Source organism: Flavobacterium sp. WC2430, assembly GCF_040822075.1.
GTDB lineage: Bacteria > Bacteroidota > Bacteroidia > Flavobacteriales > Flavobacteriaceae > Flavobacterium.
On the sequence record NZ_CP162007.1, the window covers coordinates 288,358 to 346,028 of the forward strand.

The 57,671-nt window shown below is 32.6% G+C and carries 59 protein-coding genes and 1 pseudogene (2 of these 60 only partly in view); 18 read left to right on the forward strand and 42 right to left on the reverse strand.

Annotation, left to right across the window (positions count from 1 at the left end; all coding sequences use genetic code 11):
* The 17 genes and pseudogenes from AB3G36_RS01370 to AB3G36_RS01450 form a co-directional block, all read right to left on the reverse strand.
* Positions 1 to 1,872, reverse strand: partial view of a multicopper oxidase domain-containing protein gene (locus tag AB3G36_RS01370; RefSeq protein ID WP_367755259.1) — the 5' portion only. 450 nt of this gene lie to the left of the window's left edge; the window shows 1,872 of its 2,322 coding nt (coding positions 1–1,872); it begins with the start codon at positions 1,870 to 1,872; the stop codon falls past the left edge of the window.
* 32 nt (positions 1,873 to 1,904) lie between these two features.
* The gene (locus AB3G36_RS01375; RefSeq protein WP_367755261.1) at positions 1,905 to 2,291 is read right to left on the reverse strand and encodes a DUF302 domain-containing protein; all 387 of its coding nucleotides are present in this window, start codon (positions 2,289 to 2,291) and stop codon (positions 1,905 to 1,907) included.
* 24 nt (positions 2,292 to 2,315) lie between these two features.
* Positions 2,316 to 2,453, reverse strand: coding sequence for a hypothetical protein (locus AB3G36_RS01380; protein WP_367755263.1), 138 nt, complete (start codon positions 2,451 to 2,453; stop codon positions 2,316 to 2,318).
* Between the two features lie 28 nt (positions 2,454 to 2,481).
* A complete protein-coding gene (locus AB3G36_RS01385) occupies positions 2,482 to 3,081 on the reverse strand; it encodes a membrane or secreted protein (RefSeq protein WP_367755265.1) in 600 nt (199 codons plus the stop codon).
* Between the two features lie 24 nt (positions 3,082 to 3,105).
* Positions 3,106 to 5,649, reverse strand: coding sequence for a heavy metal translocating P-type ATPase (locus AB3G36_RS01390; RefSeq protein WP_367755267.1), 2,544 nt, complete (start codon positions 5,647 to 5,649; stop codon positions 3,106 to 3,108).
* Positions 5,650 to 5,734: 85 nt separating this feature from the next.
* On the reverse strand, positions 5,735 to 6,295 hold the full coding sequence (locus AB3G36_RS01395; protein ID WP_367755269.1) for a helix-turn-helix domain-containing protein: 561 nt from the start codon (positions 6,293 to 6,295) through the stop codon (positions 5,735 to 5,737).
* 106 nt (positions 6,296 to 6,401) lie between these two features.
* Positions 6,402 to 7,619, reverse strand: a complete 1,218-nt coding sequence (locus AB3G36_RS01400) for an efflux RND transporter periplasmic adaptor subunit (RefSeq protein ID WP_367755271.1) — start codon at positions 7,617 to 7,619, stop codon at positions 6,402 to 6,404.
* Positions 7,619 to 8,860, reverse strand: coding sequence for an efflux RND transporter periplasmic adaptor subunit (locus tag AB3G36_RS01405; protein WP_367755273.1), 1,242 nt, complete (start codon positions 8,858 to 8,860; stop codon positions 7,619 to 7,621). The genes AB3G36_RS01400 and AB3G36_RS01405 overlap by 1 nt, the downstream gene beginning before the upstream one ends.
* Before the next feature lie 2 nt (positions 8,861 to 8,862).
* Positions 8,863 to 10,077 carry a TolC family protein gene (locus AB3G36_RS01410; protein ID WP_367755275.1) on the reverse strand — a complete coding sequence of 405 codons (1,215 nt, stop codon included), beginning with the start codon at positions 10,075 to 10,077 and terminating at the stop codon, positions 8,863 to 8,865.
* A gap of 25 nt (positions 10,078 to 10,102) precedes the next feature.
* Positions 10,103 to 13,330 (reverse strand): annotated as a pseudogene (locus AB3G36_RS01415) (efflux RND transporter permease subunit).
* Between the two features lie 6 nt (positions 13,331 to 13,336).
* Entirely contained in the window at positions 13,337 to 13,807 is a 471-nt protein-coding gene (locus AB3G36_RS01420) for a heme-binding domain-containing protein (protein ID WP_367755277.1), read from the reverse strand.
* A gap of 1 nt (position 13,808) precedes the next feature.
* A complete protein-coding gene (locus AB3G36_RS01425) occupies positions 13,809 to 14,504 on the reverse strand; it encodes a DUF3347 domain-containing protein (RefSeq protein WP_367755279.1) in 696 nt (231 codons plus the stop codon).
* Positions 14,505 to 14,519: 15 nt separating this feature from the next.
* On the reverse strand, positions 14,520 to 15,371 hold the full coding sequence (locus tag AB3G36_RS01430; protein ID WP_367755281.1) for a DUF3347 domain-containing protein: 852 nt from the start codon (positions 15,369 to 15,371) through the stop codon (positions 14,520 to 14,522).
* Positions 15,372 to 15,521: 150 nt separating this feature from the next.
* Positions 15,522 to 15,890, reverse strand: coding sequence for a hypothetical protein (locus AB3G36_RS01435; protein WP_367755283.1), 369 nt, complete (start codon positions 15,888 to 15,890; stop codon positions 15,522 to 15,524).
* Between the two features lie 98 nt (positions 15,891 to 15,988).
* On the reverse strand, positions 15,989 to 16,333 hold the full coding sequence (locus AB3G36_RS01440) for a phage holin family protein (protein ID WP_367755285.1): 345 nt from the start codon (positions 16,331 to 16,333) through the stop codon (positions 15,989 to 15,991).
* Positions 16,334 to 16,373: 40 nt separating this feature from the next.
* On the reverse strand, positions 16,374 to 17,141 hold the full coding sequence (locus tag AB3G36_RS01445) for an alpha/beta fold hydrolase (protein WP_367755287.1): 768 nt from the start codon (positions 17,139 to 17,141) through the stop codon (positions 16,374 to 16,376).
* A 139-nt stretch (positions 17,142 to 17,280) separates the two neighbouring features.
* Positions 17,281 to 17,994 (reverse strand): pyridoxine 5'-phosphate synthase, encoded by a 714-nt coding sequence (locus AB3G36_RS01450; RefSeq protein ID WP_367755289.1) that lies wholly within the window; start codon positions 17,992 to 17,994, stop codon positions 17,281 to 17,283.
* A gap of 115 nt (positions 17,995 to 18,109) precedes the next feature.
* On the opposite strand from AB3G36_RS01450, the gene AB3G36_RS01455 reads away from it, so the two are divergent.
* The 8 genes from AB3G36_RS01455 to murI all read left to right on the forward strand — a co-directional run bounded on the left by AB3G36_RS01455 (position 18,110) and on the right by murI (position 26,427).
* Positions 18,110 to 18,766 carry a CBS domain-containing protein gene (locus AB3G36_RS01455; protein WP_367755291.1) on the forward strand — a complete coding sequence of 219 codons (657 nt, stop codon included), beginning with the start codon at positions 18,110 to 18,112 and terminating at the stop codon, positions 18,764 to 18,766.
* Positions 18,767 to 18,822: 56 nt separating this feature from the next.
* Entirely contained in the window at positions 18,823 to 19,707 is an 885-nt protein-coding gene (locus tag AB3G36_RS01460) for an NAD kinase (RefSeq protein ID WP_367755293.1), read from the forward strand.
* A gap of 167 nt (positions 19,708 to 19,874) precedes the next feature.
* Positions 19,875 to 20,558: a DUF6089 family protein gene (locus AB3G36_RS01465; protein ID WP_367755295.1), complete on the forward strand. Its 684-nt coding sequence runs from the start codon at positions 19,875 to 19,877 to the stop codon at positions 20,556 to 20,558.
* Positions 20,559 to 20,563: 5 nt separating this feature from the next.
* On the forward strand, positions 20,564 to 21,304 hold the full coding sequence (locus AB3G36_RS01470) for an isoprenyl transferase (RefSeq protein ID WP_367755296.1): 741 nt from the start codon (positions 20,564 to 20,566) through the stop codon (positions 21,302 to 21,304).
* On the forward strand, positions 21,237 to 23,966 hold the full coding sequence (locus AB3G36_RS01475) for an outer membrane protein assembly factor (protein ID WP_367755298.1): 2,730 nt from the start codon (positions 21,237 to 21,239) through the stop codon (positions 23,964 to 23,966). Before AB3G36_RS01470 ends, AB3G36_RS01475 begins: the two co-directional genes overlap by 68 nt.
* Before the next feature lie 35 nt (positions 23,967 to 24,001).
* On the forward strand, positions 24,002 to 25,009 hold the full coding sequence (locus AB3G36_RS01480) for an OmpH family outer membrane protein (protein WP_367755300.1): 1,008 nt from the start codon (positions 24,002 to 24,004) through the stop codon (positions 25,007 to 25,009).
* 25 nt (positions 25,010 to 25,034) lie between these two features.
* Positions 25,035 to 25,535 carry an OmpH family outer membrane protein gene (locus tag AB3G36_RS01485; RefSeq protein WP_367755302.1) on the forward strand — a complete coding sequence of 167 codons (501 nt, stop codon included), beginning with the start codon at positions 25,035 to 25,037 and terminating at the stop codon, positions 25,533 to 25,535.
* A 115-nt stretch (positions 25,536 to 25,650) separates the two neighbouring features.
* Positions 25,651 to 26,427, forward strand: a complete 777-nt coding sequence (gene murI / locus AB3G36_RS01490) for a glutamate racemase (protein ID WP_367755304.1) — start codon at positions 25,651 to 25,653, stop codon at positions 26,425 to 26,427.
* A gap of 1 nt (position 26,428) precedes the next feature.
* Here murI and AB3G36_RS01495 read toward each other — a convergent pair whose 3' ends face one another.
* Positions 26,429 to 27,667: an aromatic hydrocarbon degradation protein gene (locus tag AB3G36_RS01495; protein WP_367755306.1), complete on the reverse strand. Its 1,239-nt coding sequence runs from the start codon at positions 27,665 to 27,667 to the stop codon at positions 26,429 to 26,431.
* Entirely contained in the window at positions 27,668 to 28,987 is a 1,320-nt protein-coding gene (locus AB3G36_RS01500; protein ID WP_367755308.1) for a DUF4270 family protein, read from the reverse strand.
* Positions 28,988 to 29,216: 229 nt separating this feature from the next.
* Here AB3G36_RS01500 and AB3G36_RS01505 point away from each other — a divergent pair, with 229 nt between their 5' ends.
* From AB3G36_RS01505 to AB3G36_RS01525, 5 genes are all read left to right on the forward strand, one after another.
* Positions 29,217 to 30,065 carry a DUF6268 family outer membrane beta-barrel protein gene (locus AB3G36_RS01505; protein ID WP_367755310.1) on the forward strand — a complete coding sequence of 283 codons (849 nt, stop codon included), beginning with the start codon at positions 29,217 to 29,219 and terminating at the stop codon, positions 30,063 to 30,065.
* Positions 30,066 to 30,081: 16 nt separating this feature from the next.
* Entirely contained in the window at positions 30,082 to 31,086 is a 1,005-nt protein-coding gene (locus AB3G36_RS01510; protein ID WP_367755312.1) for a Kelch repeat-containing protein, read from the forward strand.
* On the forward strand, positions 31,073 to 31,432 hold the full coding sequence (locus tag AB3G36_RS01515) for a DUF4907 domain-containing protein (protein ID WP_367755314.1): 360 nt from the start codon (positions 31,073 to 31,075) through the stop codon (positions 31,430 to 31,432). The genes AB3G36_RS01510 and AB3G36_RS01515 overlap by 14 nt, the downstream gene beginning before the upstream one ends.
* Before the next feature lie 378 nt (positions 31,433 to 31,810).
* Positions 31,811 to 32,521, forward strand: a complete 711-nt coding sequence (locus AB3G36_RS01520) for a sensor histidine kinase (protein WP_367755316.1) — start codon at positions 31,811 to 31,813, stop codon at positions 32,519 to 32,521.
* Between the two features lie 33 nt (positions 32,522 to 32,554).
* The gene (locus AB3G36_RS01525; protein WP_367757981.1) at positions 32,555 to 33,268 is read left to right on the forward strand and encodes a LytR/AlgR family response regulator transcription factor; all 714 of its coding nucleotides are present in this window, start codon (positions 32,555 to 32,557) and stop codon (positions 33,266 to 33,268) included.
* 20 nt (positions 33,269 to 33,288) lie between these two features.
* Here AB3G36_RS01525 and AB3G36_RS01530 read toward each other — a convergent pair whose 3' ends face one another.
* Genes AB3G36_RS01530 through AB3G36_RS01540 form a run of 3 tightly spaced genes read right to left on the reverse strand, consistent with a single transcriptional unit; the run spans position 33,289 to position 35,152 of the window.
* A complete protein-coding gene (locus AB3G36_RS01530; RefSeq protein ID WP_367755318.1) occupies positions 33,289 to 33,591 on the reverse strand; it encodes a hypothetical protein in 303 nt (100 codons plus the stop codon).
* 28 nt (positions 33,592 to 33,619) lie between these two features.
* On the reverse strand, positions 33,620 to 34,138 hold the full coding sequence (locus tag AB3G36_RS01535) for a gamma carbonic anhydrase family protein (protein ID WP_367755320.1): 519 nt from the start codon (positions 34,136 to 34,138) through the stop codon (positions 33,620 to 33,622).
* Between the two features lie 15 nt (positions 34,139 to 34,153).
* Positions 34,154 to 35,152: a type IX secretion system membrane protein PorP/SprF gene (locus AB3G36_RS01540; RefSeq protein WP_367755322.1), complete on the reverse strand. Its 999-nt coding sequence runs from the start codon at positions 35,150 to 35,152 to the stop codon at positions 34,154 to 34,156.
* A 157-nt stretch (positions 35,153 to 35,309) separates the two neighbouring features.
* Here AB3G36_RS01540 and AB3G36_RS01545 point away from each other — a divergent pair, with 157 nt between their 5' ends.
* The 4 genes from AB3G36_RS01545 (at position 35,310) to AB3G36_RS01560 (ending at position 38,081) form a co-directional block, all read left to right on the forward strand.
* Positions 35,310 to 36,209, forward strand: a complete 900-nt coding sequence (locus AB3G36_RS01545) for a NifU family protein (protein WP_367755324.1) — start codon at positions 35,310 to 35,312, stop codon at positions 36,207 to 36,209.
* A gap of 108 nt (positions 36,210 to 36,317) precedes the next feature.
* Positions 36,318 to 36,518, forward strand: a complete 201-nt coding sequence (locus AB3G36_RS01550; protein WP_367755326.1) for a dodecin family protein — start codon at positions 36,318 to 36,320, stop codon at positions 36,516 to 36,518.
* A gap of 181 nt (positions 36,519 to 36,699) precedes the next feature.
* Entirely contained in the window at positions 36,700 to 37,170 is a 471-nt protein-coding gene (locus AB3G36_RS01555) for a YtxH domain-containing protein (RefSeq protein ID WP_367755328.1), read from the forward strand.
* A gap of 86 nt (positions 37,171 to 37,256) precedes the next feature.
* Positions 37,257 to 38,081 (forward strand): mechanosensitive ion channel family protein, encoded by an 825-nt coding sequence (locus AB3G36_RS01560; protein WP_367755330.1) that lies wholly within the window; start codon positions 37,257 to 37,259, stop codon positions 38,079 to 38,081.
* Positions 38,082 to 38,084: 3 nt separating this feature from the next.
* On the opposite strand, the gene tsaB is transcribed toward AB3G36_RS01560, so the two are convergent.
* The 7 genes from tsaB to AB3G36_RS01595 all read right to left on the reverse strand — a co-directional run bounded on the left by tsaB (position 38,085) and on the right by AB3G36_RS01595 (position 46,038).
* Positions 38,085 to 38,753 carry a tRNA (adenosine(37)-N6)-threonylcarbamoyltransferase complex dimerization subunit type 1 TsaB gene (tsaB, locus tag AB3G36_RS01565; RefSeq protein ID WP_367755332.1) on the reverse strand — a complete coding sequence of 223 codons (669 nt, stop codon included), beginning with the start codon at positions 38,751 to 38,753 and terminating at the stop codon, positions 38,085 to 38,087.
* A 171-nt stretch (positions 38,754 to 38,924) separates the two neighbouring features.
* Positions 38,925 to 40,220, reverse strand: a complete 1,296-nt coding sequence (locus AB3G36_RS01570; protein WP_367755334.1) for an efflux RND transporter periplasmic adaptor subunit — start codon at positions 40,218 to 40,220, stop codon at positions 38,925 to 38,927.
* Between the two features lie 7 nt (positions 40,221 to 40,227).
* Positions 40,228 to 41,598 (reverse strand): TolC family protein, encoded by a 1,371-nt coding sequence (locus tag AB3G36_RS01575; protein WP_367755336.1) that lies wholly within the window; start codon positions 41,596 to 41,598, stop codon positions 40,228 to 40,230.
* 80 nt (positions 41,599 to 41,678) lie between these two features.
* Positions 41,679 to 42,794 carry an efflux RND transporter periplasmic adaptor subunit gene (locus AB3G36_RS01580; RefSeq protein WP_367755338.1) on the reverse strand — a complete coding sequence of 372 codons (1,116 nt, stop codon included), beginning with the start codon at positions 42,792 to 42,794 and terminating at the stop codon, positions 41,679 to 41,681.
* A 37-nt stretch (positions 42,795 to 42,831) separates the two neighbouring features.
* Positions 42,832 to 44,097: an ABC transporter permease gene (locus tag AB3G36_RS01585; RefSeq protein ID WP_367755340.1), complete on the reverse strand. Its 1,266-nt coding sequence runs from the start codon at positions 44,095 to 44,097 to the stop codon at positions 42,832 to 42,834.
* A 2-nt stretch (positions 44,098 to 44,099) separates the two neighbouring features.
* On the reverse strand, positions 44,100 to 45,344 hold the full coding sequence (locus tag AB3G36_RS01590; RefSeq protein ID WP_367755341.1) for an ABC transporter permease: 1,245 nt from the start codon (positions 45,342 to 45,344) through the stop codon (positions 44,100 to 44,102).
* A complete protein-coding gene (locus tag AB3G36_RS01595; protein WP_367755343.1) occupies positions 45,337 to 46,038 on the reverse strand; it encodes an ABC transporter ATP-binding protein in 702 nt (233 codons plus the stop codon). Before AB3G36_RS01595 ends, AB3G36_RS01590 begins: the two co-directional genes overlap by 8 nt.
* 173 nt (positions 46,039 to 46,211) lie before the next feature.
* On the opposite strand from AB3G36_RS01595, the gene AB3G36_RS01600 reads away from it, so the two are divergent.
* Positions 46,212 to 47,615, forward strand: a complete 1,404-nt coding sequence (locus tag AB3G36_RS01600) for a DUF4403 family protein (RefSeq protein WP_367755345.1) — start codon at positions 46,212 to 46,214, stop codon at positions 47,613 to 47,615.
* Between the two features lie 9 nt (positions 47,616 to 47,624).
* Here the strand turns inward: AB3G36_RS01600 and AB3G36_RS01605 are convergent, their stop codons facing one another.
* The 13 genes from AB3G36_RS01605 to sprA form a co-directional block, all read right to left on the reverse strand.
* Positions 47,625 to 47,858 (reverse strand): hypothetical protein, encoded by a 234-nt coding sequence (locus AB3G36_RS01605; protein ID WP_367755347.1) that lies wholly within the window; start codon positions 47,856 to 47,858, stop codon positions 47,625 to 47,627.
* Complete coding sequence (locus AB3G36_RS01610) at positions 47,851 to 48,396, reverse strand: DUF420 domain-containing protein (protein ID WP_367755349.1); 546 nt, start codon at positions 48,394 to 48,396, stop codon at positions 47,851 to 47,853. The genes AB3G36_RS01605 and AB3G36_RS01610 overlap by 8 nt, the downstream gene beginning before the upstream one ends.
* A gap of 6 nt (positions 48,397 to 48,402) precedes the next feature.
* The gene (locus tag AB3G36_RS01615; protein ID WP_367755351.1) at positions 48,403 to 49,089 is read right to left on the reverse strand and encodes an SCO family protein; all 687 of its coding nucleotides are present in this window, start codon (positions 49,087 to 49,089) and stop codon (positions 48,403 to 48,405) included.
* 1 nt (position 49,090) lies between these two features.
* Positions 49,091 to 49,741, reverse strand: a complete 651-nt coding sequence (locus AB3G36_RS01620; protein WP_367755353.1) for a hypothetical protein — start codon at positions 49,739 to 49,741, stop codon at positions 49,091 to 49,093.
* A gap of 74 nt (positions 49,742 to 49,815) precedes the next feature.
* Complete coding sequence (locus AB3G36_RS01625; RefSeq protein ID WP_367755355.1) at positions 49,816 to 50,166, reverse strand: cytochrome C oxidase subunit IV family protein; 351 nt, start codon at positions 50,164 to 50,166, stop codon at positions 49,816 to 49,818.
* An 18-nt stretch (positions 50,167 to 50,184) separates the two neighbouring features.
* Entirely contained in the window at positions 50,185 to 51,213 is a 1,029-nt protein-coding gene (locus AB3G36_RS01630; protein ID WP_367755357.1) for a cytochrome c oxidase subunit 3, read from the reverse strand.
* Positions 51,214 to 51,255: 42 nt separating this feature from the next.
* Positions 51,256 to 51,843, reverse strand: a complete 588-nt coding sequence (locus tag AB3G36_RS01635; RefSeq protein ID WP_367755359.1) for a heme-copper oxidase subunit III — start codon at positions 51,841 to 51,843, stop codon at positions 51,256 to 51,258.
* A 2-nt stretch (positions 51,844 to 51,845) separates the two neighbouring features.
* Positions 51,846 to 52,748 carry a heme o synthase gene (gene cyoE, locus AB3G36_RS01640; RefSeq protein ID WP_367757983.1) on the reverse strand — a complete coding sequence of 301 codons (903 nt, stop codon included), beginning with the start codon at positions 52,746 to 52,748 and terminating at the stop codon, positions 51,846 to 51,848.
* A gap of 185 nt (positions 52,749 to 52,933) precedes the next feature.
* Positions 52,934 to 55,057, reverse strand: coding sequence for a gliding motility protein RemB (locus tag AB3G36_RS01645; RefSeq protein WP_367755360.1), 2,124 nt, complete (start codon positions 55,055 to 55,057; stop codon positions 52,934 to 52,936).
* A gap of 19 nt (positions 55,058 to 55,076) precedes the next feature.
* Positions 55,077 to 55,820, reverse strand: a complete 744-nt coding sequence (deoC, locus tag AB3G36_RS01650) for a deoxyribose-phosphate aldolase (RefSeq protein WP_367755361.1) — start codon at positions 55,818 to 55,820, stop codon at positions 55,077 to 55,079.
* A gap of 140 nt (positions 55,821 to 55,960) precedes the next feature.
* On the reverse strand, positions 55,961 to 56,332 hold the full coding sequence (locus tag AB3G36_RS01655) for a VanZ family protein (RefSeq protein WP_367755362.1): 372 nt from the start codon (positions 56,330 to 56,332) through the stop codon (positions 55,961 to 55,963).
* Positions 56,325 to 56,705 carry a glycine cleavage system protein GcvH gene (gcvH, locus tag AB3G36_RS01660; RefSeq protein WP_367755363.1) on the reverse strand — a complete coding sequence of 127 codons (381 nt, stop codon included), beginning with the start codon at positions 56,703 to 56,705 and terminating at the stop codon, positions 56,325 to 56,327. The genes AB3G36_RS01655 and gcvH overlap by 8 nt, the downstream gene beginning before the upstream one ends.
* An 87-nt stretch (positions 56,706 to 56,792) precedes the next feature.
* Positions 56,793 to 57,671, reverse strand: the 3' end of a protein-coding gene (gene sprA / locus AB3G36_RS01665; RefSeq protein ID WP_367755365.1) for a cell surface protein SprA. The gene runs 6,267 nt beyond the window's last position; 879 of the gene's 7,146 nt are visible here — the last part of the coding sequence; the start codon falls outside the window, past its right edge; the stop codon is at positions 56,793 to 56,795.

A 57,671-nucleotide genomic window follows, 5' to 3' on the forward strand; every position in this document is an offset into this window, starting at 1 on the left:
ACTCCATCTTGCATTTTGCGCCATCGCTTTACCATCATTCCCATTGGTAGCAAAATCATTTTCAGCCATAAGATGAAGTCCGTTGCTTTCAGATTGTAATTTTTTATAAGCCCAATCTTTATTTGGTAAAAGTGGGTTTGGTGCCGAATTTTCATAACTAAAAACCCGGTTCATTCCCGCCATCATATGATACAAGATATGACAATGAAAAAACCAATCACCATCCGCATTCGCATTGAACTCAATCGTATCTGTTTCCATAGGCATAATATCCAACACGTTTTTTAATGGCGCATATGCTCCTTGTCCATTCAATACTCTAAAATCATGACCATGTAAATGCATTGGATGACGCATCATGGAATTATTATGCATTACAATTCGAACGTTTTCTCCTTTTTTGATTAAAATTTTATCCGATTCCGATAGCACTTTATTATCCATACTCCACAAATACCTATTCATGTTTCCTGTTAATTCAAAATGCAATTCTCGTACAGGAGCCTCTTTAGGAAGCGTAGTAACAGTAGGTGATTTTAACATCCCATAATTCAAGGTTACAATTTCATCAGAACCCATGGTATGTTTTGAATGATCCATTTTGGAATCATTCCCATCCATTCCTTCTGATTTCATATCCATTTTGGAATGATCCATCTTTGAGTGATTCATTTTTGAATCCTTCATATCCATTTTGTCCGACTTCATGTCCATTTTCATTGCTGAACTACCCGTGATTTCTGGGTACATCACCGTATTCATGTCCATTTTTTGAAGGCTCATATCCATACCCATTTCATTCATACTACCATCAACATTCATCATATCATTCATCATCTTCATCCCTTCAAAATAGTTCAATTTTGGTAAAGGTGAAACTAATTGCTTGATGCCATTGCCTATATACAATGAAGCTGATTTTGTTCGGTCCTCAGGTGTAGCTAAAAATTCATACGCCGTATTATCCGCAGGAATGGTCACTATCACATCATAGGTTTCCGAAACTCCAATGATTAAGCGATCCACTTCAACAGGTGCTACATCATTCCCATCATTGGCAACGACCGTGATTTTCCCTCCGCCATAAGTTAACCAAAAATAAGAGGAAGCCCCTGCATTTGAAATTCGCATACGTACTTTGTCTCCCCCTTTAGATTTACTTAAAACGTTAGCCATAGCTTCATTAGATCCATTAATTAAGAATTTATCATAATATACGTCACTCACATCCATGGCTAACATGCGTTTCCACTCGTTATTGAATTTGGTTTTAAAATGTCCGCTTCGAATGGCTTCGGCATAACTTTGTGTAGTTCCTTTTTTAATGGCAAACCAATCCGAAGCGTTATGTAACATTCGGTGTACATTTTCTGGTTTGTAATCCGTCCATTCGCTCAAAACAACAGGAAGCGTAGGCAAATCATCAATTCCTTTTCTGAAAGTAGGATCGCTTGTTTTTTTCTTCAAAATTAAAGCCCCATACATCCCGATTTGCTCTTGCAAACCACTATGGCTATGATACCAATGGGTTCCATTTTGTACAATTGGAAATGTATATTTATGAGTAGTGTGAGGCGCTATCGGCATTTGGGTAAGAAATGGCACTCCGTCCTCTTTATTAGGCAAATACAAACCGTGCCAATGCAAGGAAGTTCCTTCTTCTAGTTCGTTATGCACATAAATTTCAGCAATATCACCCTCTGTAAAAGTTAGGGTTGGCATCGGAATTTGTCCGTTGACCGCTATCGCTTTTTTGTCTTTTCCTGAAAAATTGACAATCGTATCTCTTACGTACAAATCATATCGAACTACTTTTTGAGCATTTGAGGCAAAAGCAATTAGTATTAATAATAAACTTAATTTAAATTTCATTTCTTTTCTGTTATTTGTGCCAAAATATAACCTTACAATTGCTCAATTACTTTCTTTAATCGATCTCTTATTTCAGTAGCAATTCCTGCAAGTTTATCATTTTCTACCGCTTGCATAGAAGCTGCCGGATCAACCGCCGAAACCTCAATCTGACCCGCTACTTTCTCCTGAAGAATTACATTACAAGGCAACATAGTACCTATTTTATCTTCTGCTAACAGTGCTTGGTAAGCGAACGGTGGATTACAGGCTCCTAAAATGGTGTAATTATAAAAATCTACATCTAATTTCTTCTTTAATGTCGCTTTCAAATCAATTTCGGTTAGTATCCCAAACCCTTCCGATTTTAAGGCTTCCGTTACTTTCTGAATGGCATTTTCAAAACTGTCAGTAATTGTTTTACTAAAGTAATATTCCATGATTATTTTCTTTTATAAATTAAATTATTTCCTTTTTCTATACCTGTGAGCTACCGCTAATAATACCAGTGCAAAAATTAATATGGAGACCCACCAAAAAAAATGCATTCCCATAAACATATAAGATCCCATGTGCATTCCTTCATTTCCATGATTATTCATAACTTTTTAGGTTTAGGTTTATACTCTATTAATGATGTGATTTATGATCAACCTCTTTTTTAGGTTTTTCGTTCATTTTTTTCTCTTTTTTCATTTTCTCCATCATCTCCATCATCTCTTTATTTTCCATCATGGATTTACACATTCCAGACATCATAGCGTTATCTCCTTTGGATGAATCCATCATTTTTGACATCATACTTTTCATCATTTCCGGATTCTCTTTCATGTCTTTCATCATTTCAGACATCATATTTTTCATCATTTCCGGATTCTCTTTCATGTTTTTCATCATTTCAGCATGTTTGTCTTTCATCGATTCTGGATGATTCTTCATCATCTCTGACATCATGTTTTTCATCATTTCCGGATTTTCTTTCATACTTTTCATCATTTCAGTATGATTTTCTTTCATCATTTCCTTTTTCTTTTCCTCCATCATCATTTTACCCGTTTTGCTATTCATAAGTATGCCCATCATTTCTTTGGACATAATCTCATTGTTAGCAATGGTATTCATAATCTCCATTCTCTTATCTGATTTTGAAAGAACCTGGTTTGTTGACTGACAAGAATAAAACAGGCCAAACAAACCAATCAATAGTGCAACTTTTTGTATTGTTTTCATGATTTCAACTATTTTAGATTAATATTACAATTTCAAACTACGTAATCGCAATGCATTTGCAATTACCGAAACCGAACTAAAACTCATCGCCAAAGCGGCAATCATGGGAGACAATAAAATCCCAAAAAAAGGATACAATACTCCTGCTGCAATGGGTATTCCCAATGCATTGTAAAAGAAGGCAAAGAATAAGTTTTGATTGATATTTTTCATCACAGCATGACTCAGTTTCTTCGCTTTTACTATGCCTTGTAAATCCCCTTTTACCAAAGTAATTTTGGCACTTTCAATCGCCACATCTGTCCCTGTTCCCATTGCAATTCCAATATCAGCTTGCGCCAAAGCAGGAGCATCATTAATTCCATCACCAGCCATCGCTACAATTTTACCTTCGGCTTGTAATCTCTTAATTTCTTTCAATTTATCCTCCGGTAAACAACCTGCAATAAAGGAAGTCAATTGCAATTCATTGGCCACAGCCTTAGCTGTATTCTCGTTATCACCCGTCAACATAATCACGGCAACTCCTTGACGCATCAGTTCTTTTACTGCCACCACACTTGTCGCTTTTATAGCATCTGTGATGGTCACATAACCTAAAACCACTTGGTCTACCGAAATATAAGAGACTGTTTTACCTAGTTTTTGTTCGGCAATTATTTTGCTTTCTATATCTTCCGACCCTGAAGCACTCACTTCTTCCATTAGTTTTTTATTTCCTAATGCTACTTTTTTATTTGAAACCGTTCCTATTACTCCTTTTCCGGAAACAGCTTCAAAATCTTTAACTTCGATTAATGAAACTTCTTTCGTTTTCGCAAAATTGACTACGGCTTGCGCCAAAGGGTGTTCACTGTATTGATTGAGTGAAGCTATATTTTGCAACAAATCATCCTCTTGATTATTAGATGAAAAAACTTTTTCTACCGATGGTTTTCCCTCGGTAATAGTGCCAGTTTTATCTGTAATTAAAACATTTACCTTATTCATGTTTTCTAGTGCTTCGGCATTTTTTATCAAAACTCCTGATTGCGCTCCTTTACCCACTCCCACCATTACTGACATAGGTGTTGCTAAACCCAATGCACAAGGACAAGCAATAATTAAAACGGCAACCGCATTAATAAAACCGTAGATTAATGCGTTTTGTTCTGGACCAAAATTTGCCCAAACAAAGAAAGTAATCACTGAAACGGCGACAACGATAGGCACAAAATACTTCGAAATTCTATCGGCTAATTTTTGGATGGGTGCTCTTGATCGACTGGCATTATTGACCATTTGTACAATTTGCGAAAGCAAGGTTTCTGAACCAATTTTTTCAGCAACCATTACAAATGATTTATTCCCATTAATAGTTCCTGCAACAACGGCATCATCAACTTTTTTATCTACAGGAATAGGTTCTCCCGAAATCATTGACTCATCAATTGTACTTTCGCCATCAGTGATTTTCCCATCAACTGGAATTTTATCACCAGGTTTCACACGCAATAAATCTCCTTTTTTAATATCATGTATCGATATTACTTTATCTCCTCCTTCAGCTACCAAAGTAGCTTCTGTAGGCGCTAATTTTAATAATTCTTTTATCGCACCACTCGTTTGACTGTGCGCTCTAGCTTCTAATAATTGTCCTAATAAAACTAATGTTAGGATTACTGTTGTCGCTTCAAAATACAAATGAACACTTCCGCTTTCGGATTTGAATTCCGCTGGAAAAACATCTGGAAAAAAAAGGGCAAAAACACTAAACAAGAAAGCGACTCCAGAACCAATTCCGATAAGGGTAAACATATTGAGATTCCATGTAACGACTGATTTCCAAGCGCGAATAAAAAACATCCAAGTCGCATAAAAAACAACTGGTATAGACAAAACTAGCTGCACCCAATTCCAGCTTTTCACATCCATGATTTGCATCAAAGGATTGTTAGGAATCATGGCTGACATGGCTATTATGAAAATGGGCACGGTAAAAAGAAGTGCAATTTTCATTTTTTGCACCAAGTCATTATAGGTTTTATTTTCCTCACTAGCTGTGGGTTCCATTGGAACCAAATCCATACCACAAATCGGGCAAGAACCTGGTCCGTCCTGCACGATTTGTGGATGCATCGGACAAGTATATTGTGTTTTTACAGCAGTTAAATCTGGCGCTTTTACTAAATCCATCCCACATACAGGGCAGTCTCCCGCTTTATCATATACTTTATCGCCTTCACAATGCATGGGGCAATAATATTTACCTGGTGTATTTGGAATCGCATTGTCTTCCTTTTTATGATGTTGATGCGCGTCATTACTACAACACGCTTTAGCTTTAGTCTCTTCAACTGTTTTATCCATGGTCATTTTAGGATGACTCATTTCTATAGTGTACTTCCCAACTCCTGACAATGCTTCTTGCAAAACGGGTGTTGGAATGTGTTTTTCCATTGTAATAACAGCTTCTTGTGGATCAAGAGAAACCACCGCTTCAACTCCTTCCACCCCATTGAGTGTTTTCTCCACTTTGGTTCGGCAACCATCGCAGGACATTCCGGTAATTGTGTATGTATGTTTCATTTTTTCGCTATTTAATATTATAGTACAAATATCCGAATGAAACCCATTAATCTTGTTACACAATTGTGGAAGTGTTTTGTAAAATTTATAAAGAGTCTATTTGTTTTCGGGTATTCTCTTTCATTTTTTTAAAATAGGAAGGTGTAGATCCAGTCACTTTTTTAAATTGATTGCTCAAATGGGCTACATTACTATAATTGAGTGCTATAGCAATTTCACTTAAAGTTAATTCATCATAAACTAGTAACTCCTTTGCTTTTTCGATTTTCTGGGCAATAAAATAATGTTCAATTGTTGTGCCTTCATTATCCGAAAACAACTTACTCAAAGCACTATAATCTTGATTTAAACATTCAGATAAATAAGTCGATAAATTAACTTTCAATTGATCTTTTTGATAATGCACCAGTTCAACGATCAAGTTTTTAATTTGTTCAATGGTCTTGCTTATTTTATCTACCAATAATTCAAAACCTAATCTTTCCAAATTTATACTAAGTTTATGTATTTCCTCATCCGTTAATTCACGGGATAAATTAACTTCCCCTAATTTTATAGAAACAACAGGAAGCTTCATTTTTTCTAACTCTACTTTCACAGCCATTTCACAACGGCCACAAACCATATTTTTAATAGTAATATTCATTTATTAAGTTGATTTACAACATGCTATCAAAGTTCCGCTTTTTAAGCGTTAAAAAGAAGCTTTTGATAGAAATTAATTTATAAAATACTGAAGTACAATTAATTAATTACATTTTCATTCCCGCCATAGGATCATTTCCTTTTCGAAATTTATATTCGCTATTGATAGCATACGCGCCAGTAATTACTACTTTTTTATTAGAATCTATTTCCGATTTGATTTCAATCATCCCATTTGATTCCACACCTGTTTCAACCATTACATTTTCAAAAACACCATGGCTTTTTTCGACCCAAATAAAAGTGGCATTTTCATCCCTGATTACGGCATCAATAGGAATAAACATTCCTTTTAAATTGGATTGTATTAATTGTGCATTGGCCTGCATTCCTGGTTTTAAAAGCATATTAGGATTGGGTACTTCCATTCTAATTAACAGCAATCTAGAATCCGGATTAATTTCTGGATTGATAAAAGAAATGGCTGCTTTTATAGTCTTTGTGGGATAATCCATAAAAGAAATTGTAGCTGTTTGACCCAATCGCAAACTTTTGGCATAATTTACATTGACTTGCGTTTCTAACCAAAGACTACTTAAATCGGCCAATTTTACAATAGGTGCACCTTCCATCACATAACTACCTTCGGTCGCAACAATTTCAGAAATGGTACCACTATAGGTACTATAAAAAGTAGTATATGGCGAAACTTCATTCGTCTTTTTAATGGATTCAATCTGCGCATTGGAAAGTCCATAAAATACTAGTTTTTGTTTGGCAGCATCGAGCATATTCTTTGCATTTTTACCAAAATCTCCTGGCATAGCCAGTTGCCTGTAAGCGGTTACATAATCTTGTTTGGCTATGGCAATAGGTTCACTATAAAGTTGGTAAACCGCCTGGTTTTTTTGAATATAATCACCTTCAGTCTTAAAATATAATTTTTCGATTCGGCCCATTGCTCGAGCTGAAACACTTTTTATTTTCTCTTGATTTATCGTCAAAACGCCAGTGTAACCTGCTTGCAAACTGCTTTGTGACTCAGAAATAATAGCAGTAGTAATATTGCCTAACTTCATTTGCTGGTCACTTAATGAAATTTCATTTGAAGCTCCATTGTCTTTTTGTATTGGAGTCAAATCCATATGACATATGGGGCATTTTCCAGGTTTGTCTTCTTTTATTTGAGGATCCATCGAACACGTATAATAAATACTTTCTTTGTATTGATGCTTCTCGTGTTCCTCTTTATTTTTAGTATTGCAGGCCACAACCAAGGTGAGTGCCAGCAATAGAAAACCGATTTTTTTGAGCTCTTTCATCATTATTTTGTTTTTATAAAGCTTCCGCTATCTATCAAATATTGGGCATTATCAGCAAGGATATCCGAAACTGAAATACCACCTACTATTTGTACAAAGCCATTTATTTCGATACCCGTTTTTATTTCGGCAGTTTGAAAACCATTTCCCTTTTTGATAAAAACTATTTTTTTGTTACCTAAACTAACCAAAGATTGTTTTTGAAGCCAAATCCCTTCTACTGCATTCGTTGCTACTTTCCCTTGTAATCGCAAACCAATAGGGAATTGCAGTTTTTCATTATTGAGATACACGCGAATGCGATTGGTCTTATCTGTTGGATCAAGTTGTGTTTCAATAAAATTTACTTTTGCACTGACAATCGCATCTGAATCCAATTCTGATGAAATTTGAATCGCTTGATTGACTTTTATTAGACTATTATACCCTTGGATAACATTAAAAACACCCCAAACTTTATTCGTGTTTACTAATTTAAAAACCACCGCGTTTTTAGTAATATAATCTCCTTCTTTTAGGGTCAAAGTAGTTGTGGCTGTATTTTGCATGCCAACATTGCCAGTAGTGACCATACTATCGGTGCCATCTACAATACCAGTCACTGGACTGTAAATTGAGATTACTGGATTTATTCTTTTGGCTGTAGCCAAAGCATTAATCTGATCGGCACTCATCCCATAAAGCGCTAATTTTTGCTTTAATGCTTTTAGTATGGCGGTATTCTCAGAATCATTTGAAACCAAATAAATAAAATTTTGCTGTTCCGTTACTAATTCTGGACTGTACAAATCGAATAGTTTTTGCCCTTTTGAAACTTTTTGAAATTTGTAATGGACATACATTTTTTCGATTCTACCACTTATTCGTGCCGCTATATTCGCAACCGAATTGGGATCATAAGCTACAATTCCAGGTAAATTTACGGAGCTATTGAGAACAGTATCTTTAGCAGTAGTTGTTTGAAAATCACCCACCACAAAACCATCAGTAGGTTTTAATAAATGCTCAATCGAATGACCTTCTACAGGTTGGCTTTCAGCCACTTTTTTCACCAATACCATTCCACAAATGGGGCAATTACCTGGTTCATTTCGGATAATTTCGGGATGCATCGAGCAAGTATAAATTTCTTCCTTTTGCTTATGCGTCGCTGAATTATTGGCTTTTTCGACAAAATAATATACGGCAAAACCCACCATTACAACGGCAATAGTCCATAAACTATATTTTAAATATTTGTTCATAATTATTTTGTTTCCAGTTGTTTTTCAATTTCTACTTGAGTATTCAAAATTGCTTGTAATTTATCTAACTTATCCATTTGAGCCATGTTCAATGCTTCCCAAGCATCTAGCACCACAAATAATTCACCCGTATTATTTTGCCAAGCCAAAACTGCCGTATCATAATTCCTTTTCAAAGCTGGAATGATGCTTTTATCGGCGATCTCATATTGTTTTTTTAAGTTTGTCAATTCGGTTTGCATTCCTGAAATCATACCTGTTGCTTCGTTCAAAATCATTTGCTTTTGCCATTCCAAGCTCTCATTTTTTATTTGAATACTATTGATTGTGGCCTTGTTCATTTTAGTAGACCATGGCATCGGAATAGTGACCATTGCCATCAAATTAAACTGTTGTGGGTTCTTCCCAAAAGCAAACATATGATCATATTTTACTCCAAACTCGGGTAATAACTTTGATTTTTCGGTGGCAATTTTTAACTGATTTAATTCCATTGTTTTCTCAATTGCCTTCACATCGCTTCGGTTTTGAGAAAGTGCCATTGTATCTGTTTGTAATAAATCAAACTCTTTTAAAGTATAATTGGGATCAATTTCAAACAACAGTTTTTTATCTCTTGCCATCAACGTATTCAACATAATCCTTTTTTGAGTGATTTCATTTTGCAACATGACAAGCATACTTTGCAATTCATTGTATTTTGATTTGGCTTTGTAGTACGTTGATAATTTATCCATGTTGTACTGGTAGCGAATTTCCATGCTTTTTATCATGTACTCCATAAGCAACAAATTGTCATTGGCTATTTTTATTTTTTTATCCAAAACTATCCATTGATAATAATTGGTTTTGGCCAAAGCATTCAATTGATTGATCGTATAATTTTTATTTTCGACTTCGACAGATGACATGGCATTCATGTAATTCAAATCGGCTTTTTGTCGTGAAGCATTTGGAATCATTTGAGAAAAACCAATCATATACGCTCCCATTCCTGGATTCATTTCGTCTGCCTTCCACATTTTAACATTGTAAGGTGTCATAAACAAACCGGTATTTATTTGCGGTGCCATCCAGCTTTTGGCTCCTTTGGCAGCAGCATCCATACTTTGAATGTCAGCATCATACATTTTCAGCTGTGGATTATTGGTCTTGATGATCCCCAAAACTTCATCTAATGAAAGTGATTGCGCATTTACATTTGCAAATCCGAACATCAGACCACTTATTATGATATACTTTTTAATGTTTCGCATTGATGATTTCTATTTTACCTTTTGTTCTTAATTCACGAAGTTTTGTCATTTCAAAAACAACTGGCGTTACTAATAATACATAAATAGTGGAAGTAATTGTCCCTCCAATAAGTGGTACTGTAATTGGAATCATTACATCCGCTCCAGTTCCTGTTGACCATAGAATGGGGATTAATCCAAACAAAGCCACAGAAACCGTCATTAATTTAGGGCGCAACCTTTTGGCCGAACCATAAATAATATAATCTCGCAAAATATCTTCTGTAATGGTTTCACTACTATTCCCATGTTTTTCGACCATTTTAATCATGGCTTCATTTAAATAAATGGTAATCAACATGGCTGTTTCAATGGCTAAACCAAATAAAGCAATAAACCCGACAGCCACAGCCACAGATAAGTTAATCCCATAAAAATAAACCATAAAAATTCCACCAATCAAAGCAAAAGGAACTGTAATTATGGTCACGAAGGCTTCTTTCATGGAGCCATACGTAAAATATAAAATCAGGAATATTATAATGACAACAAGAGGCATAATCAAGCTTAATGTTTTGTTGGCCCGAATTTGGTTTTCCCACTGTCCACTCCATTCCACGTAATATCCTTTTGGCATTTTGGTCATCATCGCATTAAGTTTGTCCTGCGCTTCTTTTACAGTGCTCCCTAAATCCCGATCTCTAACATTAAATAAAACGCTTCCACGGAGCATGGCGTTCTCACTATTAATCATGGGCGGTCCATCGCTGATTTTAATATCAGCAACAGTTTCTAATGGTATTGGTCCGTATTCCATTGTTTGCACCTGTAATTTTTTCAAGGCTTCTAGGCTATTTCTGTATTCTTGTGCATAGCGTGCATTGACAGAAAAACGTTGTCGTCCTTCAATTGTAGTCGTTAATGTCATTCCGCCAATCGCTGCTTCTACCACACTATTTACATCATCAACACTAAGACCATAACGACCTATAACTTCTCGTTTAGCAACAATATCAATGTATTTCCCTCCTGTAATAGGTTCCGCAAACAAGTCTTTTACTCCTGCTGTGCCTTCTAAGGATTTTTTTATTTTTTGTGCCAATGCATCAATCGTATCCAGATTTTCCCCGTAAATTTTAATTCCTACATCGGTTCTAATTCCTGTAGACAGCATATTGATCCGGTTGATAATGGGCTGAGTAAATCCATTAGTCACACCTGGAATTTGGAGCTTATTGTTGATTTCAGTTATAATATCACTTTTAGTTTTCCCTTCTCTCCATTCATTATGAGGTTTTAGTAAAACGATGGTTTCAATCATACTTATCGGACTATTGTCCGTTGCTGTATTAGCTCTTCCTGCTTTTCCCAAAACATGGGTTACTTCTGGAATTGATTTTATCAATTTATCCTGAACCTGCAAAATTCGCTTAATCTCTGCATTCGAAACATCAGGTAAAGTTACTGGCATAAATAAGATTGAACCTTCATCCAATGGTGGCATAAATTCAGACCCCAATCGAGTAAACATCAATCCCCCAATTAATAAAGCGACGATGTTTACTGCCAATACTGATTTTCTCCATTTCAAACAAAAAGTTAAAATAGGCGTATATATACTTTCCAATTTTCTATTAATTGGGTTTTTATTCTCGGGACGCAATTTTCCTTTTAACAAATAGCTGATTAAAACCGGCGTTAATGTGATAGCTAAAAAAGCATCCACAATTAGAATAAATGATTTCGTCCACGCTAACGGGCTAAACAATTTCCCTTCCATTCCTGTTAATAGAAAAACGGGTAAAAAAGAAGCAATCACGATTAATGTAGAATAAAAAACACCCGGCCCTACTAATTTTGAGGAGTCTTCAATCAGCTTCATTTTTTCTTCAGAAGACACTGGATCATGTTCTTTTTTGAATATATTTTTAAATATTTTTTTCATCGCTGTTGGTTAATGTTTATTGTCCAGTTCTTCCTGTCTCTCAGAGATACTTCGATAGGCATTCTCCACCATTACAATCCCATCATCAACCACAACACCAATTGCTAAGGCAATACCTGTAAGCGACATAATATTAGATGAAATCCCAAAGGCTTGAAGAAAGATAAATCCTATCGCCACGGATATAGGCAATTGTATCAGAATTATAAGCGCGCTTCGCCAATGAAAAAGAAATAATAAAACAATAATCGACACTGCAATCATTTCTTCTATCAAAGTTCCTTTAACAGACTCGATTGCTTTTTCTATCAATTCACTTCGGTCATACGACGTCTTGAAAGTCACCCCTTCTGGCAAGCCTTTTTCGACTTGTTTCATTTTGGCTTTTACTGCTTGAATTACTTTATCGGCATTTTCACCGTAACGCATCACTACAATTCCGCCTACCACTTCCCCTTCACCATTAGCATCAAAAATTCCCAAACGCAAATCGCCACCCATTTGTACCGATCCAATATCACTGACTTTTACAGGAACCGAATTGTAGTTTTTAATGGCAATTTCCTCCACATCCTTTATGTTTTTGATATATCCCAATCCTCTTACTACATACGATCGGTCACTCATTTCAAATTTTCTGCCACCCACATCATTGTTGCTGCTTTTGACCGCTTTCATCACTTCCATCATACTAACATTGTAGTATTGCATTTTGAGTGGATCTAAAACCAATTGGTATTGTTTTTCGAACCCACCAAAAGAAGCGACTTCCGCCACTCCGGGAACCGTTTGCAAGGCAAACTTTACATACCAATCTTGCAAAGCGCGCTGTTCACCTAAATCCATTCCTTTAGTTTCTAAGTGATACCAAAAAACATGACCAACCCCTGTTCCATCAGGTCCTAGCGTGGGAACTACACTTTCGGGCAATAGCCGTTGCGCATAATTCAAACGTTCCAATACACGGGTTCTAGCCCAATAAGGATCTACATCATCTTCAAAAATGATATACACAAAACTCATCCCAAACATGGAGGAAGCACGGATATTTTTGATTTTTGGAATCCCTTGTAAATTAGAAACCAAAGGATACGTTACTTGATCTTCTATAACTTGTGGGCTTCGACCCATCCATTCCGTAAAAACAATCACTTGATTCTCGGATAAATCCGGAATTGCATCAATAGGATTTTGTTGCACACTATAAATCCCCCAACCAAACAAACAGGCCGAAACCAGTAAGACAGCTAATCGGTTTTTTAATGAAAAAGAAATTAATTTTTCGACCATAACAACTTATTTTTTTGATGAAAGGCTATCTTTCATTTTATCAATCCATTGAACTACTTCTTCTTTTTGAACTGAAGTAAGGATTGCGTTTCTATGAATTAGTGTGTAAGACGTCAAAGGCATTTCACCCTTCTTTATTTGTTTACTAATTTCATTTAATTTGTTTCCTTGTTTTCTAAGAGAATAATTCCCCCACTCACTAAAATTCAAATTTTCCTTGCCTTCTTTTATATGACTATCCATCAACATTCTTGCAGGCTGAATATTTGAATACCAAGGGTAATTTGTAGTATTGCTGTGGCAGTCATAACAAGAAGTTTTCAAAATAGTTTCCACTTTTGTTGGAACTGCATAAGCATTCATAAAATCCAAAGCTGGAACCGGTCCATAATCAATCGTACGAACAGGTTGATACAATTGCATCAACAAAAAAGCAATAAATGCAATTGCGACTATTTTTTTGAAAACTTTCTTCATTTTACCATTCTTTAGTAATTCCACCACAGGTTAGCATTTCGGATCCATAATAGGGATTCTTAATATCCTTAACCTCACTAATCCAATAGCCACTTTTCCCTTGATCATACATTGGGCAATAATCTTTATATATTTTTTTATCTGTTCCAAAGATTTTAATCAAATCATTTACATCCTTGCTTAACATGGCAAAATGCTCTCTTTGGTGGTCAATTTTACCTGCATTATCACCAATATGTTCGGCATGTTCTTTGGCATCATCAGTAATATCTGCATAGGTTTTTTTAATATTAGCTTCAATTTTATCCGAGTTCGAATTTTTTAAAGTAGTGTACAATTCCTTTCCCGCTTCGGCTGCCCCTTTAGAGTCGTCTTTTGTCAATGCATTTTTTAATTTCAAATAATTATCTAAAATAGGGTCAATTGAAAATGAAGATTTACTTTTAATAATTTCCACCTCTTTCACCGCTTCAATAACTGGTTTAGCTTCAACAACTGGCTCTGACAATGACATTCCGCAAACAGAACAAGCCTCGCCTTTGGCTCCTGTCACTTTTGGATGCATCGGGCAGGAATACAATTGATTATCTGCAGTCTTCTCTGAATTTACTTCACTTTTAGTTTCTGTTTTATTGTCCTTACATGAAGCAAAAGCCAATACTAAAAGGATGATGCTTAATTTGAATACGTTTTTCATTTTTTTGTTTTTAAATTATTTAATAGTTTCAACTGTTTTACCACAACTCATCATTTTTGAACCGTAATATGGATTTTTAACTTCGTTTTCTTTGCTTAACCAATTTGCTTTTACCATCGGACAATATTGATAATATGTTGGTGTGTCTGTTTTTGATACTTTCATCAACTCATACATGTTTTTTGAAACCGATTTAAAAAAATCTCTCTGAATTTTAATATCTTGTGTTTCAGAAATACTTTTAACATCTGAACCCAGCTCTTTATAAACCTTCATCCAAGCCATGTGCTCTTCCATTTTTAAATCTTCCATTTTTACGGTAGCAATAGCTGTCAATAATTCTTTTGCTTTCATTGAAGCCACTGAAGCATCTGTTTTAACTAAGGCATCTTTTAGTAAAAAATAATCATCAAAAACTAACTTTAACTGATTCACTTGTTCTTTTGTCGTAACACTGACATCCGAATGATTATCATGCCCAACCATTGTATTCATTGAAGACATTTCCATTTTTTCAGCAACTTTAGCCTCTCTTTCATATTGACAACATCCTGGAAGTGTATTGAATGCATCCGTTGGTGCAAGGAATTTTTCACTATCATAACCTGCCAATGCAATTCGTTTTAGAATTTCATCTGGATTGGTTTTAGCGCTGTCATAGGTAATCGCGGCCATTTTGGTGTCTTTATCCCAGTCTACACTGGCTAGTTTATTAAGACTGCCTGCTTTTTCTATGGTAGTTTCGCACATTCCACAGTTACCAAAAATCTTTACCGTTTCGGTTTTGGCATTTTTAATTTGCGCATTAGTAAATGCGACCGATAGCAATAATGTTATTGCCATCACTGATTTGTTTAGTGATTTCATTGTATAAATAATTTGAAGTTGAATAGGGCAAATCAATATCCAAACGATAGTAATTAAACTATAATTTGTCCAATTGTAATGACCATAAATAATTGATTAAAGCATTATGAGCTTTGAATTTGACACACGATTGGCTGTCAAAAAAAGAATTTAGCCTATTTTAGGAATAAGCCAGATAGAAGAATAGCCCGCAGAAGTAAAAGATGCGGATTGGTAAAATTTTTGTTTTTTGGTAGAAAAATTAAAGACATTGTCTTGAACCTCTAATGGAATAGAAGAAACTACCCCTATATTAAATGATGAAACGCTACACATAGCATGTCCACATTTTCCATTACAACCATTGTGATTTTTGCTTTTTGAATGAGAATCAGAACTGCAACAATCTTTCATTCCTGTTTTTGAAGACATTTCTTTAGAACAAGAACTTTTTTCTGAATGATTACCACATGCAAAAGTTGAAGTTGGCATCAAGAAGACGCCAAGCAAAACGATTAGTATGATGTGGATTTTTTTCATTTTTATTGTAATAAGGAACAAAATTAGTAAATCTATATTTAGATAACCACTAAATAATTGTTAAAACAACTTTACTAATTCACTTTTTTCTTACTGTTTTATTTAGTTTCCCCTAATATCGAATACATAAGTGACTGAGAAACAGAAAGTATAATACTAAATAACAAGGCTGTAAAAAAGGAATCAACACTAAATCCACCTACTATATTATCACATAATAAAATGATTAACGCATTAATTACTAATAAGAACAAACCTAAAGTTATAAAGGTAATAGGCAATGTCAAAATGACCAAGATAGGCTTTACAAAAATATTTAGCAATCCAAGAACTACCGCTACAATTAATGCAGTAGTAAAACCTGCGACATGAACACCAGTCATAAAATGCGAAAGTAAAAGTACTAAAACAGATGTTATAAGAATTCTAAAAAGTAATTTCATGTTTTTTATTTTAATTAAAAGTACTAAATTTTTAAATGAATCAATTTATTTCTAAAAAAGAAATTACCAATTCATGAAACATTTTTGGATTTTCGGCATGAAGCCAATGACCTGCATTAGGGATTGTTTCAATTTTTAAATTCGGAAAATGTTTTTTTATCGCTCCAAAATCACTGTCCAAAATATAATTAGAGTTTCCACCACGGATAAAAAGTGAAGGTTTATTAAAAATTGCATTTTCTGGAAGTGCGACTCCTATCTCCTCCATTTTTTCATTAAAAACGGATAGATTAAATCGAAAAGCGAGTTGTCCTGGCTCTTGCCAATACAAACTCTTTAGTAAAAATTGTCTTGTACCAAAATCCGTTATATATTCTGATAGCGTTGCTTCAACATCTGAACGGCTTGGTTTGTTAGCAAAGTCTACTGCATTCAATCCTGCTAAAATAGTTTGGTGGTGTTGCGGATAAAATTTAGGTCCAATATCGGCTACGATTAATTTATTAACCAATTCCGGATAACTAGTTGCCAACAGCATTGCAACTTTACCACCCATAGAATGTCCTATTATATCTATAGAATTTAAATTTTGGCCTTGACAATATTCAACAACATCCTGCACCATAAATTCATAACTAAATTCCTCTGATTGTAAACTTCGTCCATGGTTGCGAAGATCTAACATATGAACTTGAAAACCATCTGAAGCAAATTGTGTTCCAAGTGTTTTCCAATTGTCAGACATTCCTAAAAATCCGTGAAGAATTAAAAGTGGCTTTCCTTCACCTTCTATTTTTGAATACAGCATTTGTTTGTTCTTTTTATTTTGGGTTTGCGTGAGGGATAGTAGCGGAAATCCTTTTTTATATGGAGCGATAGCGGAATAATAAAAAGATTGTAGCGTATAGCCCGACCCGCCTTTTTTGGCGGGTCACGCCCCAATTATTTTATTTTAATTTTTGTAAATACATATTAACCACATTCTCTAGTCCTAAATATAAAGCCTCCGAAATTAGTGCATGCCCAATGGAAACTTCTAATAAGCCCGGAATATTTTGTTTGAAAAACTGGATATTATCCAGACTTAAATCGTGGCCTGCGTTAATTCCTAAACCCAACTCATTTGCTAAAACTGAAGATTTTACATACGGATCAATTCCGTTTTGATTCCCCAAACTATATTGGTGCGCAAAAGCTTCGGTATATAATTCTATTCTATCCGTTCCAGTTTTTTTTGCCCCTTCAATAATATCCAAAACTGGATCTACAAAGATGGAGGTCCTGATTCCGTTGCGTTGAAATTCTTGAATCATTTCGGTCAAATACGATTGGTTTTTTATCGTGTCCCAACCCGCAGATGAAGTAATTGCTCCAATAGCATCAGGAACCAAAGTGACTTGGTCCGGCTTACACTCTAAAACCAAATCGATAAAATTATGTAATGGATTTCCTTCTATATTATATTCGGTGTAAACAATAGCTTTTAAATCACGTGCATCTTGATAACGAATGTGGCGTTCATCTGGTCGAGGGTGAATCGTGATTCCTTGGGCACCAAATTTTTGAATATCGGTTGCTACCTTAAGTAAATCGGGAACATTTCCACCACGAGCATTACGTAAAGTAGCTATTTTGTTGATATTTACACTTAACTTTGTCATTGGAATACTTTTTGATTATAAATAACTGTTTAATAGAAGCAAAAATACAAAGTAAAAGGTAGGAGTTTTTGCCTTTTTTTGATTATTTTGCATAAAAATTGAGGATTTATTTAAGATGGAAATTACAAACTACATAACCACTGATTTTAAAGCCCTTGACAGTCAAGATACCATTGCGACTGTTAAAGATTTTTTTGATGATTTAAACTTTTCTCATTTTCCAGTTGTTGAAGAAGGTATTTACATAGGAAGTATTGCATCTGAAGACATTGAAACTTTTGAAAACGATAAAAAAGTAAATGACTACAGGTATTCTCTAGAAGGTTTTTTTACTAAAACAGACTCTTTATGGCTTGAAGTTTTAGAAGTTTTTGCGAAAAACCATTCTAATTTGATTCCAGTTTTAGACGAAAACAATACCTATGTAGGCTATTATGAAATAGATGACATCATGAGCTTTTTTCACCAAACTCCCTTCTTGAAAGAGCAAGGACGAATTATAAAGGTAAAAAAAGGAATTCTTGATTATTCCATGAGTCAAATCACTCAAATTGTGGAAAGCAATAATGGTAAACTTTTAGGATTATTCATCTCTGAAGCTGATATCGACACCATTGAAGTCACTATGAAAATAAGTTTAGGCGCCATCAACGAGATTATTCAAACTTTTAGAAGATACAATTACGAAATTACATCTGAGCATCATGAGGATGATTATATAAACAACTTGAAAGAGCGCTCAGACTATTTAGATAAATACCTTAATATATAAAAATAGTTGAGGTAATTATTAGATTAAAAATTCCAAACAAACGATTAAATAAAGAAATGAAAGTAGCCATTTACGGTCAATATTATCAAAACAGTACAGAACCAATCATAAGAGATATTTTTGTTTTTTTTAATCAAAACAACGTAGAATTGGTCATTGAAGCTAATTTTTTGGACATGTTATATGAAAAAAAAATTATTCAAAAAGATTACAATACCTTTTCTTCCCATGCAGAGCTTGACGCTACTTTCGATCTGTTGGTAAGCATTGGTGGCGATGGCACCATTTTGAGAGCAGCCACTTTAGTTCGTGATTCTGGTGTGCCGATCTTAGGAATAAATGCAGGTCGATTGGGTTTTCTTGCCACTGTTCAAAAAGAAAACATTCATGAATTTTTACAAATTGTGATTGATAAAAAATATACTATTTCTAAACGAACCTTATTAAGTTTAACCTGTGACCCGCCTAACGAAGCACTTCAGGATATTAACTTTGCAATGAATGAAGTTTCGGTAAGTCGCAAGGACACCACATCCATGATTACAATTGACACCTTTTTAAATGGTGAGATTTTAAACTCATACTGGGCTGACGGATTAATTATATCAACCCCTACAGGATCTACAGGTTACTCCTTAAGCTGTGGTGGCCCTATACTGACTCCCGATGTAAAAAGTTTAGTTATTACCCCAATAGCTCCCCATAATCTTAATGCAAGACCACTTGTCATTCCTGATGAGACTGAAATTAAACTAAAAGTTTCCGGTCGAGAAGAAAATTATTTAGTTTCACTGGATTCCCGAATTACTTCTGTAGGAAACGAATCTATATTGACAATTAAGAAAACCCCTTTCCAAATAAACATGGTGGAAATCCCCGACGAAACGTTTCTTAAAACACTTCGCACAAAACTACTTTGGGGAGAAGACAAAAGAAATTAATTTTTTTATTACTGCGCTATACGATTTTATCATTTTTTTTCGTTTTGCTTTAACAACCTCAATTCATATCAATTGGGCGGTCATAAATGAAATAATTATGACATTTAACACAATGAATATTGATTCCTATTGATAATTATTATATTTGCACGCAATTTTAAATTAAAATGACTAAAATCTTCAGCTTATTTATATGCTTATTCTTGAGTATAGCCATGCACTCTCAGATACATGAAGTTGGAGTTTTTCTAGGTGGAAGCAACTATATTGGAGACGTTGGCCCCACTACTTATATAGCTCCACATCAGCCTGCTTTTGGACTACTTTATAAGTGGAATAAAAGTCCAAGACACGCCTATCGTTTCTCTTATACACAATCAAAAATAACCTCAAATGACCTTGATTCAAAAGAACCAGGCAGAAGCCAAAGAGGCTATCGTTTTGAAAACAATATAAAAGAAGTATCTTTAGGCCTTGAATTCAATTTTTTTGATTTTAACCTGCATGAATTAGATAGAAAAACTACTCCTTATGTATATTCAGGAATTAGTTATTTTAGGTATGACGAGTTGTACATTATATCAGGAGAAACAAGAAAAGATCAAGCAGAGAATACATTTGCTATACCTATGGTTCTAGGAGTAAAATCAAATATTACTCCGCGTTTAATATTAGCGTTAGAAGTAGGAGCACGTTACACACTTACGGACAATCTTGATGGGAGCAATCCAAAGAATGAAAGTTTGAAAACATTACAATTTGGAAATATAAATAATAATGATTGGTATGTTTTTTCAGGTATTACTTTAACGTATACTTTTGGAAACAAACCTTGTTATTGTGCAGACTAAAAAAAATGGATTTACTAGACAGTATAGATAAAAATAAATTACCAGAGCACTTGGCCATTATTATGGACGGTAATGGGCGTTGGGCTAAGCAACAGGGGTTATTACGCGCTTTTGGTCATGAAAGTGGAACCAAATCCGTTAAAATCATTATTAAAACTTGTGCCAAATTAGGGATCCAAAACCTTACTTTGTATGCCTTTTCTACAGAAAATTGGAATAGACCCAAACTGGAAGTAGACACTTTAATGAAGATACTCATCAAATCATTAAAAAAAGAACTGACAACGCTCCAAGAAAATAATATCAAACTGAACACCATTGGCAATTTAGAAAAAATGCCAACATCAGCTCAAAAAGAGCTCATCGACGTTATTGAAAAAACCAAAAACAATACCCGAATGACCCTAACACTAGCATTGAGTTATGGTTCAAGAGAGGAAATTGTAAATGCAGTAAAAAACATCAGTAATAAAGTTAAAAATAATATAATTTCAATAGACTCTATTGACGATTCAATTATAAATGAGCATCTTTACACGCAAAATTTACCTGATGTAGATTTATTAATAAGAACAAGTGGAGAACATAGGATAAGTAATTTTCTGTTGTGGCAAATAGCCTATGCTGAATTGTATTTTACTGATGTATTGTGGCCAGACTTTAAAGAACAGAATTTATATGAGGCTATTATTAGTTATCAAAAAAGAGAACGTAGATTTGGAAAAACAAGTGAACAAATTAAATAATTTTTTAGTGTTGAATAAAAGTATAAAAGCAGTCCTTACCCTACTATTATTGGGAAGTTTTTCACAAATTAAAGCGCAAGACAGAGTTCCCTTTGATCAAGGTAAAAAATACATTTTAGCAGACGTAGCTGTTACAAATAACATTAGCTTCAACAAACAAACTGTTGTAACATTTGCCGGACTTCAAAAAGGACAAGAAATCACTATTCCTGGAGAAGAAATAAGCGCAGCTATAAAAAAATTAGGAAAACTGGGTCTATTTGACGAAATTTCATTCTATATCAATAGAGTTGAAAATGATAGTATTTATCTAGATTTAGACATTAAAGAATTACCAAAATTAGGAGAAGTTAAGTTTGTTGGTATCAAGAAAAACAAAACGGAGGCTTTAATTAAAGATAACGGACTAACAAAAAGTAAAGTTGTTAATGAAAATTTAATAACAACTACTAGAAACTACATCGAGAATAAATACAAAAAAGATGGTTACTTTAATACCAAAGTAAACATTAATACAATTAAAGATACAACTACCATTAACCAAGTTAATATGGTTGTTAACATCGACAAAGGTGATAAAGTTAAAATTAGTAAAATTGACTTCATTGGTAATGAAAAAATATCAGACAAGGCTTTACGCAAAGCAATGAAAGATACAAAACAAAAAAATCCAATACGCATATTAAAAGCTTCAAAGTTCATAAAAGAAAAATATAAAGCCGATTTAGAAAAGGTTATAGCAGCTTACAAAGAAAAAGGATATAGAGACGCAAGAATCCTATCAGACACTGTTGCATTTGATAAAGATAAAAATGCCTTATCTATTAAAATAAATGTAGAAGAAGGAAATAAATATTACTTTGGAAATATTAAGTTTTTAGGAAATACAGTTTATTCAGATCAGTATTTAGGAAGATATCTAGGCGTGAAAAAAGGAGAAACCTATAACGGTGTACTTCTTGAAAAAAGAATCGCTGATAAATCAAAGCCTGATGGTGAAGATATTACCAATTTATATCAAAATAATGGATATTTGTTTTCGAATATAAATGCAGTTGAAGTAAAAACGGCAAATGACACGATTGACTTTGAAATTAGAGTTACTGAAGGACCTTTGGCTTATTTTAATCACATAACAGTGGTAGGAAATGACAAAACGAATGACCGTGTAATTTATAGAGAACTCAGAACGAAACCAGGAGAAAAATACAGTAAAGAACTATTAGTAAGAACAATTCGTGAAATTGGTCAATTAGGATTTTTTGATCCAGAAGCTATTGATCCAAAATTTAAAAATGTAGATGCAGCAGCAGGTACAGTAGATATTGAATACAATCTAGTTGAAAAAGGATCTAGCCAAATTGAACTTCAAGGAGGTTACGGTGGAGGTGGATTCATAGGTACATTAGGTTTGTCCTTTAATAACTTTTCAGCAAGAAATATGCTTAACAAAGATGCTTACAAACCTTTACCAATGGGTGATGGTCAAAAAGTATCCTTACGATTACAAGGAAGTACTTATTTTCAAACCTATAGCGTATCCTTTTCTGAACCATGGTTTGGACAAAAGAAACCAGTACAGTTTAGCTCATCTATCTCATACAGTAAGCAATTTTTAAACAATTACATTACTCAAAGAGTTGATAAAAGTAAAAGTTTTAATATTTTAACATTATCAGTAGGATTGGCAAAAAGATTAACCGTACCAGATGATTATTTTGTATTATCACAATCATTAAGTTACCAACATTATGATTTACATAATTACAACACTGGATTATTTACATTTGGAAATGGAGCTTCGAGAAACTTAGCATATACAGTTGGTATATCCAGAAGTAATAAAGGAGTTAACCCTATTTTCCCAACTTATGGTTCAGAATTTAGCTTAACAGGAAAATTTTCACTTCCTTATTCTTTACTTAATGGTATAGACTATGCCACTTTAGGAGATAAAGAAGAATATAAATTAAAAAACACTACTGACAGATCTAATCAAGTCGATGCTAATGGAAATACTGTTAATATTGGTGACTATATCGATGCTGCGGGAAACAAAGTATTCAATTATAAAGATGCTGCCGCAGACCCAGCATTAGTGGATCAAAAGAAATTTAATTGGTTAGAATATTACAAAATAAAGTTCAAAGCAGACTGGTATACCAAAGTTTATGGTAAATTAGTATTACGAACATTGACTGAGTTTGGATTCCTAGGTGCATACAATCAAGATAGAGGTGTAATTCCTTTTGAAAGATTCTATGTTGGAGGTGATGGATTAGCCAACTATTCAATGGATGGTAGAGAGACAATACAGTTGAGAGGATATCCTAATAACTCATTGACTCCTATAAATAGTGCTGGAGAACAAATTGGTGCAACAGTGTACAATAAATTCTCTATGGAACTACGTTATCCAATAACTTTAAAATCATCAGCTTCTATATATGCATTAGCCTTTTTAGAAGCAGGTTCATCCTATGCTGATTTCAAGAGCTACAATCCTTTTGCTTTAAACAGATCAGCGGGAGTTGGGTTACGTGTATTCATGCCTGCATTTGGTTTATTGGGTATTGATTTCGGTAATGGTTTTGACGCGTTACCTGGACAGACAAAAGCTAATGGATGGGAAACCCATTTCATTATTGGACAACAATTTTAATAGATTGGCATATGATTTTCTAATACCATGAAGCTATGAGAAAACAATTTTTATTTTTATTTTTAGCGATGACTGTAGTTCATACGATTCATTCGCAAACCAGAGGAACAAAAGTTGGCTACATTGATATGGAATACATTTTACAGAATGTACCCAATTACACAGAAGCTACTGTACAATTAGAACAAAAAGCACAAAAATGGAAGCAAGAAATTGAGGCCAAAAAAATTGAAATAAGTAAAATAAAGGATGCATTAAGTGCTGAAAAAGCTTTATTAACAAAAGAATTAATAGGAGAAAGAGAAACAGAAATTAAGTTTCTTGAAACAGAAATGTTAGATTACCAACAAAAAAGATTTGGTCCTAATGGAGATTTGATGATTCAAAAATCCGTATTAACAAAGCCAATCCAAGATCAAGTTTTTACCGCAGTACAAGATATTGCAGAAGTAAAAAAATATGATTTTATTTTTGACAAATCTTCAGATTTAACTATGCTTTTTGCTGCAAAAAGGTTTGACATAAGCGACCAAGTGTTGCGAGTAATAAACCGATCTGAAAAAAGAGAGCAACTAACAAAAAAGCAACTTGCTGCTGAAGAAGCTAAAGACAATAAAGAAGATGCTGCTGATGAAAATCCAGTATTAGCCGAAAGACAGAAAGCATTAGAAGAAAAGAAAATAGCAAGGGATAAAATTATTGAAGAAAGAAAACTTGCCCAAGAACAAAAGAAAAAAGATTTTGAAGAAAGAAGACAAAAAATAATAGCTGACAGAGAAGCTAAAAAAAATGGCACGGTTTCTGCCTCTACAAAAACAAAAGCTACTACTTCGGTAAATAACGATTCTGAAAAAGAAAGTGCTAAGACAAAAGCCGAAGAAGCTAAACAAAAACAAATCGACGCTAACGCTCAAAAATTAGAAGAACGTAAAAAAGTAATTGAAGACCGTAAAAAAGCAGTAGAGGACAGAAGAATACGAATACTCCAAGTGAGGGATTCCATAAAAAAATCAAGAGAAGAACAAATTAAACTAAAACAATAATTAATTACTTAATATTTTAAAAACGATGAAACAGATTAAAACTTTATTAATTGCTGCACTATTTATTCTTGGAGCAAATCAAACTATTACTGCACAAGCAAAAACAGCACATGTTGATGTAAGTGAAATCATGGCAAAAATGCCAGCTATGTTAGATGCTCAAAAACAACTTGAAAAATTAAGTACAACTTACGATGCAGATTACAAAAAAATGGTAGAAGAATATCAAGCAAAATTAAAAAAATACGAAGCTGAATCTGCAACTGTTACTGACGCTATAAACGGTGATCGTTCTAAAGAAGTACAAGACATGCAAAAAAGAATTGTTGACTTTAGAGATAACGCTCAAAAAGAATTGCAACAAAAAGAATCAGATATAGTAAAACCATTAATGGAAAAAGTAAGAGCATCAATTGAAAAAGTTGGAAAAGCAAAAGGTTTCCAATATGTTCTTGATGGTTCTACACTTTTACTTGCTGACGGTCCAAACTTAACTGCAGATGTAAAAAAAGATTTAGGTTTCTAGTAGAATACAAATCATAATATTTTAAAAAACCGCTCATCCTAACACAGGAAATGAGCGGTTTTTTTGTAGCACTATTTTTTAGGATATTTAATGTAGAGCACTTAACTTTGTTTTAATGAATAACAATCAACCCATAGGAATTTTTGATTCAGGCATAGGAGGAACTTCAATATGGAGAGAGATTCACCATTTACTCCCTAATGAAAAAACCATTTATTTAGCTGACAGTAAAAATGCTCCTTACGGACAAAAGTCAAAACAAGAAATCATAGCTCTGAGTATGAAAAATACAGATCTATTACTTGAAATGGGTTGTAAATTGATTGTTGTTGCCTGTAATACAGCTACCACAAATGCAATTAAAGAATTAAGAGCAAAATACAACATCCCTTTTATTGGTATTGAACCTGCAATAAAACCGGCGGCTACTAATTCCAAAACACAAACAATTGGCATTTTGGCCACTCAAGGTACATTAATCAGTGAACTGTTCTACAATACAACACAAAAATTTCAAAACACAAAAATAATAGAACAAGTAGGTCACGGATTAGTACAGCTCATTGAAAACGGTGAAATAAACTCTCCTGAAATGAGCGAGCTACTTCACTCCTATTTGCAACCTATGATTGAGGCTGACATCGATTACCTTGTATTAGGCTGTAGCCACTATCCCTACCTAATTCCACAAATAAGAAAGATTCTACCAGATCATATTCAAATAATAGATTCAGGTGAAGCTGTGGCCAAACAAACTAAAAATTTATTAAATAATAAAATTGGTTTTTCCACAGAAGAAAATAGCAACCCCGTTTTCTATACGAATACTAATCCTAAAGTCTTAAAAGAAATTTTGCAAAATAAATATGAAGTTCTACAAAGAGATTTTTAGTTTACTGAAATTTTCTTTTAACGAACCAAATCCCATCTAAACTCAAATTAAGTGAAATTTTATGATAATTTTCCTTAATTAGACCATTACTAATACTCCCTTTTTGACCATAAGAATACGTCACATTAAGAGTTGAAAAAGTTTGATTCTCAACTGGTAATGAAACACCAACCGAAAAAGATAGATTATTAATTCTTTTATTATCAATTTCTAAAAATCCAGAATCATAATTAAATCCCGTTGCATATTGAATCCTATCAAAATAACTTCTTATACTCTTCGTTTTACTATACGAAAATCCCATAGCAAATTTATCTTGATTGAGATAATTCCCATATATATCAGATTGATTCGTACCATTCCACAGGCTTTTTTTATAATCTATAGTAAAGTTTAAATTATTCTTAAAAACCTTACTTAACCCTACTCCAATTTCTAAAGGCAAATAATAATCATCTACATCATAATTTGCGTCCGTTTCAATTGTTGTAGTTATTGAGTTATTATACGAAATAACAGATTGAACTTTTGAAGCTTTAATTTGACTCGGCGATTTAAAATTCACACCCAATGACAATGTAGAATCAATTTGTACCTGACTTCCTAATGATACCCTTACTCCATTGTAATACGATTTTTTATTTATGGTAGTTATTGAGTTCGAAACAGTATAGTCTCTATTATCTATTGTATTACCAAAAAGGAAATTAGTTGAAATCCCTAATGCAATTTTTTTTCCAATTCTGTATCCATAAGAAAGGTCAAAATCATTTAATCCTCCTGAACCAGATGCATTCAAAACATAGGTGTCAGCACTATTGTCAATTGGCAAAAGTAAATTTGATATTTTAAAAGAAGCACTTGAATACGGTTGTAAAGCAACACTAACAGCAGATTTTGACGTTACAGGAAAAGCTAAAGCAATATGAGAAAACTGAAAATTATTTCTACTTTCTTTTTTTGAACTGTTTTCATAAGTGGATAAAATGGACTTACCACCCACATCAAACAAAAAATGATTTTGATACATATAACCCAAAGATGCAGGGTTTAGATTATTAATAAATCGATTGGAAGGCAAAGCAATTCCCGAAGAGCCGATAGAAGAAATCGAACCGAAATCAGAATCATACAAGCTCCCCAAACCATACATGGAATATGGCGAACTTGATATACTTTGTGAAAATGCATTTATGGTAAAAAGCATAAATAAACTTGCAAGCGCTATTTTATTTTTCATTTAATAAGAAATATAATAAATTTTCAATTGAATTTTATTGTTGCTATTTTTTTGATCTCCCACTAGTAATCGATCTACTGCTTTGGAAATACTTGGTAAAGTGAGAATTAATGACAACCTTGAATCAGACTTTTTTATCATTTCATTTTGCAAAAAAGTACCAATAGATACTTTATACCCTATGTTTTCATTAAACTCATCAGTATCGGTATTCAAAATAGCATACGTAGCACTGCCCGTACTATTCAAAGTACCTGAAATTCTATTTAATTTGTCTGCCACAAAAACTCGTAAGGAATCTACCAATGGATAGGAATCAGAATAGGAATTGCTTATGGGTTTAATAATGAGTTGAGCATCAACAATTGCCCCTTTATCCGAAATGTATTTCAGTTGTTTTATATTTGGAAAATCAATTCTACATGCCAAACCTGTTCCAGATTGAATGAATGCGTTATTTCCTGTTTGCGAACTAGACAAGTGGTCTGTAAAAACTGGCAAGTCCTTTATTAAAGTACCGCTTCTGTCCAAACTTATATTATTAAACTGCTTTGTCGCATCCAAAATATTAAAATCCTTAACTAGTGACTCATCTGAATTTCCCAAATATTTTGAATAATACAATCGGAGTACGCTAGCCGTATTGAAACCTACAATACTTGAAGAACCACTAGTTGTTGTTTTTATAACAAGTCCTCTAAAAAATTCAGTAAACTCGTCAAAATTTGTTATTTCTCTTTTTTTAATTTTTTGAAAAAGAGCATCTCCAAAAACATCTTTAATATTTACAACAACAGAATCTTTACTGTGGGGTTTTGGCCTGAATGAAACAGAACCTAAACTTTCAGAATCATAGTCAAGACTGGAATCATTATAAAAATTGGTGTCATCAACATTTGGCTTCACTTTTTGAAGTAATCGATGAATACTAATTGTTTGTACTTTAGTAGTATCGCCATAGTAATACTTATCCGGCCTCAAAATCATTCGTATAGAATCAAAAACATAGTTTGGAGCATCAGTATCAGAATTATCCGTATTTAAAGTATACCCCGACGAAGACAATTGAAAATAACTATCTGATTTTACCTTCCCAAAATATGGATCGTCATAATTTCCAACTAAAATTCTTTTTTGACTTGACGTTATTAATGAATCCAAATTAATTGTCGAAACATCAACCGTCAAAGTATCTATCAATATAACTTTATTATTTACTGATAAATAATCCGACCCAACAACGAACTCTCCTGTATCTACATCAGAATTACAAGAGGTTATTAAAGCTCCAAGAAAAAGCAACAACAATAACTTATACATAAATGTTTTTGAACAAATATATAAGAGCCATTTTTATAGTGCATTATAACATATACCGTTCCTAGTTTTATCTCTATAAAAAGCAACATTATGACTACAACTGCAATAACTCAACTGTAATATTGATTCAGCTATATAAACGACCCGTTTGTCTATGAAATAGGCGGGTATATATATCTTCTTTTTTTAGATTAGATAATGCAACTACTTTTGAAACAATAAAAAAACAATGAGAATAAAGATTTATGTAGCACTGCTGTTTCTGTTTTCAATTTTAGATATTTCTGCCCAAAGCAGTTTCTCTTTAGAATTAAATACAAAAACAGAACCAACAGAAAAAATAACTAGGAACGAAACCGAAATTGGGTTTGGTGTTTTAAAAAACATTGGTTCGGAAATTAAAATAACAAATACTTTAAAATACAAAAAAACAGGAATAAATTATGAATTAGAAAAATACAACTTACAAGATAACCTTATTAATTTTTCCAGTTTTGAAAATAATTTTGAAATTACATATGCTTTAAATAGAAAAACAAGCTTGAATATCGAAATTAAACCAACAATAAATTTTGAAGAAAATGTAGGGATTTCAGATGTAAATATATTAGGCGGACTAAAAATAAATCACATTTTTAATCCTTCAAACTCAATATCTATAGGTACTCAAAGAAGTACCCTTTTTGGAAAAACAACTATTCTGCCAACATTTTCATTCCTACATCGTATGCATCAAAATATGGCAATTGAAATTGGGTTCCCAAATTCACAGTTTTCATATTCGAATAATAATAAAAACACATTCTTGTTTAAAAATAATTTCCAAGGGGCTATTTACAATTTAGACACTCCCGAGCCAAATGACAATTATAATAACGCAACAAAAATGACCTATTCACAAATGGCAACAACACTTGAATATGAAAGAAGTATAGATTCTTCCTGGTCAATAAATTTCAAAGGAGGTTACGGATTCCATAATAAATATTATCTAACGGATAATAAAGGGGATTTAAAATATGATTTTAATAGTAACAACGGATACATTTTTAATATAGGTATAAAATTCAAACATTAACAAAAACAATAAATATATGAATAGTTTAAAAAAAGGAATGTTGTTCACCACACTTATTATGAGTTTAGTATTGGTAAGTTGTAGCAATGATGACGATGATGATTTAGTTGGAAACTGGATTAAAAAGTCCTCCTTTGATGGTCCTGCAAGATCCAGTGCAACAAGTTTTGTGATTGGTAGTTATGCATATGTTACAACAGGATATACAGGAGATGAATATTTAAAAGATCTATGGGCATACAATTCAGATGGTGATTACTGGGAGCAAAAAGCGGACTTTACAGGTGTAGAAAGAAGTGCGGCCTCGGGATTTGAATTAAATTCTAAAGGGTATGTCGGTCTTGGTTATGATGGGACAAATAAATTGAAAGACTTTTATGAATATGATCCAGTAAGTAATAGTTGGACTCAAAAAGCCGATTTTGCTGGGACAGCGCGCTATTCTGCAGTAGGGTTTCAAGCAGGAGGAAAAGCGTACTTTGGAACTGGATATGACGGAAATTATCTTAAGGATTTTTACCAATATAGCCCAACGGAAAACGCTTGGACACTTGTAAATGGATTTAGTGGAAACAAACGTAGAGGCGCAAGTATATTTGTAATTGATGATAAAGTATACTTAGGGTTAGGGGTTAATAGTGGAACATATCAAGTAGATTTTTGGATGTTTGATCCTGCAACTGACATATGGACAAGAAAACGTGATATCGATCAAGACGACGATGATGATTACTCATACAATGATGACTATGTAATTGTAAGGTCTAATGCATCCAGTTTTTCAATGAATGGATTTGGATATGTAGCCTGTGGAGAAGGTACCAGATCCGTTTGGGAGTACGATCCTACAAACGATATTTGGGAAGAAAGAACGTCTCTTGAGGGATCTGCACGAACTGATGCAACAGGGTTTGCAATCAACCAACGTGGATTCCTATTATTAGGAAGGTCAGGATCTTCCTATTTTGATGATTCTTGGGAATTTAAACCATTAGACGAACAAAGCGATGATGACAATTAATTTAAACAATAGATTCTTCTGGGCAACAATCCAGAAGAATCTATTTCTAGTAAACAAATACGCTATTTTATTGATATTTAGTTTTTATTTATTTATTTCGTGTAATCGAACCGAAAATTTAAAAGTAAAATCTTTAAAAAATGATTCTGGTTGGGGATATATAATAACTAAAGATGAAAAAATAATTATTAAACAAACGGTAATCCCTGTAATAAGTGAGAATAAAAGCTTCAAAACCGAAGAAGAAGCCTTAAAAGTGGGGAATTTAGTATTGCAAAAACTGAAAGACAATTTATCCCCTACTGTAACAAAAAAAGATTTATTTTTATTAGCTATAAAAACCTAGATGAAATTAGACGGAATTAAGAATAACAATTTCAACAAAATACTAGTACATAGTATCATTTGGTGCTTTTTTATTATTACTTCTTTAATTTCTTTTTCAGAAAATCTTTTATTTATAAAACCTGATTTCTACGTACAATGGACTACTGGCATCATTTTGTTTTATTTAAATTATTTTTATTTTGTCCCAAAATTACTCTTGCATAAAAAATACTGGTTCTTTTTAGCAGTAATACTATCGATAATCACTTTTTTTATGATTATAAGGTCAATCTATTTCATGCCAAGTTTCAAAGAGTTCGCTCCTCCAAGAATGTTCGACTCCTCTGCCCATGAAATGATAAGACCAAAGGTTTTTCAGAGAAGGGCTCCTTTTTTTATGAAAATATTCCCCTCTATTTTTTATGTTTTTATAATAGCTACAAGTACAATTATTAAAACATTATCGGAATTTTATAATAATCAGCAAAATAAGCTTATCGCTGAAACTCATAAAACTACTACTGAACTAAACTATTTGAGAAAACAGACCAATCCACATTTTTTATTTAATGCTCTCAATAGCATTTATTCATTAGCCTATAAGAAATCTGATTTGGTTCCAGATGCCATAGTTACCTTATCCGAAATGATGCGTTATATGCTTTATGAAACAGATAATAAAACTGTATTTCTTGAAAAAGAGATAAACTACATTAAAAATTATATTGAACTACAAAAGTTACGTCTTAACAATATTGAAAATATTTATATAAATATTCATGGAGAAACTAGAAATAAATATATAGAACCCTTACTTTTAATTTCTTTTATAGAGAATGCTTTCAAATACGGGACGGATTACAAAGGAGTAGCCTATGTAAAAATTAAAATTAGTATTACCGAGAATGTTTTGGATTTTTGGATAGAAAATAAAATGGAAAATTATAAAAAAGATCCTGAAAACTCTGGAATTGGACTAACAAACATTGAAAGCAGACTCGATCTTCTCTATCCAAATTCGCATCAACTGACTATAACTGAAACTGAAAATAATTATAGCGTACATTTAAATCTGATTTTAGATCAAACACAAGGAGCCATTATCTAGATTAAAATGAAAAGTTATTAAATAGAAAATATGATGAAATGTGTTATTATAGATGATGAACCATTAGCAGTAGATTTAATTAAAGAATTTGTTAGTAAAGTAGATTCACTTGAACTTGTTAACACCTTCAACAACGCCATTGATGCAATATCAATAATCAACCAATCTAATGTAGATTTAATTTTTTTAGATATAGAAATGCCCCATTTTTCCGGTATTGACTTTATTAATGCAATTGATAAAAAACCATTAATAATATTTACCACAGCTTATTCTGACTATGCTGTGGAGGGTTTTAATCTTGGTGCTGTAGATTATTTAGTAAAACCAATCCCATTTCATAGATTCTTGAAATCAGTAATGAGGGCGCAACAAATTTTCAACCCACAAAATGTACCAACAAATACAAATTTGATTTCCGCACCTGAAATCGAGCAAGATTTTATGTTCGTAAGAGCTGAATATGAAAATGTTAAATTGAATTTTTCGGATATTTTATATATTGAAGGCTTGAAGGACTATGTCAAAATATATACCACTGACAACAAATATACTTTGACATTAATTAGCTTAATAAAACTCGAAAACTTACTTTCATCAAAGGGATTCTCTAGAATACATCGTTCTTACATCATTAATATAAAACACGTCAAGTCAATCCAGAAAAACAAAGTAGTAATTGCCGAAAAAAGAATACCTATTAGCGAAAGCTACAAGAGTTCCTTCTTTGAACGAATCAATTTATAAATTTTTATTATATAATCCTATCATTTAATGATGTTCAAAGTGACCAACATCGTTATGATGAACAATGAAAAAAGACCTATCAAGAAAATTAAATCTGCTATTTTTTCAAAATGAGCACTTGGTTTTTTAGTTTTTCGCATGGATAAAAAAGACAGAATACTACTTGTCATAAACATCACAATAGAAATTGCTATCAGTTGATCGATAATTGTAGTCTCACTGCTGTTATTGACTTTAATAGAAGTAAGTACTAAAAAACATATTCCTAATAAAGTTGATGACGTATTTAATATATGTGATGCTTTATCTTTTCTTTTTCCCATCCTATTAATTATTGAAAAGTAAAACTGATTACTCTTCTTCTTTGAACCAACTGGAATACATTACATAATTGTTAGAAATACGTTCAATTTCCCCTGCAAAATTAGACTGATCAATATCTTTTACTTTCTTGGCAGGAACACCAGCCCAAATCGTACCTGAAGAAACAACTGTATTTTGAGTAATAACAGCTCCAGCAGCAACAATTGAATTACTTTCAATAATACAATTATCCATTACAATCGCTCCCATACCTATCAAAACATTGTCATGTACAGTACAGCCATGAACAATAGCATTATGCCCAATGGAAACATTATTACCTATTATAGTTGGGTGCTTTTTATATGTACAATGTATTATGGCACCATCTTGAATGTTTACTTTATTACCAATTTTAATAAAATTCACATCTGCTCGAATAACAGCATTGAACCATACACTACATGAATCACCAAAACTAACCTCACCGACTATAGTTGCATTTTCAGCAACATAACAATCTTTTGGTATCAGTGGTGTTTTTCCGTTGACCGACTTTATTAACATGAAAGAAAATTAGAATTAATTAATCGCAGGGCAGTTACATTCGTATTTTTCAGGCTTACAAAACAAGTTGAGCCCCAAAGTAATTTGATGATATCCTCCATTATCAAATTTAACTGCGCCAGAAACATGAGAGTAAGTATAAGCAAACATCACATTTTTGTAATTTACTCCAATAATAGGAGTAATATATTGTAATTTTTGTGTAGAAATCCCTGAAGCATCTGAATACTCTGCACCATCTAAACTTCTACGGTAGGACAATCCCGCCCATAGTGTTCCAAAATCCATGTTTTTATATGCTTTCAAATTAAAATCAAATGATTTTTCTTTTGTTTTATCTACTAATTGAAATAAAATAGATGGTTCCCATAAAATTCTATCTTTGTCCCCAAAAACGTATCCCGTACTCAATAAGAACTTTCTTAAATTATCACTTTCGTATTCTGTATAAATATCTCGTCTAGTTTCAAGTACATTCTTTACAGTACCATGTACATAAAAGTCCAAAAAATTATAAGAAGCTCCAATATCCATATTGAAATAAGAATCTTTTTGTACTATAGTTCCATCAATAATAGGATCAAAATCGCCTGATTGAAGAAAACTAGTTTCATCTAACTGACTCTGGATCAAACCAGCACTAATTCCAAAAGACAATTGATTCAAATCAATTTCATCTCTAGAAAACATAAGATGGTAAGCATATGATAATTTAACTCCTTTTTGAGAATGATATCCGTTTTTATCATTAAAAAGAATAATCCCAGCCCCTGCTTTCTCACTCACCCTGCCATTAAAACTTACTGTTTGGAGTTTAGGAGCATCTTCTTGACCAGCCCATTGCGAACGAGAGGTAAGTCTTATTTTTGCACAATTTGCGGCACCTGCCATCGAAGGATGGATCAAATAGTAATTATCTGATAAATAATCAGAATATACAGCGATACCTTCTTGTGAAAAAGAATAGGAAGTAATAAAAAAAAGTACAAATAAAATTTTAATTTTGATATACATTGAAATACTTTTATATAAAAAATGAATATAAGTGTTACAGAAAAAGAATAGATAGTCCGTAATAATACTAAACTAAAGTTAATTTATTCATTAATATATCAAATATAGTTATTCGTAGAAAATAACTTTACTAAATTTGTAAAAATTTACAAAAGTTATGACAAAAGTTACCATAAAAGAAACGCAAAACCAAACTATACTAAAATTTGAATTTGAAGATTTCATTACTAAGAATGAAAGTTTTGAGTTTAAAAACATTGATGAAGCAAAAGCATCACCACTTGCACAACAATTATTCTATTTACCATTCGTAAAAACGATATACATTTCTGGAAAATTTATTGCTGTTGAAAAATATAGTATTGTAGAATGGGATGATGTAAAAGATGCCGTTGCTGAACAAATTGAAACATTTGTTACTAATGGAGGTACCATAATTACAATTGAGGAAAATAAAACAAAAAAACAGCCTATTACTGTTTATGGAGAAACAACACCAAATCCATCAGCTTTAAAATTCGTCGTTAGTAGAATGCTAACTAAGAATCCTATTGAGTTTAAAAACATTGACCAAACTGCTTCATCTCCCTTAGCAAAAGAATTATTTAAATTCCCATATGTAAAAGAAATTTTTATTGATGAAAATTACATTTCAGTAACCAAATATGAGGTCAATAACTGGGAGGAAATTACTTTGGAATTAAGAAGCTTCATCAAACAATATATTGAAAATGGAGGAACAGTTTTAGACGAAAGTCTAATTCAAACTATTGTAAAAGACGAAAAAACAAAAGATGCAAATTTTGATTCATTAGACGAAACTTCTCAAAAAATCATTAATATATTAGAAGAATATGTAAAACCTGCTGTTGCTGCTGACGGTGGTAACATTGCCTTTGAATCCTATGACGAAACTTCTAAAACCGTAAAAGTAACTCTCCAAGGAGCTTGTAGTGGCTGTCCATCATCAACATTTACTTTAAAAAGCGGAATAGAAAACATGCTAAAAAGCATGCTTAACGACGATAAAATAAATGTAGAAGCCGCTAACGCCTAATAATTACAAAACACTGATTTACTGATAATTATGATATATTTAACCTTTTTTATAGGGGGAAAATTAAAAAATTAGTTAAATTTAAGTTTAACTAAAAAAGTAGAAATTATGTCAGTATTAAAGGTAATTGAATTACTCTCAAGTTCAAAAACGAGTTGGGAAGAAGCAACACAAAAAGCCATAACGAAAGCATCAAAATCTGTAAAAAATATACGATCTGTATATGTTAAAGATCAAAGTGCATCAGTAGATGGAGGCAAAATATCAGAATACCGAGTAACACTTAAAGTAACATTCGAACTTGAGTAAACTTTTTATTCTAAAAAAAATTAAAGCGTTTCTTACGAAACGCTTTTTTTGTACAACTACATCATTGTTTCTACATTTTAATTTTGAAATGAAAATAAAATCACAAAATATTGATAACCAATAAATTAATTGCAATAAAATTGTTTAATATTGTATTAGAAATTTAAAACAATAAAACATTATGGGAGTATCATCATTTTTTAAAAATTTATTTGGCTCAGCCAAAGAATCTTCGAGTGAATTAGCTAATAAAGCAGAAATTAATTTGGAGCAAGCAAAAGAAGCGTCAACTCCTTATATTGAGAAAGCAGAAAGTTTTGCCGAAGAGACAATGGCTAAGGCCAAAGAAACCGCTAGTGAATTAGCCTCAAAAACAGAAAAAGCGATAGAAGATGCAAAAACAGCAGCAGCTCCAATGATAGAAAAAGTTGAAGATTATGCAGACCAAGCTAGAGAGACAATCAGCGAGTTCAGTCAAGAAGCTGGGGATGTATTAGGAAAAACTATCGCTTCTATTAAAGAAAATGCCGAAATTGCAAAAGACAAAATAGATCATTTAGCGGCCGAAGCCAAAGGAATAGCAAGTGATAAAATTAAATCTTTAACACCGCAAGACAATCAAGAAGACGCTCAAAATAAAATTGGAGAATAAGTCAATTAATTACTCTATTATTTTTTGTAATTTTACTTTATAAACACAAACCTTCTTTACAATAGAAGGTTTTTTATTACTTAAAAATGACCTTAACTCCCGATGTTGTCACCAATTATGCTAACCTATATTTTAAAGAATTTATTACTTATTCTCCTAAACTGATATCTGCTTTTGTTATTCTTTTCGTTGGGCTATATGCAATTCGAATTATCAATAGGCTTATTAGAAAAATAATGGTTAAAAGAGAGCTTGACCCTACACTAACCAAGTTTTTAGCTGATATTCTATTATGGGTTTTAAGAGTATTACTATTTGTAACATTCATTTCTAAACTAGGAATTGAGACTTCTTCATTTGTTGCTATTTTAGGTGCAATGGGACTTGCTGTAGGACTGTCTTTACAAGGTTCCTTATCTAATTTTGCTGGTGGAATGCTAATTATTCTATTTAAGCCATTCAAAGTGGGACATACAATAGAAGCGCAAGGTACACTTGCAACGGTAAGTGAAATTCAAATTTTTGTAACCAAATTGATCACGGCTAACAATCAAACCGTATTCATACCAAATGGGATTTTATCAAATGGTACAATCACCAATTACTCGTTACAAAAACACAGACGTGCTGATTTGACCTTCTCTATCTCTTATGATTCGGACATTAAAAAAGCAAAAGATTTAATTATTGAAATTTTAAACAATAACCCAAAAGTGCTTCAAACTCCAAAACCAGAGGTTTTTGTTAAAAACCTAACTGATAGCGCTATTCAATTAGCAGTAAGACCTTGGGCAACTAATGAAGATTTTGGAGCTGTTTTTACAGAAACTTTGGAAAACTGCAAAGCAGCATTTGACAATGCTGGAATCAATATACAACCGTATGTGAAAGAAATATCTCAAAGCAATTAACCATTACTTTTTTGGAGTAGTAATCATAAAATCCTTTAAATAATAAGGTTCGAAATAGGCTACATCGACAGTATCGTTTATTGCATATTTCGCAAAGCTAAGAGCGCACATTTCTCTAGCTGATGGGTATTTTATATCATCAAGAAATATAAAATTATCTTTTGTTAATACCGTTTTACATTTCTCAGCGCAGTCACCTACAAAATAAATGGGCTCTTTTATATTTTCAAAAGAATTTTCAGTAATAACTTCAGCTTGAGTTTCTCTTTTATTTTCTAATTCAGCAGAGAAAATAGCACTATATACTTCCATTCTTCGAGCATCAATCATAGGAATAATTAATCCATCTGAGACTTTCGTTTGTGCTGCCAACACTTTTAAAGTATCTACAGCTATCAAAGGGATTGACAAGGCAAAACAGAGTCCTTTGGCTGCTGAAACGCCAATGCGAAGTCCTGTGTACGATCCTGGGCCTTGACTTACAGCAACTGCGGCTAAATCTTTAAATGTAATTCCCGCTTCTGTCAAAACCGACTCCATAAAAACATGTAGTCGCTCTGCATGAGAATATCCTTCTTCAGCAATTTCATTACAAACAATCGTTTTACCCTCTTTTGCAATTGCAACAGAACAGTTTTTTGTAGCTGTTTCAATATTTAGAATATATGACACGTCATTATGAGATTTAAATTAGAAAAAAAGGAACCATAAAAGGCTCTGCAAAGGAATAAAAAAACGGCATAGAAAACAATTCAAAAATTGAAAGACTTCTTAATTGAAAACAAAAAACCCTTTGCTCTCACAAAGGGTTTTAAAAATATTCAATACTAGTTATTGAATAATCTATTTTTTATCTTCTTTCTTATCTGATTTCAACACTACTTTATCACCAGAGTTTAATTCTTTTGTAACAGTGGTGTAAGGTCCCGTGATTACAACGTCTCCTTTTTGCAAACCACTTAATATTTCAATATTTGTATCGTCTTGAATTCCCGTTTTAATAATTCGAATTTTAGCTTTATCTCCTACTTTTACAAAAACGCACTCGAACTTTTTATCACTTTTTGGGGCTGCCTTTTTTTCTTCCTCTGTCTCTACCATTTTAATTTCTTTTACAGCTGCTGTATCGGACTTGATAACGATAGAACTAATTGGAACATTCAGCACGTTTGCTTTTGTTTTAGTAATAATATCAACTGTAGCTGTCATTCCAGGTCTGAAAGGAGAATAAGTAGCTGGTTTCCCTACTAATAAATCTTGGTACGATTCTTTAACAATTCGTACTTTAACTTTAAAATTAGTTACTTGATCTGAAGTCAAAGTACTACTTGCAGAATTAGAAATACTTGTAACCACACCCTTAAATTTCTTTTTTAAATAAGCATCAACTTCAACGTTAGCTTCATCCCCTTCTTTAATTTTAACGATGTCATTTTCATTTACATCCACTTCAACTTCCATATTATTCAAGTTGGCTACTCTTAAAAGCTCAGTACCTGTCATTTGTTGTGTTCCTAAAACACGCTCTCCTAATTCAACATTAAGCATAGAAATTGTTCCATCTGCAGGAGAGTATATAATCGTACGCCCTAAATTGTCTTTGGCTTCATTTACAGATGCCGAAGCACTTTGTACATTAAAATATGCCGATTGTTTTGTCGCTTTCGCTACTTCATAAGAGGCGATTGCTTTATCCCAATCAGATTTAGAAATAATTCCTTTTTGAAATAAGGTTTTATTTCTTTCGTAACTTGATTTAGCCTCGTTAAACTGAGCATCTGCTTGCGTCAATCCAGCTTTAGAACCAGATAGACCAGCTATTGTTCTATTTAAACTAGACGTATATAAATCAGGATTAATTTTTACTAATAACTCTCCTTTTTTAACAACTTGCCCTTCTTTTACAGGTAATGAAATAATTTCTCCCGAAACCATTGATGAAATTTTTACTTCGATTTCAGGCTGAATTTTCCCTGTTGCCGAAACAGTTTCAACAATTGTTGAAGTATTTACCTGAGCAATTTCTACTTCGGTACCTTTATCCTTATTTCCTATTATTCCAGCTTTTGAAAGTGCTATTAAAGCAATTATAAGTAGAACAACTCCACCAACTATATAATAAATTGATTTTTTTGACATAATGTATTTAGTTTTTAATGATAGGAATTCCGAAATAGAATTCTAATATTTTAATTTTAAAAATATAATCGTATTTGCTTCTCAAAACTTCCGATTGCGCATTTGAAAGTAACGTTTGTGATTGATTTAAATCGAAAGAATTCATTAAACCAACATCAAATTTGTCTTTAGCATACGAATAAGATGCTTGTCTAGACTCCAAAGCGATAAGAGCTGACTCATGCGATTTTAATGCTCCTTTTGCATCTGCAAATGCAGTATAAACATTTCTTTGTAAATCTAAATTTTGTTGCTCTAATGCAATTCTTGATTTTTCTAAACTTACCTTAGAACGCTCTACATTATTTCTAGCAGAGAATCCATTAAAAATAGGAATACTTAATTGCACACCATAAGACTGTCCTTTATTATCACTGAATTGGTCAAAGAACGGCGGTGCAGATTGCACCCCAATAACAGCTCCATTGCTATCTCTTAAAGCAATATCAGCATAGGAAATTCTCGTATTAAAATTATAAAAACCTTGCAAAGTAGGTTGAAATTTGCCTTTTGCAATAGCTACATTTTTTTCGGCAATTTCTAAATTGGTTTGAGCAATTTTCAATTCTGTTCTTCCTTCTTTAGCTTTATCATAAATGGCAGTAGGTTCTTGAGCTAAAATATTATTTTCATCTTTTGCCATTGTATCGTCAACTACGTCAAAATTTTCAAAACTATCCAATTGAAGCAATTGGGCTAAACTTAATTTTGAAATCAACAAAGAGTTTTCGGCAGCAATAACTTTTTGATTATCGGATGCCAAAGTTGCTTTTACATCTAGTAAATCTCCTCTAGGAATTGTTCCAGCATTTACCAATTCTTGGGAACGGGTTAACTGCTTTTCATTAATACTCATTTGTTCGTTTTGCACCTTTAAGTTTTCTTTATTAAAGAGCACTTGTAAGAAAGCATTCGCAACATTAAGTGCGATATCTTCTTGCATTTTTGTTAATTGGTATTTTGCTACAATTATTGAAAGCCTAGCTTTTCTAAGTGTATTTTGGTTTTGTAAACCTTTGTAGATATCAACACCTACGCTTGCTCCAGCCGAGGTAAATTGAGTCGTTTTATTTTGCAAAAGCCCAGTGGTAATATCTTGATTCAAACCAATATTCCATGAATGAGAGGCTGAAGCATTAACTGAAGGTAAAAAACTACCAAGCGCCCCTTTTTTATCAATTAGAGCTGACTCACTATCTAATGCAGTTTGCTTTATTGAAATATTATGATCTAATGCATATTTCACACACTCTTCTAGAGTCCATTTTTTAGTTTGTGCACTTGATGACAAACTAAAGGCAAAGAGTAAAACTAAAGGTATCCAACTATTTTTTTTCATATATTTTGAATGGAAGTGTAACAAAGGTACTACACAAATTTAACATTTATCTATAAACTAAAAATCTTTTAATCTGTTTTTTATTCTTTAGAATCCGGGCCTTTTAAACCTTGATTCCAAATTTTTATCTTGTCAGAAGCCGTTATTCCTTTTTTTATTTCGACATAGATTCCATCACTTACACCTAAAACAAGATCTTTTCTAACAAATTTTCGGGAGCCTGTTTCAACTTCAACATAAGGCAATTGTGTTTTTTTATCAAATTGAATCAACGCTTCTTTTAATGCTAAAACTTTATCTGCTTTTTCTAAAATAATAGAAGCGTTCGCACTTAAACCTGCCCTAATAAAGGTATCGTCTCTGTTTTCTAATGAAGCTTTAATTTCAAATTGAATGGCACCATTTTCCGTCACTCCCTTCGGCGCTATGTATTGTAAAATGGCATCAAATTTTTTATTTTCAATCGCTCCTACAGTAATTTCGATAGGTAACTTTTCTTTTATTTTCCCTACTTCTGATTCATCAATTTTACCAACAAAAATCATTCTTCCTACATCAGCAACACTGGCAATTGTCGTCCCTTCATTAAAGTTATTACTCTCAATAACCTGATTCCCCACTTTTACAGGAACGTCAAGTACCATTCCGTTTACAGTAGATCGGATTAAAGTATTAGCATAACCCCCAAGTCCAGATGTAGTTCCTGTTTTAACAATATCTAAGCTTCTTCTAGCTGCGTTATAATTTTGCTTTGCACTATTATACGCTAATTGAGCCGCATCGTAATCATTTGCTGAAATAACCCCTTTATCAAACAATGTTTTTTGTCTTTGATGTAATTTTTCTTGATTATCTAATTCAATTTTAGACGACTGCAATTGATTTTGCGTATTACTTAAATTAGAAACATTAGCAACCACTTTAATTTTAGCAATTAAATCTCCTGCTTTAATGTTTTGCCCGGCTTTAATATAGACAGCTTCAATAATTCCCGAAATATTAGGTTTTATTAAGACCTCTTCATCTGGCACAATATTTCCTGTGGCAATAGTATTTTTAACAATTGTTTTAATTTCCGCTTTATCCGTTTTAAAAACCAAGGGAGCTTGTTGATTTTTTGCATATAAATAATATAACGCTCCAAAAAAGACTAAGGCGATAAAAATTAAAATAGTTATGGTTACTCCTTTTTTCATTTGTTTTGATTTATTCGTTTATTTTTTGATTGATAATTTATTCCGTTCGTAATGCATCTACTGGTTTGATATTTATTGCCGTTTGTGCAGGAATATATCCAGCTAACAAACCTGATCCTACTAATATAAATAAGGCAATAAAAACTACAGTCAGGTCAACACTGGGGTTAGCAAACATCATTCCCTCACTAGGCATACTATCTAATACCATATTAATAAGTGCAACAACTCCAGTCGCCATGGCAATACCAAACATCCCTGCAATGATTGTTAAAAAAATAGCTTCTAATAAGATTTGAGATCGAATTGCAGCTGGCGTAGCTCCTAAGGCTCTACGAATTCCTATTTCTTTAGTTCTCTCTTTTACTACGATTAACATGATATTTGAAATCCCTATCACTCCAGATAGCAGTACCAGAGTACCTACGAAATATGCTATAAATTTTAAAATTAAAAACAATCCTTGAATCTTACTAAACTCTTGGTATAAGTCAAAATTACCAATGGCCCGATCATCATCTGGATGTATCGAATGCCTGGATTTTATAAAGTCTAATATTTGAGGTTTTAAAGTTGTTATCGACGCATTATCATTGGCAGTTAATGCCATCCATCCTACAGTATCTCCATAATTGAAAGCTTGCTGAAAAGTAGAAAATGGTATAAATATATTTTTTTGAGCCGATTCAGCATCTCCATTATTTCTAGATTTTGAATTATAAACACCCACCACCATAAAATTTACGCCATTAACTTTAATATAAGAACCAATAATATCTTCAGTTCTATCATACAATTCACTAATTACACCACGGCCTATAATTGCTACTTTCCGTTTCAATAGAATATCTTGTTGATTGACAAAACGTCCATTAACAATTTCCATTTGCTCTTGTTTAACCAACTCCGGATAATCTCCAAAAATGGTATACGAACCCGTTTTTGTTCCTCGGATAACGTTACTGGCTTCATTGTGCCCGCCTAATTGATTTCTTGGAGAAACATATAGAAGATCTGGAAAATTTTCCTTTAAGGCTACAACATCATTGTTTATAAAATGATACTGTCTTGTTTTTGGAAGCCCTTTATACGGTTTTGAAGTAGTTTGACTCCACATAAACATGGTGTTTGTAGCAATTCCATCAAAACCCTTTTTAACACCATTTTCTAAACCTTTACCCGCAGCTAATAAAATTACTAAGATAAAAATTCCCCAAAAAACACCGAAAGCAGTTAAAACAGTTCGGAAGGTATTTGCCGTTAGCGCCTCTAAAATTTCAATCCATCTATCTCTATCAAACATAATTATTCGTCTCTAAGTGCTACAATCGGTTTAATACTTGCTGCTCTATAAGCCGGAAAAAAACCAGCTAAAGCTCCTGCAAAGACAAGTAAAATTAAAGTAGTTAAAGCCACTCCAAAATTCACTTCGGGATTCAAAAAATAATCACTTTTAACCAGCGGACCTACAAATTCTAGTAATAACAAACTTGATAAAAGCCCTACAAATCCAGAAATAGTAGTTATAAAAATAGATTCATGTAAAATCATTACAACAATAGAGAATGGAGAAGCTCCTAGCGCTTTTCTGATTCCAATTTCCTTTGTTCTTTCTTTTACTATAATCATCATAATATTACTCACCCCAACGACACCAGCAATGATGGTACAGATTCCGACCCACCAAAAAAACAATCTGATATATAAATTTAAATCATAAAATTGCTTAACGTTTTCAATTGTACTATTGATTCCAATACCACTCAAATCATCTGGCGAAACAGTATTTTTACCTTTAAGCATTTGACTTATTTCTGTAGTAAATTTAACCGACTCTGCTAAAGCCTCTTCGTAAGTATCTTTTTTATGAAGTGTAAAAGCCAAATTACTAATCTTATCACTACCCACAAAAACCTTTTGCACAGTAGTCAATGGCAAATAAGCTCTGGACTCTTCTCTTTCACCACCTGGATCCATAAATACACCAACGACTTTGAACTTTATATTACTTATAGCAATTTCTTCCCCTACCGCTTCTTTATCTTTAAATAAATCCAACCTTAGTTTTTCACCAATTACTGCAACTTTTGTACTATTTATTAAATCGTTAGCATTTATAAATCGCCCTTTTATAATTGTAAGTCTTTCAATTGCCTGATGCTCGGGAGTTACTCCTTGATTATCATAGTTCCCGGTTTCTTTACCATAAACGATATTCGCATTCCAAAGTGCATAATTTGAACTCTCTTTGTCTATTTGTTTATCAAATTTTTGAGTCGATAACTCATAATCACTATTATGCAGCTGAATCTGCCTTCCTGGATTTAATCCTTTATACTCTTTTGTAGTGGTTCCGGCCCAAATCCAAATAACCCCATCCGCATCATTTTCAAACTGTTTAGATATCCCGTTTTCAAGACCTTTACCCACGCCCAGAAGTATCACTAAAATAAAAATACCAGAGGCCACAGAAATTCCTGTGAGGAACGTTCTCAGTTTATTCTTGGCTATAGCCTCAAATATTTCCTGCCAGCGTTCGATATTAAACATAGGCAGAAGCTCTAACTTGTTCTACCATTTTATCATCAATGATTAATCCGTCTTTTAAAACCACATTCCTTTTACACATCGCAGCGATATCAGGCTCATGCGTTACAATTAATATCGTTTTCCCTTCATCATTTATACCTTGAATTAATTCCATTACCTCATATGAAGTTTTAGTATCTAAAGCCCCCGTAGGCTCATCTGCCAATAATACTTTTGGGTTTGATGCCAATGCTCTAGCGATAGCCACACGTTGTTTTTGTCCTCCAGAAAGTTCCGAAGGCAAATGATGTGAATGCGTACCTAATCCAACTTTTTCAAGGTATCTCATTGCAATTTCATATCTTTCTTTTCTCTTTACACCTTGATAATACAAAGGCATAGCTACATTATCTAATGCACTTTTATAATTAATCAGATTAAAAGATTGAAAAACAAAACCTAAAAATTGATTGCGGTATCTTGAGGCGATAGTCTCATTTAATTTTTTGATTGGAACTTTATCTAATATATAATTTCCCGAATCCGCTTCATCTAAAATCCCTAGAATATTTAGTAAAGTTGATTTCCCAGAACCAGAAGAACCCATTATAGCAACTAGTTCCCCTTCTTTAATATTAAAATTAATGCCTTTTAAGACATGTAATTCGGAGCTTCCCATTTTGTAGGATTTATGTAAGTCTTTAATTTCTATCATAATATTTATATTTTATAATAATAGTTTATTCGAATAATAAAACCATTATCAACCCTAAAGCTGAATCAACACCTAACATCTTAATGCATAAGACTTAATTATAATATAATTGTTACAGTTTCTTTAGAAAATATATTTCTTTTATTAATTTTACAGCTTCAAAACATAACAAAATGCTGAAATACATTGCGAGTCTTGCCCTATTTTGCTCTTTTCTATTGAGCTGCTCCACTTCACAAAAAATTGACACATTAAGACCCGCCCCTGATGATGCAAGTCCGATAGTCTATGAAAATGTTCCTTCCTTTATCAACTTACCCATCAGCGTTAAACTGAAAGATATCGAGAACAAAACCAACTCACTGTTGAATGGATTAATCTATGAAGACACAAACATAGAAGATGATGATATTGAGATAAAAATTTGGAAATTGGCTCCTATTACTATCCAAAATGAGAATGCAGTTTCTGGTGAACAAATAAAAACCATTTTACCTCTAAAAGCTATAATTAAATATAGAATAGGAACAAAAACAATGGGGGTTGAACTGTATAATACACGAGAATTTAATTTAAATGGCGTACTTACTTTGAACAGTGATGTGGCATTAAATAATTGGAAATTAAAAACAAAGACTCAATTAAAATCACTCGATTGGAATGAAAGTCCTACAATGACCGTTTTCGGGAAAAATGTTCCAGTCACGTATCTAATCAACCCTGCAATCCAAATTTTTAAATCGAAAATTGAAAGAAAAATCGACGAAGCAATTGAAAAATCAATGGACTTTAAACCTAATGTGTTGACTGCATTAGAGAAAATTTGCACCCCTTTTCAGATAAATGAAGCATACGAAAGTTGGCTTAGGATTGTCCCACTTGAAATATACACTACCGCAGCTAAATTAAAAGATGATACTTTTTTATTGCAAATGGGTATGAAATGCAATATGGAGACATTAATCGGACTAGAACCCGAATCAAAATTTGATGCCAATAAAATCACATTAAAAGCTGTTGTGAAAATTCCCAATCAAATTACAGCAAATATTGTAGCGGTATCCACCTATCAAGATGCATCAAAGATAATACGTAAAAATTTTATAGGCCAAGATTTTGGATCTGGATCTAAGAAAGTCAAAATTCAAGACGTATCTATTTGGCATAAAAATGGAAAAATGGTTATAGCACTGGAATTAATTGGTTCTGTAAATGGAACAATTTATTTAGCTGGATTTCCACAGTATGATGATAAAACAAAAGAAATCTATTTTGACAAATTAGACTATGTTTTAGACACTAAAAACAAATTAATGAGAACTGCTAATTGGCTAGCACAAGGAATAGTTTTAAGAAAAATTCAAGAAAACTGTCGTTATTCCATTCAACCTAATTTAGAAGAAGGAAAGAGAACCATGACAACTTACCTTAAAAATTATTCTCCAATGTCAGGTGTATTTGTAAACGGTAAAATGGATGACATTCAATTTCAAAAAATCGAATTAACAAAAAATGCCATTATTGCTTTCATTAAAGTAAATGGTGAAATAAATATTTCAGTAGATGGTTTAAAATAACTAGTTGAATTAATCCAATTTTTTCTTTTTTCTCATTCTATAAATAGCATACCCTAGAAGAGCCACTAATAAATAGGGTATAACCATTAAATATACAATTCCATCATTTACAGCTTGAGCTTGTGCCTTATTTCCTTCACCTCCTAATGCTGCTCTACACATGGCACATTGTGCACTTGACGATACAGAATAGATAAAAAAGAAAACAAGAAATAAATATTGATTTTTTTTACTTTTAAACATAATACGGAGAGATCATTAAATAAACTATAACACCAGTAACGGCTACATACAACCAAATAGGAAAAGTGATTTTAGCAATTTTTTTATGTTTATCAAAAATTTGAGCTAAAGCACGAACATAAGTAACTAATACTAACGGAATAATAATTACTGAAAGAATGATATGAGAGGTTAGAATAAAATAATAAATATACTTAATCACCCCTTCACCTCCAAATTTTGTAGAATCAGAAGTCATGTGATAGGCAACGTACATTGCTAGAAAAGCAATAGAACAGCCTACTGCTCCTTTCATTAAGTTCTCATGCAATTTCCTGTTTCCGTTTTTTATAGCTAAAACAGCCGAAACAAGCAAGACAGCAGTAATACCATTAATTGTTGCGTAAATAGGTGGCAAAAAAGTAAGAGGCTCAACATCAAAACCCATCTTACGCAAATTAACACTAAAAAGCAAAACGACCACTAAAGGAATTGCAACTGATAACAGCACAATCCATTTATTATATTTATTTTCTAAATTTTGTTCACTCTCCTTCATATTCCTTTATTCTTCTAATAAAACATTAATATCTTGTTGAATATCTTTAACTCCTTTTTTGTCTAGACCATCATAATATAAGATTGGATTTCCAAAATCATCTCTTCTGCAACGTATATTACCGTCTTTATCTATTAAAGCAAATAATCCTGAATGTTCAAATCCTCCAGCAACATTACTATTGGCTGCAGCATAAAGGTTAAATCCTTTATTAGCCAAACTATATATGTATTCACGATCACCAGTTAAAAAATTCCAATTAGAGGATTTCACACCTAATAACTCCGCATGATCCTTTAAAACTTTTGCAGTATCGTGATTTGGATCAATTGTAATTGAAGCTATACCAAAATTAGGGTTTCCAAAAAATTTCTTTTCAATAAGCAACATGCTTTGATTCATTTTCGGGCAAATTGAAGGACATGTAGTAAAGAAAAACTCTAAAACGTATACTTTCCCTTTATAGCTATCATTAGTAATCTTTTCATTATTTTGATTAACCAATTCAAACTTAGGAGCAGGACCAATTTTCACTAATTTACCCTCTTTATTAGATACGGTTTTAACCAGATCTAAACGATCTGCTTTTACAACTTCCCCATTTTGTATTCTATCAATAATTTTAGGAACAGCATAAATCCCAAAGATTAAAATAACAAATGAAATACCGATATATGATTTATTTTTAAACATATTACTCTTTTAATAGTTGTTTAGTAGCATTATGATTTTTTTTAAGAGCAGCACGATACTCATATAAAATTACTTTAAAATCATCTAACATTTCATTACTCAAGTCTGCAGGGTGAAAAGTATTATACCCTTCTTTATATTCTTTCTTCTTCTTTCTTCCTCTAAGATTTCTTTCTTTATCAATAATATAAACAAGTGGAGTTCCTGAATTTTTATCAAGGGTTCCCACTAAATTAAGTTGTTTATAATATCCATTAATTTCTTGGGGAGTAGTAAAAACAAAATGCCATTGTGAAACATCTGTAAATTCATCAAGTGCATCTAAAATACTTTTGATATCGTTTTCAGTACCAAGTGGACAAATCATTACAAATTGCAAATCTTTGAATGTATGATAACGCTGGTAAATTTTTTCATTTAGATTAAATAGATTACCTCTGTTTTTTAAAACATCACTTCCAGAAAAACCCAAAATAGTTATTTTATTATCTAAAGTAACTTTTTCATTATTTAAAGACTCCCAATTTCTAAGGTCAGCAACTTTTGGTGTAATAACAGGTAATTTTGTAAAACTATTTATACCTGATGCAAAAAACAGATAAGCAACGATAGGTAAAATAAAAAGAATAAAAAGAACAATATTTTTTTTCATTACTGGATAAAAATTAAAGTACAAAAATAAAAAAAGGCACGCAATGCGTACCCTTTTTTTGAATTAATATAGTGTTAAAAATTCCATTTAATGGTCGAATCTTTAAAAACCCCATAAATATAATGCCCTTCAGTCAAAAGAATGAAAAGTAAATATAAAATTAAGAAAATAACAGGCAAAACAACCGCCCATCTTAGACTACTTTTTTCACCTTCCATGTGCATAAATGCCCATACAATATAATAAGCTTTAAAAACAGTCAAAATATAAAATATCCAATTCAGCAAATTCATGCCAAGAAAATGGTTAAGGTGTAAAAATTCTGGTTTTATAATCCCAAGAAAAACCTCAACAGTTGTTACAAGAGATAATAATCCGAAAACAAACCAAATTCTCTTTGTATTAGAAACGTGTTCGTGTGACATAATAATAATCTTTAAAAATTAAACTAGATAGAATACTGTAAATACAAATACCCAAACTAAATCGACAAAGTGCCAGTATAAACCAACTTTCTCAACCATTTCGTAACTCTTTCTTTTCTCGTATGTTCCAAGAAGTACATTAAAAAATATAATGATATTTATAATTATACCTGAGAATACGTGAAAACCGTGAAATCCTGTTATAAAGAAAAAGAAATCAGCAAACAGCTTACTACCGTATTCGTTTCTTGTCAAGTTTGCACCTTCAACAACATACGTTGCTTGAGCCAACCTCAACTCAGACTCTTGTCTAGTAAGAATCGTTTTGTGCTTAATCTTTGTTAATTCATGATTAATTTTAGGATCTTTAGCAATTGCCTCGTCCCCTTCATAAATAACTTCTGTTCTGATTAATAAATCTGGATGTGCCTTAAAACCTGCCTGAACTTCAGCAACAGAATAAGACGGCAAAGCTGGCTCACTAATAAACCAATCTCCTTTATTACCAGTTAATCGTTCTCTACCTTCATTCAAAGTGGCAGCGAAATCAGCTAAAGCAACACGACGCCCTTCTTTATCGACAAACTGAAGTAAACTACCTCCTTTTGTTTCAATTGCACCATACTCCCCTTTTATGAAATTTTTCCATTCCCAAGCTTGTGACCCTACGAAGATCATACCACCGATAATGGTTAAAAACATATAAACAACAACTTTGTTTTTTTTCATTTGATGACCTGCATCAACGGCTAATACCATTGTCACAGATGAGAAAATTAAAATAAAAGTCATTAATGCCACATAATACATCGGTGCAGATACACCATGCATAAATGGGAAGTGAGTAAACACTTCATCGGCCAATGGCCATGTCTCAATAAATTTAAATCGAGAAAAACCGTAAGCTGCTAAAAATCCAGAGAACGTTAAGGCATCTGACACGATAAAAAACCACATCATTAATTTACCATAACTTGCTCCCATTGGCTCATTGCCGCCTCCCCAAGTTTTTTCTTCACTATTTGCAGTAGTAACTGTCGCTTCCATAAAAGTTATTCGTTAAAAAGTTCCCAAATTTACGTTTTTTTCTTATTTAAAGAAATATAAAAATACAAATAAATAAAGCCATAGGAAATCAAGAAAGTGCCAGTACATTGCACCTAGTTCTATTCCAAGAGTTTGAGTCGAATTGTATTTTTGTTTAAAATGATTATAAATTATAATAAGGAGAGAAATTAGCCCTCCAGCAAGATGAATTAAGTGCACAACGGTAACAATATATAAAAATGTTGTTGTTATTGAACTCTCACTTCCTGTAAAATAATACCCGTTTTCTACTATTTGTCCAAAGCCGACAAATTGTAAAACAACAAATAAAATCCCCAGCGCTAAAGTAGCTAAAAGAAATGTAGTAGTCGCACTTTTATTGTCTTTTTGAATCGCTTTTTTTGCTAAATGGAATGTAACACTACAACCAATAATAACAATCGTACTATAATAAAATGCTGTAGGCAATTGAAAATCCTTCAACCAGTCCACTCTCGATTTACTTACCACAAAAGCACTTGTAAGCCCTGCAAACATCATAGTCATACTAACCATCGCAAACAACAAGATCAGCTTATAGGATCTTGCGGTTCTTAATCTATGTTCATTCGTTGTCATTGTAACTTCCATAACTATCTTAAAAATTTATCAAATATATAAACTAACTGCAACAACGTAATATACGAAACACTTACTAACATAAGAGTTCTTGCTGCTTTTGCACTTCTTAACTTGTACAATTGGACTGAATAATACAACATCCATATTCCCAATAAAAAAACCAAAATTGCAGCAACTGGTGTTAAAAATAATTTTCCCGTATAGCCTAATGCTGGCAATAACGAAGCTATAATCAACCAGATGGTATATAAAATAACCTGTAAAGCCGTACCCTTATCTTTTTTTCCAGTAGGAAGCATAAAAAAACCTGCCTTCTCATAATCTTCATACAAAAACCAACCTATTGCCCAAAAATGAGGAAACTGCCAAAAAAACTGTATTAAAAACAAAGTTCCCGCTTCAATTCCAAAATTTCCAGTTGCCGCAACCCAACCCAACATAAATGGGATAGCTCCGGGAAACGCCCCTACAAAAACTGACAACGATGTCATCGTCTTCAAAGGAGTATACACACTCGTATATAAAAATATTGAAATCGCCCCAAACATGGCCGACTTCGGATTAATAGCGTAAAGCAATGAAATTCCAACGATTGTTAGCAAACTAGCTACAATCAAAGCAGTATTTGGGGACATTCTACCTGCTGGGACAGGACGATTTTTAGTTCGATCCATCAATACATCCAAATCTTTTTCAATAACTTGATTAAAAGCATTTGAAGCACCTACCATACAATACCCACCAATGATAAGCATTATTAACACAGACCACTGAAAAGGATTTGCATCATCTATCCCTAAAAAATATCCAGCAATAGAAGAAAACAATACACTAATAGCAAGTCCAGCTTTAGTAATTTCTTTAAAATCTAAAAAAATCCTCTTTAGAGAAAATGTATTTGTTGTAGTATTCAATCCGGTATCCATTAGGTTTTTATAAAACTGGTGCAAAGGTACAAATTAGATGTAGAAATAAGAATGAAGAATTTAGATTTTTTAAAACTAATATTCATAACGTAATTATTACCTGTTTTTTTTACAATCAAAAAACAACTATTAATTCACTTTTAATTAAACACGTTGCGAATCTCGATTAAATACTAATAATCAAAATACCAATTAAAGACATCAGCTCTTAAACCTATCGTAAACCAATTAGTACTTTGGGTAAACGTAGTTTTTGTATTTTGCGCAGGATCAAAACTTCTATAAATATAACTTCCAAAAAGTTTTAAATTGGTAGTCGGATTGATCAAATACCCTCCTTGAATATCTGCAATAAGAACTGCCGTTTTGTTTCCTTGACCTACTTTTACTCCGCTATCAAATGGACGATTCTCATCATAATCCTTATAAATATTTCCGCCATAATTAAAACCATCAGTACTTGTATCAAAATCCAAACCTCGAGTACCCGCAGTAATTTTTGCATCAGCAAAATACCTTCCTTTATGATAACGAGCAATTGCTATAAACTCTTTAAAATTACCTCCCCATTGATGCCCAATACTTTGATTGTTATGACCATAATTAGTTATCGGCTCACTATGAGAATACACATAAGGGCGAACATGATTGTACTCTAATTGTAACAATAAATTATCAACCTTAAATGCATTGTAATATTTAACCCCTAGCTGGTAACCATATTTGTTTTTCCAACTATTATCCCCTCTTTTAATATCACCAAGTGAAAATTCATCTAAAAGAAACTGACCATAAAAATTGATTTGATTACTCCATTTGTATTTATAACTAAAACCCAAAAGTGCATTTCCAGTTCTTGCTGAAGAAGCAAACTCAACAGATCTATAAAAAATAATTGGGTTTACAAAACTAACATCAAAACCTCTATTGTTTGTATTGGTCCAAATTACCGATTCAAAGAGTCCTATATTTAATCTATTAGAAACATTCCAACTTAAATAATGATTGGCCATAAACTTGGTAGCATACGTTCTTTCTAGAGTAACTTCGGGACGAACGTCTTTTAACCACATATAGGTATTCGTGTACTTAATTTTCCAAAACTTAGTGTTTATTTTAAAATAAGGATAAGGACTGGCACCATCACTTTCCAAAAGTGAACGATACCCATCACCAATAAAATTTCTGCCATAGCCCAATTGCAAGTCAATATTTTTATTTGGAGCAAATGTAATATTGGCTTCAGCCAAAGGGAAATCATATGAATTTGTTTTGAAGTCTTTAGCTATTCCTATTCCAGGTATAATAGCAGGATTCCCTCCTGCAGGCGCAATAGATTCAGCATATTGATTAAAATAATCAGCAAATCGTCCTTGACTTTCAAAAACTGTTGTAGTAAAATTAAGTTGCTTCCCTATTCCTCCTCTGAAATTAAGCGCCCTTGTATTAACATAGGTATAAGAAACATCACTATGTGTTGCTTTTCCTACTTGTAAATCTAATATTGGATTTAAAGTAAACCAATACCCATCACCTTGAATTTCGACAGCATTTTCATTCCATAATTTTTTAGCCCACCAATTTGAAGCTTTTATTTTAAGTTTATCATTCGCCTCTTTAAGATTGTAATACTTAGAAACTTCTTGATAAGTATAGGGCTTAGATGCTGTATGATTATTACTCCCTACTTGATTCATTGCACCATCAAACTGAGCATAATAACTATGCGAAAAAGGGATATTTAGATTGCTTTCAAACTCAGGATTGTTGTATTTCTTATAAACGATACTATCCAACTCTGTAAGTTGTTTTGCATTATTTTGAATAATTTCTGCTTTAGCCAGTGCTTCTGATGCGATTGTCTCCGAACTTTTTAAAGGAATCGAAATCGTACTATTATATCTAGAATAGACCGCCTTACCATTGTAAGTAGACGGACTAATTTTCGGGAACTTTGCAAAGACTCTTTTAGTCTCTTGAATTAACTCATCATCAACTGCATTTACATAAATTACTTTAAAAACACCATTACTGTCTACTTCAAAAAGCACTTTTATATTCCCTCGGAAATTATTTTTCATTAAAGTTTCTGGCACAACAAAATTTTGAAAAACAAAATCTTGCACTTCATTATAAAAACAATTTTCTAAAGCTACTGATTCTAAATTTTGACATTTAGGAAAAACGGGGAACCGTTCTGTAGACAATTTGGCTTGCAAATTATTAGTATCTTCAACTTGAGAATACGTAAAAAAAGATATAAATGATATAAATAAAGTTAAGAAACTTTTTCTCATATTAATTTTGATTGTGAATTTAGTATTCTAGTTGTGTTCCTGCACCATTTGCAATTATTTTCGCTCCAGAGGTACCTATTCGCTTTACACCTAATTGAATCATTGCAACAGCCTCCTCATACGTTCGGACTCCTCCAGCCGCTTTAACTGGAAGCGGAAACGCATTTTCAAGCATCATGGTAATTGTTGAAATTGTAGCCCCGTTCGGAAGATTACCTTGGGTTATAAAAAAACCAGTTGAAGATTTAACAAAAACCGAATTATAAAAAATTTCTTTGAAATTTGAAACTACTACATTTTTTATTAAAGCTGTTAATTGAACGACCTGCTTATCATCAAGGGCAGCCACTTCAATTATCCACTTTACTACTTTTCCCTTTTCCAGACCAAGTTTTGTACACTCTAAAACTTCCTGTTTAACTAAGTCGCTATCGCCCGCAATAAATGCGTTATAATTACAAACAAAGTCTAAATCATCCGCACCATCTTGTATTGCCAGATTAGCTTCAACAAGCTTGTCCTCCACATTTGAATCCCCATCTGGAAAATCGATTACTGTCCCTACTCCTACTTTAGAATTGGCTGTAGTTATCATTTCTTTTGCAATAGCAACCATATTAGGCCGAATCATAATGAGTTTAAAATTCTCATCAATAGCTTCCTGAATAAACTTCTTAACTACAACACTATTCTGGTCTTCATCAAGTCCCGCTTGAATAGCCGTTTTTAAATAGGTAGAATCTAAATATTGTCTAATGTTCATGTTATATCTATTCCATTATAAATGATAGGTTACAAAAATACATTTTATATTCAAAAGAGTTAATTATATGTAATTACTTTTTAAATTTTTACTATAAAAAAATCCCACCAAAGTGGGATTTAAATTGAATTATATACTGTTTATTTCTTGTTTTTAAAATATAGAATCATAACAACGATTGCTAAACTCGCTCCCGTTATATTGGCCAAAACATCAAAAACATCAGCAGTTCGGGTAGTGGTCAATACTTCTTGTAATATTTCAATTGTAATTCCAAAAAAAACAGATAAACCAAATGAATAAAAAAAAGGCTTATAATTATTTGGACTTTGCATTTTTACTTTAAAGAACAAAACCCAAAGAGTAGTAAACACAAAATGAAAAAAGATATGAATCAATTTATCAAGATATAAAATACTTACTTCTGGAATATTACTTGACGGTGTTAAACAAAGAAAAGTAACTATTATAGTCCAAAAAACTGCAATCCAAAAATACAATTGTTTATGCACCGATCAATTCTTTGTAAGCTTCACTAGATAGTAACGAATCAAAATCCGCAACATCAGAAACTTTTATTTTTATCATCCATCCCGCTCCGTAAGGATCTGAATTTACAGTTTCTGGAGTACTTTCTAAAGCATCATTGAATTCAATAATTTCTCCAGCTAATGGAAGAAATAAATCAGAAACTGTTTTTACCGCTTCAACAGTTCCAAAAACCTCATCTTTTTCAAGAGTTTGATCTAACGTTTCTACTTCAACATAAACAATATCTCCTAATTCTTTTTGAGCAAAATGAGTAATCCCTACTGTTGCAACATCCCCTTGTAAACTAACCCATTCGTGATCTTTAGTGTACTTTAAATTTGATGGTATATTCATATAAATACTAATTGATAATTGATAATTGATTTTTTGTACGGCAAATGTAACAATCTTCTAATGAAAATTGGTTTAGATTTTAAAAAATTAATTCCCAAAATTATAACGAAGTGTAAACCCCGAACGGATATTTGTTAATGGAAATGAAGTCGATATTACAGCTTTAGAAAAAGAATGATCGTAATAAAATATGGCGGTAAGATTCTTACTGAAAGAGTAATCAGCAGTTAATTTTAATGACCAAATATTTTGACCTCCCGCCAATTGATTATTATCGTAGTCCAAATAACGTACAATTGTTTGATTATTTCGATAAGAAAAATCAGCTTTCATATTAATATCTCCTTTTATAATGCCTGATGGATTATCAGCCAGTCTAGAAGAAAAGATAACATCTTTAAATCGATATCCTAGCCCAACAACATATTCAATTCCTTTTACCTCGGTCAATAAATTATTATCAAAACTCATTGATAACGCTCTGTCTTTTTTAATTTCAGTAAGAATTTTTAATGAGCTTTTCAATTCAAAATCCATTCTAATCAGCGGACTAAATTGCTCCACTAAGTTAATATTTGACATGATTGTTTTATTCAAAAAATTACCACTTGCATCAACTCCATTCTTGTCATTATCATAATCAAAATTAGATCGGTATTGATTAATAGTATAAGAAGCTCTATAATTATGCTGCAACGAGAATCGTTTAAAATTCCTTTTAAACAAATCATAACGCATTAATCCATTGTATTTTACAGCCCAGTTTGGTATTGGAAAACTTCTAAAAATCCCTAAGGAAACATTTGAGGCACTACTGCCAGAATAGGCAGCTAAAAAAGCTGGCAATAAAACTGCTTGATTATTTTTACCATAACCTAACGGATATCCATCTTCATCCAAATTAGCTGGGTTAGTAACATCAATACCACGTTGTGATGCCAATCGATTAGCAACTATTAATCTATT

What these genes read in the sequence shown, in the direction of transcription:
- AB3G36_RS01460 (WP_367755293.1), top strand. Translation starts at nt 18,823, where the DNA reads ATGAAAGTAGCCATTTACGGTCAATATTATCAAAACAGTACAGAACCA.
- AB3G36_RS01385 (WP_367755265.1), bottom strand. Translation starts at nt 3,081, where the DNA reads ATGAAAACAATACAAAAAGTTGCACTATTGATTGGTTTGTTTGGCCTG.
- AB3G36_RS01405 (WP_367755273.1), bottom strand. Translation starts at nt 8,860, where the DNA reads ATGAACAAATATTTAAAATATAGTTTATGGACTATTGCCGTTGTAATG.
- AB3G36_RS01430 (WP_367755281.1), bottom strand. Translation starts at nt 15,371, where the DNA reads ATGAAATCACTAAACAAATCAGTGATGGCAATAACATTATTGCTATCG.
- AB3G36_RS01515 (WP_367755314.1), top strand. Translation starts at nt 31,073, where the DNA reads ATGATGACAATTAATTTAAACAATAGATTCTTCTGGGCAACAATCCAG.
- AB3G36_RS01530 (WP_367755318.1), bottom strand. Translation starts at nt 33,591, where the DNA reads ATGGGAAAAAGAAAAGATAAAGCATCACATATATTAAATACGTCATCA.
- AB3G36_RS01535 (WP_367755320.1), bottom strand. Translation starts at nt 34,138, where the DNA reads ATGTTAATAAAGTCGGTCAACGGAAAAACACCACTGATACCAAAAGAT.
- murI (WP_367755304.1), top strand. Translation starts at nt 25,651, where the DNA reads ATGAATAACAATCAACCCATAGGAATTTTTGATTCAGGCATAGGAGGA.
- deoC (WP_367755361.1), bottom strand. Translation starts at nt 55,820, where the DNA reads ATGAACATTAGACAATATTTAGATTCTACCTATTTAAAAACGGCTATT.
- AB3G36_RS01570 (WP_367755334.1), bottom strand. Translation starts at nt 40,220, where the DNA reads ATGTCAAAAAAATCAATTTATTATATAGTTGGTGGAGTTGTTCTACTT.
- AB3G36_RS01480 (WP_367755300.1), top strand. Translation starts at nt 24,002, where the DNA reads ATGAGAAAACAATTTTTATTTTTATTTTTAGCGATGACTGTAGTTCAT.
- AB3G36_RS01575 (WP_367755336.1), bottom strand. Translation starts at nt 41,598, where the DNA reads ATGAAAAAAAATAGTTGGATACCTTTAGTTTTACTCTTTGCCTTTAGT.
- AB3G36_RS01505 (WP_367755310.1), top strand. Translation starts at nt 29,217, where the DNA reads ATGAGAATAAAGATTTATGTAGCACTGCTGTTTCTGTTTTCAATTTTA.
- AB3G36_RS01520 (WP_367755316.1), top strand. Translation starts at nt 31,811, where the DNA reads ATGAAAATATTCCCCTCTATTTTTTATGTTTTTATAATAGCTACAAGT.
- AB3G36_RS01585 (WP_367755340.1), bottom strand. Translation starts at nt 44,097, where the DNA reads ATGTTTGATAGAGATAGATGGATTGAAATTTTAGAGGCGCTAACGGCA.
- AB3G36_RS01545 (WP_367755324.1), top strand. Translation starts at nt 35,310, where the DNA reads ATGACAAAAGTTACCATAAAAGAAACGCAAAACCAAACTATACTAAAA.
- AB3G36_RS01540 (WP_367755322.1), bottom strand. Translation starts at nt 35,152, where the DNA reads ATGTATATCAAAATTAAAATTTTATTTGTACTTTTTTTTATTACTTCC.
- AB3G36_RS01450 (WP_367755289.1), bottom strand. Translation starts at nt 17,994, where the DNA reads ATGACAAAGTTAAGTGTAAATATCAACAAAATAGCTACTTTACGTAAT.
- AB3G36_RS01555 (WP_367755328.1), top strand. Translation starts at nt 36,700, where the DNA reads ATGGGAGTATCATCATTTTTTAAAAATTTATTTGGCTCAGCCAAAGAA.
- AB3G36_RS01435 (WP_367755283.1), bottom strand. Translation starts at nt 15,890, where the DNA reads ATGAAAAAAATCCACATCATACTAATCGTTTTGCTTGGCGTCTTCTTG.
- AB3G36_RS01410 (WP_367755275.1), bottom strand. Translation starts at nt 10,077, where the DNA reads ATGTTCGGATTTGCAAATGTAAATGCGCAATCACTTTCATTAGATGAA.
- AB3G36_RS01625 (WP_367755355.1), bottom strand. Translation starts at nt 50,166, where the DNA reads ATGTCACACGAACACGTTTCTAATACAAAGAGAATTTGGTTTGTTTTC.
- AB3G36_RS01645 (WP_367755360.1), bottom strand. Translation starts at nt 55,057, where the DNA reads ATGAGAAAAAGTTTCTTAACTTTATTTATATCATTTATATCTTTTTTT.
- AB3G36_RS01465 (WP_367755295.1), top strand. Translation starts at nt 19,875, where the DNA reads ATGACTAAAATCTTCAGCTTATTTATATGCTTATTCTTGAGTATAGCC.
- AB3G36_RS01375 (WP_367755261.1), bottom strand. Translation starts at nt 2,291, where the DNA reads ATGGAATATTACTTTAGTAAAACAATTACTGACAGTTTTGAAAATGCC.
- AB3G36_RS01550 (WP_367755326.1), top strand. Translation starts at nt 36,318, where the DNA reads ATGTCAGTATTAAAGGTAATTGAATTACTCTCAAGTTCAAAAACGAGT.
- AB3G36_RS01610 (WP_367755349.1), bottom strand. Translation starts at nt 48,396, where the DNA reads ATGAAGGAGAGTGAACAAAATTTAGAAAATAAATATAATAAATGGATT.
- AB3G36_RS01470 (WP_367755296.1), top strand. Translation starts at nt 20,564, where the DNA reads ATGGATTTACTAGACAGTATAGATAAAAATAAATTACCAGAGCACTTG.
- AB3G36_RS01580 (WP_367755338.1), bottom strand. Translation starts at nt 42,794, where the DNA reads ATGAAAAAAGGAGTAACCATAACTATTTTAATTTTTATCGCCTTAGTC.
- AB3G36_RS01445 (WP_367755287.1), bottom strand. Translation starts at nt 17,141, where the DNA reads ATGCTGTATTCAAAAATAGAAGGTGAAGGAAAGCCACTTTTAATTCTT.
- AB3G36_RS01485 (WP_367755302.1), top strand. Translation starts at nt 25,035, where the DNA reads ATGAAACAGATTAAAACTTTATTAATTGCTGCACTATTTATTCTTGGA.
- AB3G36_RS01635 (WP_367755359.1), bottom strand. Translation starts at nt 51,843, where the DNA reads ATGGAAGTTACAATGACAACGAATGAACATAGATTAAGAACCGCAAGA.
- AB3G36_RS01440 (WP_367755285.1), bottom strand. Translation starts at nt 16,333, where the DNA reads ATGAAATTACTTTTTAGAATTCTTATAACATCTGTTTTAGTACTTTTA.
- AB3G36_RS01390 (WP_367755267.1), bottom strand. Translation starts at nt 5,649, where the DNA reads ATGAAACATACATACACAATTACCGGAATGTCCTGCGATGGTTGCCGA.
- AB3G36_RS01525 (WP_367757981.1), top strand. Translation starts at nt 32,555, where the DNA reads ATGAAATGTGTTATTATAGATGATGAACCATTAGCAGTAGATTTAATT.
- AB3G36_RS01420 (WP_367755277.1), bottom strand. Translation starts at nt 13,807, where the DNA reads ATGAAGAAAGTTTTCAAAAAAATAGTCGCAATTGCATTTATTGCTTTT.
- gcvH (WP_367755363.1), bottom strand. Translation starts at nt 56,705, where the DNA reads ATGAATATACCATCAAATTTAAAGTACACTAAAGATCACGAATGGGTT.
- AB3G36_RS01400 (WP_367755271.1), bottom strand. Translation starts at nt 7,619, where the DNA reads ATGATGAAAGAGCTCAAAAAAATCGGTTTTCTATTGCTGGCACTCACC.
- AB3G36_RS01510 (WP_367755312.1), top strand. Translation starts at nt 30,082, where the DNA reads ATGAATAGTTTAAAAAAAGGAATGTTGTTCACCACACTTATTATGAGT.
- AB3G36_RS01595 (WP_367755343.1), bottom strand. Translation starts at nt 46,038, where the DNA reads ATGATAGAAATTAAAGACTTACATAAATCCTACAAAATGGGAAGCTCC.
- AB3G36_RS01600 (WP_367755345.1), top strand. Translation starts at nt 46,212, where the DNA reads ATGCTGAAATACATTGCGAGTCTTGCCCTATTTTGCTCTTTTCTATTG.
- AB3G36_RS01495 (WP_367755306.1), bottom strand. Translation starts at nt 27,667, where the DNA reads ATGAAAAATAAAATAGCGCTTGCAAGTTTATTTATGCTTTTTACCATA.
- AB3G36_RS01615 (WP_367755351.1), bottom strand. Translation starts at nt 49,089, where the DNA reads ATGTTTAAAAATAAATCATATATCGGTATTTCATTTGTTATTTTAATC.
- AB3G36_RS01605 (WP_367755347.1), bottom strand. Translation starts at nt 47,858, where the DNA reads ATGTTTAAAAGTAAAAAAAATCAATATTTATTTCTTGTTTTCTTTTTT.
- AB3G36_RS01500 (WP_367755308.1), bottom strand. Translation starts at nt 28,987, where the DNA reads ATGTATAAGTTATTGTTGTTGCTTTTTCTTGGAGCTTTAATAACCTCT.
- AB3G36_RS01395 (WP_367755269.1), bottom strand. Translation starts at nt 6,295, where the DNA reads ATGAATATTACTATTAAAAATATGGTTTGTGGCCGTTGTGAAATGGCT.
- AB3G36_RS01590 (WP_367755341.1), bottom strand. Translation starts at nt 45,344, where the DNA reads ATGTTTAATATCGAACGCTGGCAGGAAATATTTGAGGCTATAGCCAAG.
- AB3G36_RS01380 (WP_367755263.1), bottom strand. Translation starts at nt 2,453, where the DNA reads ATGAATAATCATGGAAATGAAGGAATGCACATGGGATCTTATATGTTT.
- AB3G36_RS01620 (WP_367755353.1), bottom strand. Translation starts at nt 49,741, where the DNA reads ATGAAAAAAAATATTGTTCTTTTTATTCTTTTTATTTTACCTATCGTT.
- AB3G36_RS01630 (WP_367755357.1), bottom strand. Translation starts at nt 51,213, where the DNA reads ATGGAAGCGACAGTTACTACTGCAAATAGTGAAGAAAAAACTTGGGGA.
- AB3G36_RS01455 (WP_367755291.1), top strand. Translation starts at nt 18,110, where the DNA reads ATGGAAATTACAAACTACATAACCACTGATTTTAAAGCCCTTGACAGT.
- AB3G36_RS01475 (WP_367755298.1), top strand. Translation starts at nt 21,237, where the DNA reads ATGAGGCTATTATTAGTTATCAAAAAAGAGAACGTAGATTTGGAAAAA.
- AB3G36_RS01425 (WP_367755279.1), bottom strand. Translation starts at nt 14,504, where the DNA reads ATGAAAAACGTATTCAAATTAAGCATCATCCTTTTAGTATTGGCTTTT.
- AB3G36_RS01560 (WP_367755330.1), top strand. Translation starts at nt 37,257, where the DNA reads ATGACCTTAACTCCCGATGTTGTCACCAATTATGCTAACCTATATTTT.